The sequence below is a fragment of the Streptomyces gelaticus genome, from assembly GCF_014649535.1.
Lineage (GTDB): Bacteria > Actinomycetota > Actinomycetes > Streptomycetales > Streptomycetaceae > Streptomyces > Streptomyces gelaticus.
The window spans coordinates 231,960-288,615 of sequence record NZ_BMTF01000001.1 but is presented as its reverse complement, the minus strand read 5'-3'; the positions used below and the strand labels follow the sequence as shown (position 1 = coordinate 288,615).

52 protein-coding genes, 1 pseudogene and 1 riboswitch are annotated in these 56,656 nt (G+C 71.1%); of the genes and pseudogenes, 19 read left to right on the top strand and 34 right to left on the bottom strand.

Going from position 1 to position 56,656, the window contains the following annotated elements:
• Positions 1–95: 95 nt before the first annotated feature.
• Positions 96–311 carry a helix-turn-helix domain-containing protein gene (locus IE107_RS36025; RefSeq protein ID WP_189540049.1) on the top strand — a complete coding sequence of 72 codons (216 nt, stop codon included), beginning with the start codon at positions 96–98 and terminating at the stop codon, positions 309–311.
• A 112-nt stretch (positions 312–423) separates the two neighbouring features.
• Here the strand turns inward: IE107_RS36025 and IE107_RS01320 are convergent, their stop codons facing one another.
• Positions 424–1,665: an MBL fold metallo-hydrolase gene (locus IE107_RS01320; RefSeq protein ID WP_189540047.1), complete on the bottom strand. Its 1,242-nt coding sequence runs from the start codon at positions 1,663–1,665 to the stop codon at positions 424–426.
• 100 nt (positions 1,666–1,765) lie between these two features.
• Complete coding sequence (locus tag IE107_RS01315; RefSeq protein ID WP_189540044.1) at positions 1,766–2,206, bottom strand: PPOX class F420-dependent oxidoreductase; 441 nt, start codon at positions 2,204–2,206, stop codon at positions 1,766–1,768.
• A gap of 158 nt (positions 2,207–2,364) precedes the next feature.
• Between IE107_RS01315 and IE107_RS01310 the strand changes: the two genes are divergently transcribed.
• The 3 genes from IE107_RS01310 (at position 2,365) to IE107_RS01300 (ending at position 4,021) form a co-directional block, all read left to right on the top strand.
• Positions 2,365–2,928, top strand: a complete 564-nt coding sequence (locus IE107_RS01310; protein ID WP_189540042.1) for a carboxymuconolactone decarboxylase family protein — start codon at positions 2,365–2,367, stop codon at positions 2,926–2,928.
• A gap of 84 nt (positions 2,929–3,012) precedes the next feature.
• Positions 3,013–3,336, top strand: a complete 324-nt coding sequence (locus tag IE107_RS01305; RefSeq protein WP_189540040.1) for a hypothetical protein — start codon at positions 3,013–3,015, stop codon at positions 3,334–3,336.
• Between the two features lie 94 nt (positions 3,337–3,430).
• Positions 3,431–4,021 (top strand): TetR/AcrR family transcriptional regulator, encoded by a 591-nt coding sequence (locus IE107_RS01300; RefSeq protein ID WP_189540038.1) that lies wholly within the window; start codon positions 3,431–3,433, stop codon positions 4,019–4,021.
• A 65-nt stretch (positions 4,022–4,086) separates the two neighbouring features.
• Here the strand turns inward: IE107_RS01300 and IE107_RS01295 are convergent, their stop codons facing one another.
• Entirely contained in the window at positions 4,087–5,088 is a 1,002-nt protein-coding gene (locus IE107_RS01295; RefSeq protein ID WP_189540036.1) for a DUF6745 domain-containing protein, read from the bottom strand.
• 135 nt (positions 5,089–5,223) lie between these two features.
• Positions 5,224–5,550, bottom strand: a complete 327-nt coding sequence (locus tag IE107_RS01290; RefSeq protein ID WP_189540034.1) for a DUF8820 family protein — start codon at positions 5,548–5,550, stop codon at positions 5,224–5,226.
• 190 nt (positions 5,551–5,740) lie between these two features.
• Here IE107_RS01290 and IE107_RS01285 point away from each other — a divergent pair, with 190 nt between their 5' ends.
• The 6 genes from IE107_RS01285 to IE107_RS01260 are packed head-to-tail and all read left to right on the top strand — an operon-like array spanning position 5,741 to position 11,917.
• Positions 5,741–6,697 (top strand): STM4015 family protein, encoded by a 957-nt coding sequence (locus IE107_RS01285; RefSeq protein ID WP_189540033.1) that lies wholly within the window; start codon positions 5,741–5,743, stop codon positions 6,695–6,697.
• Positions 6,698–6,703: 6 nt separating this feature from the next.
• The gene (locus IE107_RS01280; RefSeq protein ID WP_189540031.1) at positions 6,704–7,675 is read left to right on the top strand and encodes an STM4015 family protein; all 972 of its coding nucleotides are present in this window, start codon (positions 6,704–6,706) and stop codon (positions 7,673–7,675) included.
• On the top strand, positions 7,656–8,810 hold the full coding sequence (locus IE107_RS01275; protein ID WP_189540029.1) for an STM4014 family protein: 1,155 nt from the start codon (positions 7,656–7,658) through the stop codon (positions 8,808–8,810). Before IE107_RS01280 ends, IE107_RS01275 begins: the two co-directional genes overlap by 20 nt.
• A gap of 37 nt (positions 8,811–8,847) precedes the next feature.
• On the top strand, positions 8,848–9,663 hold the full coding sequence (locus IE107_RS01270; RefSeq protein WP_189540027.1) for an STM4013/SEN3800 family hydrolase: 816 nt from the start codon (positions 8,848–8,850) through the stop codon (positions 9,661–9,663).
• Positions 9,660–11,030 carry an STM4012 family radical SAM protein gene (locus IE107_RS01265; RefSeq protein ID WP_189540025.1) on the top strand — a complete coding sequence of 457 codons (1,371 nt, stop codon included), beginning with the start codon at positions 9,660–9,662 and terminating at the stop codon, positions 11,028–11,030. Before IE107_RS01270 ends, IE107_RS01265 begins: the two co-directional genes overlap by 4 nt.
• A gap of 8 nt (positions 11,031–11,038) precedes the next feature.
• The gene (locus IE107_RS01260; RefSeq protein ID WP_189540023.1) at positions 11,039–11,917 is read left to right on the top strand and encodes an STM4011 family radical SAM protein; all 879 of its coding nucleotides are present in this window, start codon (positions 11,039–11,041) and stop codon (positions 11,915–11,917) included.
• A 39-nt stretch (positions 11,918–11,956) separates the two neighbouring features.
• On the opposite strand, the gene IE107_RS01255 is transcribed toward IE107_RS01260, so the two are convergent.
• From IE107_RS01255 to IE107_RS01245, 3 genes are all read right to left on the bottom strand, one after another.
• Complete coding sequence (locus IE107_RS01255; RefSeq protein ID WP_189540021.1) at positions 11,957–12,802, bottom strand: SGNH/GDSL hydrolase family protein; 846 nt, start codon at positions 12,800–12,802, stop codon at positions 11,957–11,959.
• A gap of 189 nt (positions 12,803–12,991) precedes the next feature.
• Positions 12,992–13,918 (bottom strand): M23 family metallopeptidase, encoded by a 927-nt coding sequence (locus IE107_RS01250; protein ID WP_189540019.1) that lies wholly within the window; start codon positions 13,916–13,918, stop codon positions 12,992–12,994.
• A 3-nt stretch (positions 13,919–13,921) separates the two neighbouring features.
• Positions 13,922–14,078, bottom strand: a riboswitch (cyclic di-AMP (ydaO/yuaA leader).
• Positions 14,079–14,375: 297 nt separating this feature from the next.
• Entirely contained in the window at positions 14,376–16,472 is a 2,097-nt protein-coding gene (locus tag IE107_RS01245; RefSeq protein ID WP_189540016.1) for an alpha-galactosidase, read from the bottom strand.
• Positions 16,473–16,697: 225 nt separating this feature from the next.
• Between IE107_RS01245 and IE107_RS01240 the strand changes: the two genes are divergently transcribed.
• A complete protein-coding gene (locus IE107_RS01240) occupies positions 16,698–17,510 on the top strand; it encodes a tyrosine-protein phosphatase (protein ID WP_189540013.1) in 813 nt (270 codons plus the stop codon).
• 20 nt (positions 17,511–17,530) lie between these two features.
• Here the strand turns inward: IE107_RS01240 and IE107_RS01235 are convergent, their stop codons facing one another.
• From IE107_RS01235 to IE107_RS01145, 19 genes and pseudogenes are all read right to left on the bottom strand, one after another.
• Positions 17,531–17,698, bottom strand: a complete 168-nt coding sequence (locus IE107_RS01235) for a DUF6126 family protein (protein WP_189540011.1) — start codon at positions 17,696–17,698, stop codon at positions 17,531–17,533.
• Positions 17,699–17,729: 31 nt separating this feature from the next.
• Complete coding sequence (locus IE107_RS01230; protein WP_189540009.1) at positions 17,730–18,338, bottom strand: helix-turn-helix domain-containing protein; 609 nt, start codon at positions 18,336–18,338, stop codon at positions 17,730–17,732.
• A gap of 61 nt (positions 18,339–18,399) precedes the next feature.
• Positions 18,400–19,797 carry an aspartate aminotransferase family protein gene (locus IE107_RS01225; RefSeq protein ID WP_189540007.1) on the bottom strand — a complete coding sequence of 466 codons (1,398 nt, stop codon included), beginning with the start codon at positions 19,795–19,797 and terminating at the stop codon, positions 18,400–18,402.
• Positions 19,794–21,695 (bottom strand): 1-deoxy-D-xylulose-5-phosphate synthase, encoded by a 1,902-nt coding sequence (dxs, locus tag IE107_RS01220; RefSeq protein ID WP_189540005.1) that lies wholly within the window; start codon positions 21,693–21,695, stop codon positions 19,794–19,796. Before dxs ends, IE107_RS01225 begins: the two co-directional genes overlap by 4 nt.
• Positions 21,696–21,810: 115 nt before the next feature.
• A pseudogene (locus IE107_RS36020) lies at positions 21,811–21,920 on the bottom strand (flavodoxin-dependent (E)-4-hydroxy-3-methylbut-2-enyl-diphosphate synthase); the annotation flags it as partial.
• 93 nt (positions 21,921–22,013) lie between these two features.
• Positions 22,014–23,033, bottom strand: coding sequence for an adenosyl-hopene transferase HpnH (gene hpnH, locus IE107_RS01210; protein WP_189540003.1), 1,020 nt, complete (start codon positions 23,031–23,033; stop codon positions 22,014–22,016).
• A 5-nt stretch (positions 23,034–23,038) separates the two neighbouring features.
• On the bottom strand, positions 23,039–23,695 hold the full coding sequence (locus tag IE107_RS01205; RefSeq protein ID WP_189540000.1) for a phosphorylase family protein: 657 nt from the start codon (positions 23,693–23,695) through the stop codon (positions 23,039–23,041).
• Positions 23,695–25,695: a squalene--hopene cyclase gene (gene shc, locus IE107_RS01200; protein WP_189539998.1), complete on the bottom strand. Its 2,001-nt coding sequence runs from the start codon at positions 25,693–25,695 to the stop codon at positions 23,695–23,697. The genes IE107_RS01205 and shc overlap by 1 nt, the downstream gene beginning before the upstream one ends.
• Before the next feature lie 108 nt (positions 25,696–25,803).
• A complete protein-coding gene (locus IE107_RS01195; protein ID WP_189539996.1) occupies positions 25,804–26,907 on the bottom strand; it encodes a polyprenyl synthetase family protein in 1,104 nt (367 codons plus the stop codon).
• On the bottom strand, positions 26,904–28,292 hold the full coding sequence (gene hpnE / locus IE107_RS01190) for a hydroxysqualene dehydroxylase HpnE (RefSeq protein ID WP_189539994.1): 1,389 nt from the start codon (positions 28,290–28,292) through the stop codon (positions 26,904–26,906). Before hpnE ends, IE107_RS01195 begins: the two co-directional genes overlap by 4 nt.
• A gap of 118 nt (positions 28,293–28,410) precedes the next feature.
• A complete protein-coding gene (gene hpnD, locus IE107_RS01185) occupies positions 28,411–29,331 on the bottom strand; it encodes a presqualene diphosphate synthase HpnD (RefSeq protein WP_189539991.1) in 921 nt (306 codons plus the stop codon).
• 29 nt (positions 29,332–29,360) lie between these two features.
• On the bottom strand, positions 29,361–30,281 hold the full coding sequence (hpnC, locus tag IE107_RS01180) for a squalene synthase HpnC (protein ID WP_189539990.1): 921 nt from the start codon (positions 30,279–30,281) through the stop codon (positions 29,361–29,363).
• Positions 30,282–30,725: 444 nt separating this feature from the next.
• On the bottom strand, positions 30,726–31,511 hold the full coding sequence (locus IE107_RS01175; protein WP_189539987.1) for an ABC transporter ATP-binding protein: 786 nt from the start codon (positions 31,509–31,511) through the stop codon (positions 30,726–30,728).
• On the bottom strand, positions 31,504–32,433 hold the full coding sequence (locus tag IE107_RS01170) for an ABC transporter permease (protein WP_189539985.1): 930 nt from the start codon (positions 32,431–32,433) through the stop codon (positions 31,504–31,506). Before IE107_RS01170 ends, IE107_RS01175 begins: the two co-directional genes overlap by 8 nt.
• A 107-nt stretch (positions 32,434–32,540) precedes the next feature.
• Entirely contained in the window at positions 32,541–33,413 is an 873-nt protein-coding gene (locus IE107_RS01165; protein ID WP_189540568.1) for a glycosyltransferase family 2 protein, read from the bottom strand.
• 8 nt (positions 33,414–33,421) lie between these two features.
• Positions 33,422–34,201 carry a CDP-alcohol phosphatidyltransferase family protein gene (locus IE107_RS01160; protein WP_189539983.1) on the bottom strand — a complete coding sequence of 260 codons (780 nt, stop codon included), beginning with the start codon at positions 34,199–34,201 and terminating at the stop codon, positions 33,422–33,424.
• On the bottom strand, positions 34,179–35,240 hold the full coding sequence (locus IE107_RS01155; protein ID WP_189539981.1) for an iron-containing alcohol dehydrogenase family protein: 1,062 nt from the start codon (positions 35,238–35,240) through the stop codon (positions 34,179–34,181). The genes IE107_RS01160 and IE107_RS01155 overlap by 23 nt, the downstream gene beginning before the upstream one ends.
• Entirely contained in the window at positions 35,228–35,965 is a 738-nt protein-coding gene (locus IE107_RS01150; protein WP_189539978.1) for a phosphocholine cytidylyltransferase family protein, read from the bottom strand. Before IE107_RS01150 ends, IE107_RS01155 begins: the two co-directional genes overlap by 13 nt.
• Positions 35,962–37,731 (bottom strand): DUF5941 domain-containing protein, encoded by a 1,770-nt coding sequence (locus IE107_RS01145; RefSeq protein WP_229866658.1) that lies wholly within the window; start codon positions 37,729–37,731, stop codon positions 35,962–35,964. Before IE107_RS01145 ends, IE107_RS01150 begins: the two co-directional genes overlap by 4 nt.
• A 437-nt stretch (positions 37,732–38,168) precedes the next feature.
• Here IE107_RS01145 and IE107_RS01140 point away from each other — a divergent pair, with 437 nt between their 5' ends.
• The 3 genes from IE107_RS01140 (at position 38,169) to idi (ending at position 41,330) form a co-directional block, all read left to right on the top strand.
• Positions 38,169–39,110 (top strand): cation diffusion facilitator family transporter, encoded by a 942-nt coding sequence (locus IE107_RS01140; RefSeq protein WP_189539976.1) that lies wholly within the window; start codon positions 38,169–38,171, stop codon positions 39,108–39,110.
• 210 nt (positions 39,111–39,320) lie between these two features.
• Positions 39,321–40,589, top strand: a complete 1,269-nt coding sequence (locus tag IE107_RS01135) for a bifunctional class I SAM-dependent methyltransferase/N-acetyltransferase (RefSeq protein ID WP_189539974.1) — start codon at positions 39,321–39,323, stop codon at positions 40,587–40,589.
• A 147-nt stretch (positions 40,590–40,736) separates the two neighbouring features.
• Entirely contained in the window at positions 40,737–41,330 is a 594-nt protein-coding gene (idi, locus tag IE107_RS01130; RefSeq protein ID WP_189539972.1) for an isopentenyl-diphosphate Delta-isomerase, read from the top strand.
• A 39-nt stretch (positions 41,331–41,369) separates the two neighbouring features.
• Here the strand turns inward: idi and IE107_RS01125 are convergent, their stop codons facing one another.
• Both IE107_RS01125 and IE107_RS01120 read right to left on the bottom strand, forming a co-directional pair.
• Entirely contained in the window at positions 41,370–41,825 is a 456-nt protein-coding gene (locus tag IE107_RS01125; protein WP_189539970.1) for an ATP-binding protein, read from the bottom strand.
• A gap of 135 nt (positions 41,826–41,960) precedes the next feature.
• The gene (locus IE107_RS01120; protein WP_189539968.1) at positions 41,961–42,584 is read right to left on the bottom strand and encodes an HdeD family acid-resistance protein; all 624 of its coding nucleotides are present in this window, start codon (positions 42,582–42,584) and stop codon (positions 41,961–41,963) included.
• A gap of 80 nt (positions 42,585–42,664) precedes the next feature.
• On the opposite strand from IE107_RS01120, the gene IE107_RS01115 reads away from it, so the two are divergent.
• Positions 42,665–43,417 (top strand): enoyl-CoA hydratase/isomerase family protein, encoded by a 753-nt coding sequence (locus IE107_RS01115; protein WP_189539966.1) that lies wholly within the window; start codon positions 42,665–42,667, stop codon positions 43,415–43,417.
• A gap of 11 nt (positions 43,418–43,428) precedes the next feature.
• On the opposite strand, the gene IE107_RS01110 is transcribed toward IE107_RS01115, so the two are convergent.
• Together IE107_RS01110 and IE107_RS01105 are read right to left on the bottom strand one after the other, a co-directional pair.
• Positions 43,429–44,064, bottom strand: coding sequence for a DJ-1/PfpI family protein (locus IE107_RS01110; RefSeq protein ID WP_189539964.1), 636 nt, complete (start codon positions 44,062–44,064; stop codon positions 43,429–43,431).
• 88 nt (positions 44,065–44,152) lie between these two features.
• Positions 44,153–45,145 carry a GlxA family transcriptional regulator gene (locus IE107_RS01105; protein WP_189539962.1) on the bottom strand — a complete coding sequence of 331 codons (993 nt, stop codon included), beginning with the start codon at positions 45,143–45,145 and terminating at the stop codon, positions 44,153–44,155.
• Between the two features lie 133 nt (positions 45,146–45,278).
• On the opposite strand from IE107_RS01105, the gene IE107_RS01100 reads away from it, so the two are divergent.
• Complete coding sequence (locus IE107_RS01100) at positions 45,279–46,142, top strand: SCO6745 family protein (RefSeq protein WP_189539960.1); 864 nt, start codon at positions 45,279–45,281, stop codon at positions 46,140–46,142.
• A gap of 147 nt (positions 46,143–46,289) precedes the next feature.
• The gene (locus IE107_RS01095; RefSeq protein WP_189539958.1) at positions 46,290–48,698 is read left to right on the top strand and encodes a Tex family protein; all 2,409 of its coding nucleotides are present in this window, start codon (positions 46,290–46,292) and stop codon (positions 48,696–48,698) included.
• A 95-nt stretch (positions 48,699–48,793) separates the two neighbouring features.
• Here IE107_RS01095 and IE107_RS01090 read toward each other — a convergent pair whose 3' ends face one another.
• From IE107_RS01090 to IE107_RS01080, 3 genes are read right to left on the bottom strand one after another with little or no spacing between them, the layout of a single operon-like run.
• Positions 48,794–50,431, bottom strand: a complete 1,638-nt coding sequence (locus tag IE107_RS01090; RefSeq protein ID WP_189539956.1) for an ABC-F family ATP-binding cassette domain-containing protein — start codon at positions 50,429–50,431, stop codon at positions 48,794–48,796.
• The gene (locus IE107_RS01085) at positions 50,431–50,679 is read right to left on the bottom strand and encodes a hypothetical protein (protein WP_189539954.1); all 249 of its coding nucleotides are present in this window, start codon (positions 50,677–50,679) and stop codon (positions 50,431–50,433) included. The genes IE107_RS01090 and IE107_RS01085 overlap by 1 nt, the downstream gene beginning before the upstream one ends.
• A 21-nt stretch (positions 50,680–50,700) precedes the next feature.
• Complete coding sequence (locus IE107_RS01080) at positions 50,701–52,692, bottom strand: Xaa-Pro dipeptidyl-peptidase (protein ID WP_189539952.1); 1,992 nt, start codon at positions 52,690–52,692, stop codon at positions 50,701–50,703.
• Positions 52,693–52,903: 211 nt separating this feature from the next.
• On the opposite strand from IE107_RS01080, the gene IE107_RS01075 reads away from it, so the two are divergent.
• Positions 52,904–54,397, top strand: coding sequence for a M1 family metallopeptidase (locus IE107_RS01075; RefSeq protein WP_189539950.1), 1,494 nt, complete (start codon positions 52,904–52,906; stop codon positions 54,395–54,397).
• A gap of 149 nt (positions 54,398–54,546) precedes the next feature.
• Positions 54,547–55,596: a LacI family DNA-binding transcriptional regulator gene (locus IE107_RS01070; RefSeq protein ID WP_189539948.1), complete on the top strand. Its 1,050-nt coding sequence runs from the start codon at positions 54,547–54,549 to the stop codon at positions 55,594–55,596.
• On the opposite strand, the gene IE107_RS01065 is transcribed toward IE107_RS01070, so the two are convergent.
• Entirely contained in the window at positions 55,559–56,476 is a 918-nt protein-coding gene (locus IE107_RS01065; RefSeq protein WP_189539946.1) for an oxygenase MpaB family protein, read from the bottom strand. The two genes, IE107_RS01070 and IE107_RS01065, sit on opposite strands and share 38 nt — an antisense overlap.
• Between the last annotated feature and the right edge of the window lie 180 nt (positions 56,477–56,656).

The window sequence follows — 56,656 nt, the reverse complement described above, 5'->3', positions numbered from 1 at the left end:
CTCCCCGCCCGTACGGCCGGCCCCTCGGTCGATGCAACCGTGCCGACCGCACCGGCTGTTCCCGGCGCAGCCAATTGGTGATCTCGGCCGGCAAAATGTCTGGGCTGTGGTCCGACCAACCGGTCTCGCTCAAGCTGGAGGACCTGAACGTCATCTGCGTGGTCCTCGGCTACGAGATCGCCGACCGGCGCGAACAGCCGCACCACTGGATACCCGGCCGGGCCGTGCAAGCCTTCGCGGCGCCCGAAGAAGGCTGCGTCGGCCGCGCCGACGGCAACCCTGAAGCACCCGATCGACCAGCCCGGGCGTGACAATCCGGGTCACTCCGCCCAGATGTCCGGGAACGAATACCACCCCTCACCGGGCATGGCAGACTCCACCGCGACTGCGTCATTGCGTTCAGGCATTCCCCCCTGCCCCGAGTCACCGCTCACCCGCAAGGTCAAGATCGCGGTCGCCCTGCCCCTGAGTAACGTCCGTTGCCTCGCCGCGGCGCCAGGGATGTGCAATCGGGCCAGCCACGGCCCGCCACCAGGGATCGAGCGGAAGCGCTCCCGCAGGCTCGAAGGGCTCGCCAGGACGAGGAAATGCGGCCGACTGCTCGGCTTCCTCCGCGGCATCCTTGGTCCACTCGCCGGGCTCTGCCCACGGGTGCACGGAAAGGGTGAAGGTGCCCCAGTGGATCGGCATCATGACGCCGTACGGCTTACCCCCTTGCAGGTCAAGGTGCGCCTGTACCCCCTGAGCCGGCGTCATGTGAATGTCGGGCCACCCACCGGGCAGCGGCGTACGGTCCGTGTGGTTCTTGGGCCAGTACTCGGAATAAGCACCGATCTGGATCATCGTCGCGTCGAACGGGCCGTGTTCGGCGCCGATGTCCTTGAAGCCGGGGAAATAGCCGGTGTCGCCGCTGTGGTAGATGCGGTGCTCGGGGCCGACGACTGCCCAGGACGCCCAGAGCGTGTGCTGCTGGTTGCGCAGGCCGCGGCCGCAGAAATGGCGCGCCGGCGTGGCCGTCAGGCCGATACCGGCGATCTTCGTGGTCTCGTTCCAGTCCAGTTCGCGCATCCGGTCAGCGGACACGCCCCACCGCTCCAGGTGGGCGCCGACACCGAGCGGGACGGCGAACACCGTGTCCGTGCCGGCGAGGGCCCGGATCGTCGGCAGATCGAGGTGGTCGTAGTGGTCGTGCGAGATCACCACCGCGTCCACCGGCCCGAGCGCGGCGAGCGGCAGCGGGACGGGGTGCAGCCGTTTGGGCCCGGCGAAGGCGAAGGGGGAACAGCGCTCGCCCCACACCGGGTCGAAGAGCACCCGTCGGCCGTCGATCTCGGCGAGAACACTGGAATGGCCCATCCAGGTGAGCCGCAGCCCCGTGGCGGGTGTCTCGGCGAGATCGGCGTAGGTGGTGGCGTGCACGGGCACGGTGCCGGCCGGTGCCCTGCGTGCCCGCTCCTCCTTGCGGAAGTAGACCTTGGCGAACTCCAGCGCCGATCCGGACGGCCTGGTCCGCGCCCCCTCCGGGTTCTGGAAGACGCCGTCGGCGAAGTTGGGCGAGCGGCGGATGCGCTCCATGCGGGCGCCGTCCGGGTCCGCGCCGAATGCGGCGGGTCGCAGCGAACGCAGCCGGGTGCGGAGCGGTGGCAAGGGGTCGGCGCCGGTCACAACATCTCCTGGGGGAGTCGGTGTCGTCTCATTGTGGGCAGGGGGTACGACGGCGCGAGGGCGGAAGGCCCCGCGGGACCGGCGGCCGGACCGGTCCGCGTCAGCCACGCGGCTGCCCGTACACATGGTCGATGTGCAGCCGCAGCACGATGCGCCGGTCCCGGACCATCGCGCTGCGGTAGTCGTCCCAGTCGGGATGTTCGCCCTGGACGTCACGGTAGAGAGCGATGAGCTCCTCCACCGTCGCGTCGTGCGGATCGGTGGCGACCGGGGACAGTTCGGCGGTGGCGTCCACGACCGTCCACGCCCAGCGGTCCGCGCTGGTGACGTGGTAGCTCGCCCGGGGGTCGCGGCGGAGGTTCTTCGTCTTCGCCCGGTCGTCGGTGATCGAGACGCGGACGATGCGCTCCTTGGGGTAGTAGAAGTGGTTGACATTGGACAGCTGGGGCCGGCCGTCCCGCCTGAGTGTCACGAGCACTCCGCCGTTCTCCTCGGCGAGCAGCCCGAGCAGAGCTTCCTGCCGTGCGTCGAATCCCGTCATGCCGAATCCAACGTCCGTGCCCGCCACAGGATTCCGCATCCGGCAGGATCGCGATGTCACATCCGGGGACCCCTCGTCCGTCACACCGGTGCAAGCAGCCCTCCGGTGGCACCCGACGCCGCCGGACGGCACCGGAGCCGTACCGAAGGAGACCGGCCATGACCGCTCGAATCCCGCTCGACCCGCCCCGTTCCCTCCTCTTCCGTGCCGTGTCGTGGTACTCGAACCGTGCGTACGGCAAGGTCATCGATCCGCTGCGGGCCTCCGCCCACCACACCGGGGTGCTGTGGGCCGGGGCCCGGTTCGAGCTGTCGGTGGGCCGCTGGAAGAAGCTGGACGCGCAGCTCAAGGCGCTGGCCGTGATGGCGTCGGCGGCCACGATCGGCTGCAGCTGGTGCATGGACTTCGGCTACTGGGAGAACCAGCGCCACGGCATGGACCCGCGCAAGCTGCGCGATGTGCCGGTGTGGCGGGAGAGCGAGCTGTACACCCCGCTGGAGCGCGACGTCATGGAGTACGCGGAGGCGATGAGCCTCACCCCGCCGGAGGTCGGGGACGAGCTGGCGGAGCGACTGGGGGCCGCGCTCGGCGAGGCGGCGTTCGTCGAACTCACGACGATGGTCGCGGTGGAGAACATGCGTTCGCGGACGAATTCCGCTCTCGGCCTCACCAGTCAGGGCTTCAAGGACCGGTGCGAGGTGGAACCTCCCGCGAACCGCTGACCCGGCGAATCGGCCGGCACGTCCGCCCCGGTTCCCCCGGCAACGCCCGGCCGGAGCAGCACCGTCACCCTGCTGACCGGCGACGTGGTGACGTACTCCGGCCATGGGAACGGCGTACAGATCAGCTCGATCGTGCCGGGTGCCGGCCGTGAGGGCATGGGCTTCACCCGCTTCCGGGCGGACGGCCACGAGCACGCCGTCCCGGTCGACGTTCTCGGCCGGATCTCCGGCGGCCGGGTGGACCAGCGGCCGTTCGACGTGACCGCTCGCCGCCTCGGGCTACACGGACGCCGGGACGGAACTCGCTGCGCATCCTTCGCTGAACGAGACGCTGATCGATGCCTACAACTCGGGCTGAGCCGACATCCGGTGCCGGCGACGCGCGCCGGCGCGGAGGGCGCCGGCTGAGCAAGGGGGCGGGGTCGTGGGCGGCCCCGCCCCCCGCTCTTCCCGTGCGGGGCATATTCGTTAGGGTGACGCCGTGGCAAGAGTGCGGTTGAGCGTGGCGGAACGACGTGAAGAGTTGCTGCGCGCTGCCGTCGAACAGATCGAGGTACGGGGCGTCGCGGCGGTCCGGATCGCCGATGTGGCCGCCGTGCTCGGAGTGAGCAACGCACTCGTGCTCTATCACTTCTCGACCAAGGAGAAGCTGGTCGCGGCAGCGTTCGCGCATGCCGCCGAGGCCGACCTCGCCCATCTGCGCAAGGTGCTCGGACGCCGCACCAGCGCGGTACGGCGGCTGCGCGCCGCCGTGCGCTGGTACGCGCCGACGGGGCAGGCCAAGGGCTGGCGGCTGTGGATCGAGGCCTGGGCCGCCTCGCTGCGTGATCCGGCCCTGCGCAATGTGGCCGGCGATCTCGACCAGCAGTGGAAGGCGGAACTGGCCGAGGTCATCGAGGAGGGCGCAGCCGCCGGTGAGTTCCACTGCGACGACCCGATGTCCGCCGCCTGGCGGCTGACCGCCCTGCTGGACGGCCTGGCCGTGCAGACGACGTCGTACGCGGGTCCGCTCTCCCGGGCCACGATGCTGGCCTGGACCGACGAGGCGCTCGCCCGCGAACTCGGCATCGACCACGAGGCGCTGACGGCCTGATCCCGCCCGCCCCGGCGGCGGTCCGGGCGGTGGTCCGGCAACGCGATCCATGGCCGGCGGTCAGGTCAGGTCTGGCGCACCGGTTCGTACGCGTCGCCCTGAAGTCCGAAGGTCCAGGCCACGCCGTCCTTCGCGGTCCTGGTGCTCGGCGGCACCCGCAGCCAGTAGACGCGGTGTGTGCCGTCCGGCTCCGGGGTGGAGTTGACCACCTCGACCATGACCACGTCCTCGTCGCCGTCCATCGCGATGCGCCAGAGGACGCCCGTCTCGTCGCGGTGGACCGGCTCGGCGCCGGATTCGGCGAGGTAGCGGTCGTAGCCGTAGAACTCCAGCATCACGCGGCGCAGTTCCGCGTTCTCCTCCTCGCGTATCCGCTTCGGGGTGAGGGAGTTCAGCTCTTCCAGGAACTCGGCGGGCACGGGCATGCCGCGCCAGGCGTGGAGCGCGAAGCCGTCGCGGTAGGCGAGCGCCGGGCCGTCCCCGCGGTCGAGCCGGCCCGCCTCGTCCCGGTACAGCGCCTCCGGGCGCTCGCTGATCACCACGACGCGCTCATAGGGCCACCACCAGCCCGCGTGCCTGGCCACCTCGGCCAGACCGCGGAGCCGGTCGCCCCGGCCGTCGAAAGCGGCGAGCCAGGCCGCGTCGTGCTGGCCCAGAACCGCGTCGAGCAGCACCAGCCGGACGGCGGACTCGTCCTCGGGGCGCCCGGCGAGGTCGGCGACGACACCGGCCCTGATCCGATCGGCCAGTGCCGCGGTGGTCTCCCAGAGCTGTGCGCCCGTGGCGGACCACAGCGCGGACCAGCCCGCCGGGCCCAGTTCGTCGTACATCCGGCGACGCTCCTGGGCCCAGGGCCGCGTCCGCACCTCGTCGCGCACCGAGCGTCCGGCGTCGACGAGCTTCTCCACGGCCTCCACCGCGGCCCTCGGCGAGTCGACCCAGACGATCTGCTCCGGCTCGGCGAGTCCTGCGCTGCGGTAGGCGAGCCGCAGCCCGTCCTCGGCCGCGGACCGGTCGGCCGCGCCGGTCGCCGCTGCCACGGCCCGCCATGAGTCCACGTACTGCATCGGTCTTCCCTGTCCCCTGTGTTGTTCTGCGATCGGTGTTCGTGTGCTGTGTTGTTCGCGGCGCGCTGTGCCTCGTGTCGTTGTGCGTCGTACGCCGTGCGCCGCGGGATCGCCGGGCTTCTCCCCGGACCGCCTTCAGTCCGCGACGATGCGGACCGCACCCGGTGTGTACTCCCGCTGGCGCACCACGCGGTACCAGCCCTTCGAGAGCGGTATCGCCGCGTGCTCCTCGTGCACCACCCGGCCGCCGTCCGGAAGATGGAGCAGCATCGGCCCGAACACCCCCGCCTCGCGTATCAGCCGGCCCGGGCCCTGGACCGCGTGGGCATGGCCGGTGACCTCGCCCAGCGCGAGGACCATGCGGCCCTTGCCGTCCCTCGGTTCACCCGGCGCGTCCACGAGATGCGCCGGCACAGCCGACTCGTCCAACGACACGATCAGTACATCGCCCTGCCGGTACACAGACGTCTCCCCTCGATGGCCGCACCCGCTGTGCCGACCACGGAGAAAACGCTACGGGCAGGGTCTGACAATCGACCGGCGTCCGACCGGAACGGCGGGCCGTCGCGGCGGTCCCGGTCGCGCCGTTGTCAGTGCGGCTTGATAGACCTTGTGGGCATCAGCCGTTCCCCAGTACCAGGAGCCCACGGTCATGTCCGGTGTGGACCATCTGCACGAGTTGCTCGGCCTGCCCACTGTCGACTTCCAGCACGCGACGGGTGAGGCGCCCGTGCAGGCCGCCGATGCGGCAGCCTGGCGCATCTCGGTCGATCCGTACGACGACGATTCCGAGATGACCTGGGAGGACGCCTTCCAGGCGTTCCTGAAGGCGGTCGACCCGGCCGGGGTGCGGGCCCTGATAGTCGGCCAGTGGGGCGAGTCGTACGAGGAGCCCTCGTCCTACCCGATCGATCTGATCATCGCCGCCGCCGACCGGCTGACCTCACTGGAGGCCGTCTTCGTCGGCGACATGATCTCGGAGGAGAACGAAATCTCCTGGATCGAGCAGTCGGATGTGACGGCTCTGCTGAAGGCCTTCCCCGGTCTGCTCGAACTGGGCGTGCGCGGCGGCACCGACCTGGTCTTCTCCCCCACGAAGCACGAGCGGCTGCGTTCACTGACCATCGAGACCGGCGGTCTGCCGGTCTCGGTGATCCGGGGTGTTCTGGACAGCGAGCTGCCCGCGCTGGAGCGGCTCGACCTCTGGCTCGGTGTGTCCGCGTACGGGGGCGACGCCGATGTGGCCGACCTGGCCCCGCTGCTCTCCGGCACCCGATTCCCCCGGCTCACCCATCTCGGTCTGCGCAACAGCGAGTTGCAGAACGAGATCGCGACGGCCGTCGCGAGTGCCCCGGTCGTCGCGCAGCTGCGTGTCCTGGACCTGTCGGAGGGCACCATGGGCGACGAGGGCGCGGCGGCGCTGCTGGACGGCCAGCCGCTGACCCATCTCGAAAAGCTCGATCTGCACCACCACTTCATGACCGAGCCGATGGAGCGCCGGGTCCTGGAGGCGCTGAGGCCGCACGGCGTGCGGGTCGATGTGTCGGAGCGCGAGAAGCCCTGGGGCGACCGCGGCGTCGAAGGCCGCTACACCTCGGCCTCGGAGTGACGTGCCATGACCGACATCGAACACCCCGAGTCGTTCCACGGTCTGCCCGTCCACACCCTTCCCGGTCCCGGCCGGACCCCTGCCACCCCGCTGCCGGAGGCCGGTTCGGTCGCATGGCGGCTGGAGAGCGCCTGGCAGGGCGATCTGGCATTCGGCCCGCTGTGGCAGCACTTCGTCGACACGGTCGACACGACGCGGGTGCGGGCGCTGGTGATCGGCGGCTGGTGGCAGCAGGAGTACGAGCCCTTCGCCCCGGTCGCCGATCTGCTGGTCCGTGATGCCGAGCGCTTCCCGTCCCTGCGGGCGCTCTTCCTCGCCGACGTCGTCAGCGAGGAGTGCGAATTGTCGTGGCTGGAGATGTGCGACATCACCCCGGTGGTCGAGGCGTTCGGGCAGCTGGAGGAGTTGGCGGTACGCGGCTCCGGGGATGCGGGCTCCGACGGATCGTCACTGGATCTGCAGCCGGTACGGCACAAGGCGCTCAAATCGCTGCGGTTCGAGTCGGGCGGGCTTCCGTCCGGCATCGTGCGGGCGATCGGAGCCTCCGATCTCCCGGCGCTGGAGCGCCTCGAACTCTGGCTCGGTGTCTCCGAGTACGGCGGTGACACCTCGGTCGAGGACCTCGCCCCGCTGCTCTCGGGTGCGACGTTCCCCGCCCTGCGCCATCTGGGGCTGCAGAACAGCGAAATCCAGGACGAGATCGCCGCCGCCGTGGCGTCCGCCCCGGTCGTCGCCCGGCTGGAGTCGCTCTCCCTCGCGATGGGGACCCTGGGCGACGAAGGCGCCGAAGCGCTGCTCTCGGGCCAGCCGCTCACCCACCTGACCTCGCTGGACCTGCACCACCACTACATGAGCGAGCCGTTGGTGGAACGCCTGGGGAACCTGCTCGGTCCGGACCGGGTGAACACCGACATCGACGAGGCCGAGGACTGGGATCCGGAAGAGGACGGCCACCGCTATGTCGCCGTCGACGAGTAGTACGACCGGCCCGGTGCCGCGCTTCGCCGTCGTGGGTGTGCCCGGCAACCGCCGGGTCACGCTCTTCCAGGACGCCGTGCGCGCCGCCGGGCTGCCGGCGGCGCGTGTCGTGTCCTGGCTCGACGTCCTGCGCGGCGAAGCGGGCTTTCTGCCCGGTGACACCGTACGGATGGACTCGCCGGGTGAGGACGCCGAGGTGGAGCGGCTGCTCCGCGCGGTCGGGGATCCGACAAGGGTCGAAGGCACCGCCCTCTGGTACGCCCGGTTCACCGCGGCCGTGCGGGAGGTGGAGCGCGCGGCGGCCGCTGCGGGTGCCGTGCTGCTCGACGATCCCGGCGATGTCGCGGTGTTGTTCGACAAGCGGCTCTGCCATGGCGTGCTCACCGGCGAAGGGGTACCGGTCCCGGCCTCACCGACCTCGGGAGTCGCCGCGCCCGTGGTGCGGGACTGGGCGGACGTACGGGAGCGGACGGCGGACCGCGGTCTGCCCAGATTCTTCGTGAAGCTCGCGCACGGCTCGTCCGCCTCGGGGGTCCTGGCCGTGGAGACGGCCGGGCCCGGCCGGGTCAGGGCCACCACCTCGGTGGAGCGGGACGCCTCGGGCCGGCTCTTCAACTCCTTGCGGGTGCGCCGCGTCACGACGGAGCGGGAGGTCGCGGCGATCGTCGACGCGCTCGCTCCGGACGGGCTGCACATCGAGCGCTGGCTGCCCAAGGCCACCCGGCGGGGCCGGGCGACGGATCTGCGGGTCGTCGTGGTGGCCGGCCGGGCCACCCACGCCGTGGTGCGCACCAGCCGCTCCCCCATGACCAATCTCCATCTCGGCGGCGAGCGCGGGAATCTCGGCGAGGTCCGCGCCGCCGTCGAGGCTGCGGGCGGCAGCTGGAGCGAGGCCCTGGCCGTGTGCGAACGGGCCGCGGCGTGCTTCCCGGACACCCTGTGTGTGGGTGTCGATCTGCTGCCCTCGACCGGCTGGCGGCGCTTCGCCGTCGGCGAGGTCAACGCCTTCGGTGATCTCCTGCCGCGGCTGACCGGTCTTCCGGGCAGCGGCGCCGAGGGCCTGGACACCTACGCGGCGCAGGTCGCCGCCGTAATGAACACAGCAAGGGACCACCGTGCAACCACCACCGCCTGACACCCCGCGCACTCCCGTGGACGCCCGGAACCCGGACATGAGCGAGATCGTGGGCAGCCACGATCTGCTGCTCGTCACCCTCGACACGCTGCGCCACGACGTGGCGGTGGAGCTCGCCGCCGCGGGCCGCATCCCGCATCTGGCGCGCCATCTGCCGGGCGGTGTCTGGGAGAAGCGGCATGCGCCGGGTAGCTTCACCTACGCCTCGCACCAGGCGATCTTCGCGGGATTCCTGCCCACACCGGCGGGGCAGGGGCCGCACCCCCGGCTGTTCGCGGCGCGTTTCGCGGGCAGTGAGTCCACCGCCTCGGGGACCTTCGTCTTCGACACGCCGGATCTGCTCTCCGGCCTCGCCGACGTGGGCTACCGCACGGTGTGCATCGGCGGTGTCGGCTTCTTCAACAAGCAGGCGCCGCTGGGTTCCGTGCTGCCCGGCATGTTCCAGGAGAGCCACTGGGAGCCGGAGTTCGGCGTGGCGTCGCCCACCTCCTTCGAGGCGCAGGTGGCCCGTGCCGAGGAGGTCGTCGCCGGGCTCCCCGAGGAGCAGCGGCTGTTCCTCTTCGTCAACGTCTCCGCCCTGCACCAGCCCAACTGGTTCCACCGCCCGGGCGCCACCCGCGAGGCGGGCGACTCCCGTGACACGCACGCCGCGGCCCTGGAGTACGTCGACGCCCACATCGGCAGGCTCTTCGCCGCCGCGAGCAGCCGCCGTCGCTGTTTCGCCATCGTCTGCTCGGACCACGGCACGGCGTACGGGGACGACGGCTACACCGGTCACCGGCTCGGGCACGAGTCCGTCTGGACCGTTCCGTACGCGCACTTCTTCCTGGAACCGGGGGCCATCGCACCATGAGCACCATGAGCACCACGAGCGCCGCGCCGGCCGTCCGGCCGTACCGGAGCTATGTCTACGCCTACCCGCACAAGACCGTCTACCGGCCGCTCGCCGACCGGCCGGCACTGCGCGAGCTGTGGGCGGCCGAGCGCAAGGACGCGCTCTCGCTCTACCTGCACATACCGTTCTGCGAGGTCCGCTGCGGATTCTGCAATCTCTTCACCCGCATCGGCGCCCCGGACGAGCTGACGACCCGGTATCTCGACGCGCTGGACCGGCAGGCCACCGCGGTCCGGGACGCGCTGGGCGACGAGGAGCCGGTGCGTTTCGCCGCGGCCGCGTTCGGCGGGGGCACTCCCACGTTCCTGACCGCCGCGGAACTGGAGCGGCTCTGCGACATCGCGGAGAAGCGGATGGGCGCCGATCTGCGGGCCGTTCCGCTGTCGGTCGAGACGTCGCCGTCGACCGCGACGGCCGACCGGCTGGCCGTCCTCGCCGACCGCGGTACGACCAGGATCAGCATCGGGGTGCAGAGCTTCGTCGAGGCGGAGGCGCGGGCCGCGGTGCGCCCGCAGCGGCGGGCCGATGTGGAGGCGGCGCTGGACCGGATACGCGATGCCCGCATCCCGGTTCTCAACATCGACCTGATCTACGGCATCGACGGGCAGACCGAGCAGAGCTGGCGCGCCTCGCTGGACGCGGCGCTCGGCTGGCGGCCGGAGGAGCTGTATCTCTACCCGCTGTACGTGCGCCCGCTGACCGGTCTCGGACGGCTCGACGCGGACGGTGGCGCCGCGGCGGACGCGGCCTGGGACCAGCAGCGGCTGCGGTTGTACCGAGCGGGCCGGGACCATCTCCTGGCCCACGGCTACGAGCAGGTTTCGATGCGGATGTTCCGTCGCGCCGATGCCCCGCGCACGGACGGCCCGGACGACTACGCCTGCCAGACCGACGGCATGATCGGTCTGGGGTGCGGTGCCCGCTCGTACACCACGAAGCTGCACTACTCCTTCGACTACGCGGTGGAGATGCGGGAGGTGCGGGCGATCATCGACGGCTACGCGGCCACCGAGGACTTCTCCCGCGCGCAGGTCGGGCGGTACGTAGACGGCGAGGAGGCGCGCCGTCGCCACCTCCTGCAGTCGGTCCTCCAGGCGGAGGGGCTTCGACTGGCCGACTACCGGGAGCGGTTCGGCACGTCGCCGGCCGACGACTTCCCCCTTGAGCTGGCCGGCTTCGAGGCGCGCGGCTGGCTCGACACGTCGGCCGGGGCCGCCGGACTACTACGACTCTCCCCCGAGGGCCTGGCCCACTCCGACGCCCTGGGCCCGGAGCTGTTCTCCCCCGGTGTACGGGCCGCGATGGCCGCGTACGAGCTGAAGTGAGCGCGCCGATGGACCTGACGATCCTCTACCGTGGCCCGCTCGCCTCGTGCGACTACGACTGCCCGTACTGCCCGTTCGCCAAGCGCCGCGACAGCCGGGAGCAGCTGCTGGCCGACCGGGCCGCGCTGGAGCGGTTCACGGAGTGGGCCGCGGGGCAGACCGGTGACCGGATCTCGGTCCTGTTCACGCCGTGGGGCGAGGGGCTGGTCCGCTCCTGGTACCGCCGGGCGCTGGTCGATCTGGCGCGGCTGCCGCACATCCGTCGGGTCGCGATCCAGACCAACATCAGCAGCCGTACGGGGTGGCTGGCCGAGGCCGGCGAGGCGGGCCGAGAGAAGATCGCGCTGTGGTGCACGTACCACCCGGGGCAGACACCCTACGAGCGGTTCCTCACCAAGTGCCGGGAGCTGACCGCGCTCGGCATCCGGCACAGTGTCGGGGTCGTCGGGCTCGACGACCACCTCGACGAGGCGCGGCGGCTGCGCGCCGCGCTGCCCGAGGAGGTCTATCTCTGGGTGAACGCGGCGGAGGGCCACACGTACACGGACGAGGAGGCGGACCGCTGGACGGCCATCGACCCGCTCTTCCCGTACAGCCGGCATCCGCACCGGTCGGCCGGACTGCCTTGCAGGACCGGTGAGTCGGTCGTCTCGGTGGACGGTGACGGCACGGTGCGGCGCTGCCATTTCGTCCCGGCCGAGCTCGGCAATCTCTACGACGGGAGCTACCGGCGGGCCCTCGGTCCGCGCGCCTGTCCGCTGGCGGTCTGCGACTGCCACATCGGCTATGTGCATCTGGAGACGCTGCCGCTGTACGACGTCTTCGCGGGCGGGGTGCTGGAGCGGATACCGGCGTCGCTGCCGCCGCCGCCCGCCGGACGTGCCTGAGCTCCGGACACATCCGGCGAGGCCTTGCCGGTCGCGGCACTAGAGCGGCAGCAGGTCCGGCCGCTTCGCCTCGACGTGGTCACCGGAGGATTCGCCGCGCAGCCGCCGGCCGATCCACGGAACCAGGTACTCGCGCGCCCAGTGGATGTCGTCGCGCCGCACTTCGAGGGTGCCGCGCTGCTCCTGCGGGGGCCATTCCTGGTCGGGGTCGGCCGGCACGTCGATGCCGAGGACCTGGGCGGCGCGCAGGGCGACCCTGGTGTGTCCCTCGGCCGACAGATGGAGCCGGTCGTCGTCCCAGGCACGCCGGTCCTGGACGGACCGCAGCGACCACAGGTCGAGGACCGGGCAGTCGTAGCGGTCGGCGATGGCCCGCACATGGGCGGTGTACGTGGCGATCTTGCCGCGCAGATGGCGCAGCACGGGAACGCCACGGGTGTCGAAGCCGGTGGTGACCATGACCGTGCCGACCGCCGCGGTCAGTTCGGCGACGGCGCGCTCGAAGCGCTCGGCCACGTCGTCGGGGTCGGTGCCCGGCCGGATGATGTCGTTGCCACCCGCGCAGAAGCTCACCAGGTCGGGGGCGAGCTCCTTGGCGCGCGGCACCTGCTCCTCGACGATCTGGTCGAGGAGGCGTCCTCGTACGGCGAGATTGGCGTACCTGAAATGGCCGTGCGCGGAGCCCTCGGTGCCCGTCGCCGCATCGGGGTCCGGGAGCTGGTCCGCGAGAAGTACCGCGAAACGGTCCGCCCAGCCGACGAAGGTCCCGTCCGGGCCGGGGTCGCCGACTCCCTCGGTGAAGCTGTCGCCGATCGCCGCGTACGACCCGATGACGCCCTGTCGGTTGATGACGCCACGTTGATTTTTTCTCGAATCGTCTGCCACAAACGCCTATCCTGCACCGCGGAATGTGACCTACGCGACCGTAATAAGGGGTTGACGGGTGGTGAGATAGACCACCCGGTCAGGTTTCGGTAAAGGGGGAATAAGCAGAAGGGGCGGTGCGCCGACGCGCACCGCCCCTTCTGTGTTGCTCAGGTCATGCCGTGTTGCTCAGCCGTCCGGCCGTTCGGCTCAGACGTAGATGCCGTGCGAGGCCAGGTAGGCGATCGGGTCGATGTCCGAGCCGTACGCCGGGCCGGTACGGACCTCGAAGTGCAGGTGCGGGCCGGTGGAGTTGCCGGTGGAGCCGGAGAGGCCGACCTGCTGGCCGGCGCCCACGCTCTGGCCCGCCGAGACAGAGAGGGAGGACATGTGGCCGTACTGCGAGTAGCGGCCGTCGGCGTGCTTGATGACGACCTGGTTGCCGTACGCGCCGCCCCAGCCGGCGGTGACGACGGTGCCGGAGGTGATGGCCTTCACGCTGGTGCCGCTGGCGACGGGGAAGTCGATCCCGCTGTGGCTGCCGCTGGACCAGTTGGAACCGGAGGCACGGTAGTTGGTGGTGTGGTTGCCGGGGACCGGGTGGACGTAGCCGGAGCTGCTGCTCTTGGCAGCCGGCGCCTTGCTCTCCGGGGCGGCGGTCACGGACTTGGCCGGGGCGGACTTCTCGGCGGCCGACGCGACGGCCGAGGGCGCCTTCGACGGGAGAGCCGAGCCGGCGCCGGCGCCGGTGGGCGCGGCGCTGCCGGCCGCCTCGGCGCCGAGGGTCAGCTTCATGCCCGGGAAGATCAGACTGGGGTCTTCGCCGACGACCTTGCGGTTGTCCTGGTACAGCTTCTGCCAGCCGCCCTTGATCTTGTGCTCGGCGGCGATCTTCGACAGATAGTCGCCGGAGACGACGGAGTAGGTCGTGGTGGCGGCCTGCTTCTGCGCGACCGGCTGGGCGTGCGTGGCGGCGGCCTGCTGCGGGGCGGCGGCCGGGGCGGCCTGCTCCGCGGCGTGGGCACCGGTGGCGCCGAGCAGCGGCAGTGCGATGACGGCGCCGCCGGCGCTGACCGCGGCGATGCCACGGGCGACGGGACCGATCTTCGGACGGCGGTGCTTACCCGATGTGGGCATGACGTATTTCCTCTCCGGCGCCTGCGAGGTGAGCTGTCGGGTTCGGGCTGGAGATGCCCGGCCGCGCTGAGCGCGACTTCACCCCGAGCCGGCCGGAATTCTCCGGTCGGCGACTTACCTGGTTCCCCCGCTCCTGCCACGCGATGAGTGGATGCGAATTCCGGGCGGCGGCAGGATTAGGCGGTCCGACCGGATTGACGGTGACCGTAAGCGAGCCGGGACGACGAGAACAAGCCGCGGGTTCCGTGCCGGAATCCGCGCCGGGGAAATCGGCGCGGAATTCCGGTCACACTCCGTGGATTAAGGATCTTTCCTTTCCGCGCGGCGCACGGAATACCCGACTCACCTGTCGCCACACACCGTCACGGATATGATCCCGCTCACGAGGCGGCCACCATCTCCCGCACAAACGGGCGATGTTCGGACAAAAGCCCGCATTACGGACATGACCCTTCTGTCACCCCCGCCGCAGCCGCAGCACCCGTGCGTCGAGATCCCCCTGGAGTTCCGTGTGCAGCCCCTGGTGGAGCAGCGCCGAACCGTGGTGCACCGTCCCCGTGTCCAGGCAGGTATAGGTCGCCGCGGGGTCGAGCCCGCGCAGCCGCAGGGCCGGGGGCCGCTCCCCGTACCGCTGCGCCTCCAGCCACATCAGAACCACGGTCTCCTCGCCGTGGACGTACTGGACCGCGCTGAGTCCGCCGCGCGGCTCGCGCAGCCGGTACAGCGCGCCGTACTGCACGACCGGCCGGATCTCCTTGTAGAGGTCCACCCAGGACCGCGCCTCGGCCAGCTCCTCCTCGCTCCATTCGGTGAGGTCCCCACCGACCCCGAGCACCCCGGCCATGGCGCTCACGAAACGGAAGCGCAGCGAACTGACCCTGCCGTTGAGCTGGTGATTCGGGCTGTCGGTGACCCAGGCGGCCATCACCCTGGCCGGGTGGATGTGCCCGAAACCCTCCTGGATGGCGAGACGGTCGAGCGGGTCGGTGTTGTCGGAGGTCCACACCTGGTCCGTACGGGACAGGATTCCCAGGTCGATCCGGCCTCCGCCGCCCGAGCAGGACTCGAACGCGACCGAGGGATGCGCGGCCCTGAGCCGGTCGATCAGTGCGTACAGGGCGTCCACATGCTCGATCCAGAGCTTCTGCGGGTACTCCTCGCCCGGCCATCCCGCATCGGTGAAGCAGCGGTTGAAATCCCACTTCACATAGTCGACGGGCGTGCCGGAGAGCAGCGTGTCCAGCTGCTCCCAGAGATATTCCTGCACATCGGGGCGGGCCAGATTGAGGACCAGTTGGTTGCGGTACTCCGTCCGCGCCCGCCCGGGGAAGTGCTGCACCCAATCGGGGTGCGCGCGGTAGAGGTCACTGTCGGCATTCACCATTTCCGGCTCGACCCAGATTCCGAACTGCATGCCGAGCCCGTGCACTTCGTCGGCGAGCGGCTTCAGCCCGCCGGGAAAGCGGTCCGGATTCGCCGTCCAGTCGCCGAGCCCGGCCCGGTCGCTGGTCCGCTGCCCGAACCACGCGTCGTCCACCACGAACAGCTCGACACCCATCGCGGCGGCGCGCTCGGCGAGGGCGCGCTGCTGGTCCAGCGAGATGTCGAAGCCCGTCGCCTCCCAGGAGTTGTAGAGCACCGGCCGCGGCTTGTGTGCGTCCGGGATCACATGGGCCAGCTGCCAGGCGTGCCAGGCGCGGCTCGCCCCGCCGAACCCCTGGCCGCTCCACAGCCCGGCGAACACGGGCGTGGTGTACGACTCCCCCGGTGCGAGCCGCAGCAGTCCGGAGTCGTCGTAGCCGGCGCCGCCGGTGATCTGGACGAGCCCGTCGGGCAGCCGCTGCACGGAGATCCGCCATGAGCCGGACCAGCCGAGCGCACAGCCGTACACCTCGCCGCTCTCCTCGGTCGCGGCACCGTCGGCGTCCAGGGCGACCCACGGCAGGTACTGGTGGCCGGTGTGGCCGCGCCTGCTGGAGATGACGCTCTCGCCGTGGGTCAGCTCCGCCCGCGCCAGCCGCGACTCCGCCGCCCAGCGCCCGTGCAGCCGGCTCAGCCGCCAGCCGTCGCGGGCGGGCAGCGACCAGGCGGCCGCGTCGGCGCGCAGCAGCTCCAGCGGCGGGCCGTCCGCTCCGGCATGGGCGACGGTGGCCCAGCGCTCCACGACATCGGAGTCGTCCCGCATCCGGTAGTGCAGGGTGAGGGCGAGCCGGTGCACGGAGTCGGTGAAGCCGATCCGCAGTTCGTCCCCGTCCACCGAGGCGGCGGCGAAGGCCCACTCGGTGCCCCGGACTTCAGGGGTACGCACCGAGAGCGCCGGGCGGACGAACCGGGGGCCGCCCTCCACCGGATACTCCTCCCGGCCGTCGAGGTGGGACTCGAAGGCCCTGAAGGGGAGCTCCGGTGCCGCGGCCAGCGCCTCGGCCGCCGCGAGGGAGATCCTCGGCCCCCAGTGCAGATGGACCAGCTCGTCCTGCTCGGTCAGCCGCAGTGCGTAGCTGCTGCTCGCCCCGGTGAGCAGCCAGGTCCGGCCGGTGTTGCCCGTCTCGATCATCGCATCCCCACATTCCAACAGTTCCGCACATCATCGACCATCGCCAGGGTGCGGGCAACGGACTTGCGAGGAATTCGGCGGGCGGATTCGCCGCCGGAGCAACGGAGTTCGCCCGGGTATCGACAGGGAATGGCCGAGATGATTGCCTGAGGAATCAATGTCGTATGGTCGCGGGAGCTGCCTTGCCGGCGACCCGCGTCGGCACCGGACACCCGAGGAGTCACTGTGACCCAGCAGTTGCCGCAGGTACCGTCGACGGAACCCGAGCTGGCGGGTGTCCGCAACTTCCGCGACGTGGGCGGGCTGCCCACCGCGGACGGCCGGCGGGTGCGGCACGGGCGGCTCTTCCGCAGCGGTCACCTGGCACACGCCACCGCAGAGGACGCCTCCTTCCTCGGCGGCCTCGGTCTCCACACGATCTTCGACTTCCGCAATGACGCCGACCGCCGGCTCGACGGCCTGGACGTGGAGCTGCCGGGCGTACGGAACGTGAGCATCCCGCTCTCCGACCCGGTCGACGGCTCGGAGTTCTGGCACATGGTCCGCGACGGCGACATCGCACAGCTGCGCTCGATCCTGGGTGACGGCAAGGGCACGAACCGGATGATCGCCTCGTACCGCTCGATCATCCGGGACCGCACCGCCGAGCACAGCCGGGTCCTGCACGCGCTGGCCGAGGACAGCGTGCCCGCCCTGATGCACTGTGCGGCGGGCAAGGACCGGGCCGGTCTGTCGATAGCGGTGTCCCTGCTCGCCGTCGGCGTCGAGCGCGATGCCATCGAGGCCGACTACCTCAAGTCCAACGACGCCCACCGCCGCTACAAGGTGCGCCGCAGCGACACCTCGGCGCAGGGCATGTCGGCCGAGGTGATGGAACTGCTCAACCCGCTCTTCGGTGCCCACGCCGAGTACCTCGCCGCGGCGTTCGCCACCATCGACGAGACCTGGGGCAGCACGGAACGCTACTTCTCCGAGGGCCTGGGGCTCACCCCCGAGACCCGCGAACGGCTGCGCGACCGGCTCCTCGACGAGGCGTAGGGGCCGCGCGGCAGCGGTGGTCAGCCCTTGCCGGCCACCGCGAAGAGCAGGTAGAGGAAGGCCGCGAAGATGTGTCCGGCGATGAGGTAGGCGAACAGCCGGATCACCACACCGCGCGGAAACTTCCGCTCCTGGGCCTCGTACTTCTTGCTGGACCCGAGCGGGTCGAAGTTCTCTGAATCGGACATGACGATCCTCTCTGGCGACCGGAGACCGGTCTCAGCGGCGATGGATGCCGCTGCCGAGGCACAGCTCGGCAGCGGGGCTCTGCAGCAGGGTGTGGACGAAGAGCAGCTCGGCGCCGTCGCGGTCGACAGCGGTGATCCGGTGCGGGGTGAGCGAGTCGAAGTGCGCGCTGTCACCGGGGGCGAGATCATGCACGGTCTCCCCGAGCCACACCCGCAGGTGCCCGGCGAGCACGTACAGCCATTCCTCGCCGGGGTGGACGCGCACGAGATCGCTCTGCGCGGCCTGCGGAACCCGGACACGGAGCGCCTGCATCGCCCGGCCGGAGCCGCCTGCCTGCTGGTACATCCAGCCGTCCGCCTCGGCCCCCTCGAACTTCCCGCCGCGGATGATCGCGTCGCGTTCCGGGGGCGTCTCGCCGAGCAGTTCGGAGACCGTCGTACCGTAGATCCTGGCAAGACCGAGGAGCATCGGCAGCGAAGGCTGGCGGCGACCCGTTTCGAGCCGGGAGAGATGAGCAGGTGAGAGCCCGGCCCGCTGAGCGGCGGCCTCCAGGGTGAGACCACGACTCCGGCGCAGATCGCGCAGGCGCGGCGCGACTCCGGGCAGCTCGTCGGCCACCCCTCCGTCTGGAGGATTCATGTACCTATTGGGCCAGGATCCTGCCTGAGAGGCAAATTTCTTACCTCTCAGGCAAAAGCACTCAGCGGTTGGCGACTGCCTGCTTCACCAGTGTCCTGCCGAAGTCCCACATCAGCCCACCGCCGCTGTGTGCGTCGTCCATCACAGCGGTGAACGCCGTGACAAACCGGTCGACATCCGACTCGTCGATCACCAGGGGCGGAATCAGCTTGATCACTTCCAGATGGTCGCCCGAGACCTGGGTGAGGATGCGGTGTTTCTGGAGCAGGGGCACCACCACCATCTGCGCGAAGAGCCCCTTGCGGGCCGCCTGCAACATGGTCCAGCGGCTGCGCAGCTTGAGCGAGGTGGGCCGGCCGAACTCGATGCCGATCATCAGCCCGCGCCCGCGCACCTCGTGCAGCAGTTCGTAGCGGTCGACCAGGGCGGTCAGCCGGGCACGCAGCAGCTCGCCGATGCGGCGCGCGTGGGCAACGGTCTCCTCGTCCTCCATCACCGCGAGGACCGCGAGCCCGGCCGCCATCGCCTGGGCATTGGAGCCGAAGCTCGCGGAGTGGACCAGGACCCGGTCCATCGACGAGTAGACGCGCCGGAAGATCCAGTCCTTGCCCAGGGTCGCCCCGACCGGCACATAGCCGCCGGAGAGGGCCTTGGCGACACAGACCAGATCGGGCTCGACACCCTCCTCGTGCTGGTACGCGTAGAAATCGCCGGTCCGGCCGAGCCCGGTCTGCACCTCGTCGGCGATGAGCAGCGCCTTGTGCTTGTGCAGCAGCTCCTGCGCGTCCCGCAGGAAGCCGGGAGGCGCGGCGTGGACGCCCTTGCCCTGGATCGGCTCGACGACCAGTGCCGCCACGTCACCCCGCTTCAGCTCGCGCCGCAGCGCGTCGAGGTCGCCGAGCCCGATGGCGGTGTCCGGCAGCAGGGGGGCGAAGCCGTCCCGGAAGCCGTCCTCCCCGTTGACCGAGAGGGAGCCGGTGGTCAGCCCGTGGAAGGCGTGGGTGCAGTAGAGGATCCTGGGCCTGCCGGTGGCGTAGCGGGCGAACTTCAGGGCCGTCTCGACCGCTTCCGTGCCGCTGTTGCCGAAGAAGACCCGGTCCAGGTGCGGGCTGTGCGCGAGCAGCCGCTCGGCCAGCAGTCCGGGCAGCGGCTGGCAGTCGAAGCGGGTGAGGTCGGCGAGCGAAGCGTCCAGGACGTCGTGCAGGGCCTTGCGTACGACGGGGTGGTGCCGTCCGAGGCCCATCACGCCGAATCCGGCGAGCATGTCGAGGTAGTCGTTGCCGTCCGCGTCGCGGAAGTGGGCGCCCTCGGCCCGTTCGTAGACCTTGTCGAAGCCGATGGTGTGGAGCATCCGGGGCAGCTGGTGGTTGAGGTGTTTCGTGTGCAGCTCGTAGCGTTCGGCGCCGCGCTCCGCGAGGAGCCGTGCCAGGTCGAAGCCCTTGGGCCCGTCGTCCTTCATTCCCCGCTCTCCTCGGTTCTCGTCGCCGCCTCCTTGGCGGCCAGTGCTGCGCTGATCCGTCCGGCGATCTCGACCGGGGTGAGCCCGATGTCGGCCAGCACCTCGGCACGCTTGCCGTGCGCGAGGAACTGCTCGGGGATGCCGAACGTCCGCAGCGGTACGTCGACCCCGGCGTCCCGCAGCGCCTGTCCGACCGCCGAACCGACGCCACCGGCCCGGCTGTTGTCCTCTGCGACGGCGACCAGCCGGTGCCGGGCGGCGAGCGGAGGAAGTTCCTCGTCGACGGGCCTGACCCAGCGGGGGTCGACGACGGTGCAGCGCAGTCCGGCCCCGGCCAGCAGGTCGGCAGCCTTCAGACAGACCGGGGCGAGCACGCCTACGGCCACGAGCAGCACATCGGGGTCCTCCGCCCGGTGCAGCACGTCCATGCCGCCGATCCGGCCGACCGCCGGGACCGGCTCCCCCACCGGCTCCTTGGGGAAACGGATCACGGTGGGTGCGTCGTCGACGTCGACGGCCTCGCGGAGCTGGGCACGGAGCTGGCCCGCGTCGCGCGGGGCGGCGATCCGCAGCCCGGGGACGACCTGGAGCACGGACATGTCCCACACACCGTTGTGCGAGGCCCCGTCGGGTCCGGTGACGCCGGCCCGGTCGAGCACGAAGGTCACCCCGCACCGGTGCAGCGCGACGTCCATCAACAGCTGGTCGAAGGCCCGGTTGAGGAAGGTGGCGTAGACGGCGACGACCGGGTGCAGCCCGCCGGTGGCCAGTCCGGCCGCGGACACGGCGGCGTGCTGCTCGGCGATGCCGACGTCCCAGACCCGGCCGGGGAACGCCTCGGCGAACCTCGTCAGTCCGACGGGGTGGAGCATCGCCGCGGTGATGGCCACGACGTCCGGCCGCTCCGCGCCGATCGCGGCGATCTCGTCCCCGAACACCGACGTCCACGAGGGCCCGCCGGCCGGGGCGAGCGGCGCGCAGGTCAGCGGGTCCATCGCACCGACGGTGTGGAAATGGTCGTTCTCGTCCCGGAGCGCGGGCGGGTAGCCGCGGCCCTTCTCGGTGAGGCAGTGCACAAGCACGGGGCCGTGGAAGCGTTTCGCCCGGTGCAGGGCGGATTCGACAGCCGCGATGTCATGGCCGTCGATCGGCCCGACGTACTTGAGCCCGAGGTCCTCGAACATGCCCTGCGGGGCAAAGGCGTCCTTGAACCCCTTCTTCGCGCCGTGCAGCGACTCGTACAGCGGCTGTCCGATGACGGGCGTCTGCTGGAGCACCTCCTTGCCCCAGGACAGGAAGCGCTCGTATCCGTCGGTGGTACGGAGGGTGGCGAGGTGATCGGCGAGGCCGCCGATCGTCGGGCCGTAGGAGCGCTCGTTGTCGTTCACCACGATGACCAGCGGCCGGTCGCGGGCGGCGGCGATGTTGTTGAGCGCCTCCCAGGCCATCCCGCCGGTGAGGGCCCCGTCCCCGATGACGGCCACGACGTGGTCGCTCCGTCCCCGCACCTGATGGGCCTTGGCGATGCCGTCGGCCCAGCCGAGGACGGTCGAGGCGTGCGAGTTCTCGATGACGTCGTGCGCGGACTCCTCCCGGGAGGGGTATCCGGACAGCCCCCCCTTGCCGCGCAGCTTGGAGAAGTCCTGCCGCCCGGTGAGCAGTTTGTGCACATAGCTCTGGTGCCCGGTGTCCCAGAGGATGCGGTCGGCGGGCGAGTCGAAGGTGCGGTGCAGGGCGATGGAGAGCTCCACCACCCCGAGGTTGGGTCCCAGATGACCGCCGGTCCTGGCCACCGCCTCGATGAGGAACTGCCTGATTTCCCCAGCGAGTTCACCGAGTTGTGCCCCATTCAGCGCCTTGAGATCGTGCGGCCCCCGGATGCTCTCCAGAATTGTCACGTTCGGGCCCTCTCTGGTTCTGTCTCAGCTCACGGTGACGGCGGGAACCCCCGACGGCACCCCGCCTCCGCAATGCCCTCGGCGATCCTCATGGGCTCTTCGATCAACGGCTCGACGACACCCGCACGATCTGACAGCCTTTGACGCCGTCGGCTCCGCGATCCGCTGCCACGTCGCGCCCATGTCCGACGTCCGCGTCGTGGTCATCGACTGCACCGGCACCGGACCCGGATGCGCCGCGAGTGGCGGCGCATCACGAGCGGCCGGGCCGGCAGCCCGGGGAGACCCGGTTCGACCGGCTCGCCGGCCGTCATGACGTCACCGGTTGCCGGAGACGGTCTCGCGCGCCGCGCGCAGGGACTCCTTCAGCGATCCCATGGTGGCGAGCACGGCGGTGGGCTCGTAGCCGCAGTGCGCCATGCAGTTGGCGCAGCGCGGGTCCTTGCCCCGGCCGTACTTGTCCCAGTCGGTCTCCTCGATGAGCTGACGGTACGTCGGTACGTAGCCGTCGCTCATCAGGTAGCAGGGCCGCTGCCAGCCGAACAGTGAGTAGTTCGGAATGGCCCAGGCCGTGCACGGGAAGTCCGCCTTGCCTTCCAGGAAGTCCAGGAAGAGTGGCGAGTGGTTCAGCCGCCAGCGCGACCGGTTGCCGCCGGCGAACGACTTCTTGAACAGTTCGCGGGTCTGATCGACGCCCAGGAAGTGCTCCTGGTCGGGCGCCTTCTCGTAGGCGTACGCGGGCGAGATCATCATCTCGTCGACCTTCAGGTCGTCATTGAGGTAATTGAGGACCTCGATGACGGTCTGCGGGGTGTCGGTGTTGAAGAAGGTGGAGTTCGTGGTGACCCGGAAGCCGCGCCGCTTGGCCTCCTTGATCGCCGCCACCGCCTCGTCGAAAACACCTTCCTTGGCAACCGATTCGTCGTGGCGTTCGCGCAGCCCGTCGATGTGCACGGCGAATGCGAAGTACGGCGAGGGCGTGAATTTCTCGATCTTCTTCCGCAGCAGCATCGCGTTTGTGCACAGGAAGACGTACTTTCTCCGTGCCACCAACTGCCGGACGATTTCGTCGATCTGCGGATGCATCAGCGGTTCGCCGCCCGCGATGGAAACCATCGGGGCACCCGATTCGAGCACGGCACCCATGGCCTGGGCCACCGGCATGCGCTGCTTGAGCACACCGGCCGGATGCTGGATCTTCCCGCACCCCTCGCACGCGAGATTGCAGGCGTACAACGGCTCCAGTTCCACAATGAGCGGGAATTTCTCCCGCCTGCGGAGCTTCTGTTCAATGAGGTACGTCGCAACCTTGATGGACTGACGGAGCGGCATGGCCATCTGGCTCACCTCCTGGGGAGCAGCAAAGATCGGTGCCATTCATGGAAAGCCGGCAGGACGGCACGGAGAACACGGAAAGCTGATATTCCACCGCGTATCGTGCCGATGCGGACGAGCTCATGCTCCGGAGCATCCACGACCACCCGTACGGCGGCAACCGGGCGCGGCCCGGACCGCAGAGCGGTGCGCAGAGTGGCGGCGGACTCCATGTCCACCGCGATCGCTCCGGTGGCCCGCAGCTCGGCCCGCTCATGTCCGCGTACGACATGGGCGGAGCCGGTCAGCGGACCGGTGTGGACGGCGTGGCCGGGCACCGCCCTGGCCAGGGCCTCGGCAAGCAGGCCGGAACCGGTGCAGACCGTGGAGTCCCCGGCTTCCCGGGTCTCGTCGGCGACCACCAGGTCCCCGGGGTGCATTCCGGGCACCAGCCCGGCGCAGAACCCGGAGGCGAGAACCGCCGTGCCGGGCGCCCGCTCCTGACCGAGCGCCCGTGCGACGGCCGTTTCGGCGGCCCGGGGCCCCATGCCCGTACGGAGTACGGACACCGGGCCGGGAGCGGTTTCGACCCTGCCCCGGCCACTGCGCAGGGCGAACTGCTCGATGCCGAGCGCGCAGGCGATCAGCAGCGGCACGGGGCCGACCGTACCCGGCCCGTCGGCCATCAGGCCCCCTTGCGGGTGGCCGTGCGGTCGGCGAACGGTTCGCCGTACACGTACCGCCCGAGTGCGGTGAGCGGGAAGACCTGGCGGTAGAGGTGGTAGTTGATGGAGAAGTCCCACGGGAAGCCGGTGCCCGTGAAGAACGGCTCGTCCCAGGAGCCGTCGGCCTGCTGCGTCTCGATGAGCCAGGACACGCCCCGCTCCACGGCCCGGCTGTCCCGGCGTCCGGCGGCGAGCAGCGCGAGCAGGGCCCAGGCGGTCTGGGAGGCGGTCGAGGCGCCGTGCCCGATCCACTTCTCCTCCTGGTACGAGCGCAGGTCCTCGCCCCAGCCGCCGTCGTCGTTCTGCACCGACTCCAGCCAGCCGACCGCGCGGCGGATCGCCGGGTGCGTCACGGGCAGTCCGGCGGCCACCAGGGCCGGCACCACCGACCCCGTGCCGTACACGTAGTTGACGCCCCAGCGGCCGAACCAGGCACCGCTCGCCTCCTGTTCGGCGAGCAGCCACTCGACGCCCCGCCGGGTGGCACGGTGACCGGAGCGCCCCTCGACGGCGAGCATCTCCACCACGTGCCCCGTGACATCGGCGGACGGCGGGTCGATGACCTCGCCGAAGTCGCAGAACGGCAGCCGGTTGGGGAACGCGCTGGTGTTGTCCGCGTCGAAGGCGCCCCAGGCTCCGTTGCGGGACTGCATCCCGATGTTCCAGCGGACTCCGCGCTTGATGGCCGCCTCGACGCGCGCCCGGTCCGGGTGGCGGACCCGGCGCAGTGCGAGGACCACCTCCGCGGTGTCGTCGATGTCCGGGTAGTTGTCGTTGTGGAACTCGAAGGCCCAGCCGCCCGGGTTGAGCCGGGGTCGGCGCACCGACCAGTCGCCGGGCCGGACGATCTCCTCGCCGAGCATCCAGTCCGCGGCCTTGACGAGCGCCGGGTGGTCGGGCCGGACCCCGGCGTCGGCGAGCGCGATGGTGGCGAGGCAGGTGTCCCACACCGGGGACTGGCAGGCCTCGATCATCCGGGCGCCGTCCTCGCGCCACACCGCGAACCGGTCGAGCGATTCGAGTCCGGCCCTCATGACCGGGTGGTCGAGGTCGTAGCCGAGCAGGTGCAGGGCGATGACGGAGTACACGGCGGGCGGCTGGATGCCGCCCCAGCAGCCGTCGTTCTCCTGGCGCTCGATGATCCAGCGGGCCGCCGAGTTCATCGCGATCCTGCGCAGCCCACGCGGTGCGATCCGGTGGTAGACGTGCAGCGCCTTGTCCAGGCGCTGGAAGACGCCGTCCCAGCTCGCGGCCGGGGCGGGGCGCCTCGGGGGGTTCGGATTGCGCGGATCGGTGTGCAGTTCGTCGAGCGGGAAGGGGGCCGGGCGTACTGGGCGCTTCGCCGAGACGATGGTGAGCGGCACGATGGTCTGGCGGGCCCAGCAGCCGAAGTCATAGATGTTGAGCGGGGCCCACTTGGGAAAGAACATCATCTCGGGCGGGAGTTCCGGCAGGTCGTCCCACTTCCACCAGCCGAAGAGGGCGAGCCAGATGCGGGTGAAGACCCGGCCGGCCGCGATTCCGCCCTGTTCCCTGATCCAGGCCGAGGCGCGGGCCATGTGCGGTTCGTCCGGCCGGTCTCCGGCCAGCCGCAGGGCGACGTACGCCTCGATGGTGGTGGAGAGTTCGCCGGGGCCGTCGTGGAAGGTGGCCCAGGTGCCGTCTCCCAGCTGTTCGCCGCGGATGAAGCGGCCGGCCGCCTGGACGACGGCCGGGTCCTGGATTCCCAGGAACTGACGGAGCAGCAGGTCCTCGGCGTCCATCGTGACGTTGGTGGCGAGGTCGCCCTTCCACCAGCCCTGTTCGTCCTGCCTGCCGAGGAGGTGCTCCACCGAGCGTTCCGCGGCCCGCCTCGCGGCGGTGAATACGTCGTCCGCGGCGATGGTTGTGTCGGTCGGTTCACTGGCCGAGGCTGCCCGGGGATTCACGGCCCCGGTGCTTCCGTCGGTCGTCGCTGTCATGGCTTCCCCTTCGTGCAGTCCGGTCATCTGCTGTGCTGGGGTCTCCGTCGGCCGGTGCCTGATACGGGCACCGGCCGGCGACTGCGAGTCATATGGAGCAGATAATGATCATCTCTTTCGTACGACGACGAAGTCCGCGAGCGCCGTGAGCTGCGCCCGCACGGTCTGCGGCATGTCGACGCGGTGCAGCGCCTCGATGGCGACCGCATGCTGCCGACGGGCCTCCTGGGCGGTCCACTCGCGGCCGCCCGCCTCCTCGATGAGTGCCGCACGGGCGGCGAACTCCTCTTCGGAGAAGCTGTCGAAATCGCTGCTCTTGGCGTCGGCCGCGAGCAGTTCGCCCAGGCGCTCCGATGCCGGTCCGCCCGCTGCGAGCGCGGCGACGACCGGCAGGGACTTCTTGCGCTGGCGCAGGTCGCTCCAGGTCTGCTTGCCGGTGGACTCGGGGTCGCCCCAGATGCCGAGCAGATCGTCGACGGCCTGGAAGGCGAGACCGAGGTGGTATCCGTACGCCTCCAGGGTGTCGGCGGTCCGGTCGTCGGCGCCGCCGAGGACCGCGCCGATGGAGCAGGCGCAGGCGAGCAGGGCGCCCGTCTTGTTGCCCTCCATCTCCAGGCACTCCTCGACGGTGACCCGCTCGCGGTGCTCGTAGGAGATGTCCTGGGCCTGCCCGTCGATGAGCTTGCGGCTGGCCGCGGTCAGCCGGCGGGTCGCGCGGCCCGCCACGACCGTGCCGAGCTCCAGCAGGACCTCGTTGGCCAGGGCGAAGAGCGCGTCGCCGACCAGGATCGCCTGGGCGGGGCCGTGCACCTTCCAGACGGTGTCGCGGTGGCGGCGCTGTTCGTCGCCGTCCATCAGGTCGTCGTGCAGCAGCGAGAAGTTGTGCACGAGTTCGACGGCCACGGCGCCGGGTACGCCGGCCTCGGCCGCGGCGCCCGCGGCCTCCGCGGACAGCAGGGCGAGGGCCGGGCGGACGGCCTTGCCGCCGTCGCCGTCGGCGGGCTGTCCCTGGGCGTCGATCCAGCCGAAGTGGTAGGCGGCGACGGTGTCCATGGGCGGTGCGAGCCGGTCAACGGCGGCCCGGAGCACCGGCGTGGAAAGGGCCCGTCCGCGCTCCAGAAGCGCGGTGACGTCCGTGGTATCGGCCACGGTGTCGAAAGCCGGATTCGCCGGGGTCACTGACTCTCCTCTTGTTCCGGTGGTACTGCTCATGCCGCCTCCTGCAGCGGATGTTCATGGGAGCGGCCGAGCGCCCGGAGCGCGGCGTCCGCCGCGCTGAACCCGCTGCGGACGGCACCCTCCATCGTCGCGGGCCAGCCGGTGGCCGTCCACGCCCCGGCCAGGCAGAGGCCGGGGAGGCGGGTGCGGGCCCCCGGCCGCAGCCGGCCGACGCCGGGGGCGGGGGCGAAGGTCGCCGCACGCTCCCGGGTGACGAAGAAATCCCTGATGCCGGCCCCGCGGGCGGCCGGCAGCAGCCGCTCCAGCTCGGGCAGGTAGCGGGCACGCAGCTCGGCGACGGGGAGGTCGATCTCCTCGTCGGCGGCGGACTGGGACACGGCGAGGTACTGGCCGGGTCCGGTGAGGCCCGAGGCGTCCGTACGGTCGAAGACCCACTGGACCGGGGAGCCGAGCGCGGCGAAGAACGGGCGGCGCAGCACCTTGCGGTCGTAGACGACGTGCACGTTGAGGATCGGTGACGTGCCGATGCCGAGCAGCCGCTCGGGCTCGTCGAGCGCGCCCTCGGGCAGCAGGTCGTGGGTCTCGCGCTGCGGGACGGCGAGGACGACGGTGTCCGCCTCGATCCGTTCGGCGCCGGTCTCCACGATCCAGCGGCCGTGCTCCGTACGGGTGAGGGAGGACGCCTTCGTGCGCAGCTGGGTACGGACTCCGGCGGCGTCGAGGGCCTTGCGGGCCAGCGTGTCGTGGACCTCTCCGAGGGGCACGCTCGCCCAGCCGATGTCGGCGGCGCCGGGCTCGGAGAGGAGTCCGGTCCTGAAGACCTTCGCGGCCAGGGCCAGCGAGGAGTTCGGCGCGGTGGCGTTGAGCGTGGCGACGCCGACCAGGTCCCAGAGGGCTTCGACGGTGCGCGGCGACTGGCCGTGCCGGGCGAGCCAGCTGCCGAAGTCGACGGTGTCGAGCGCGGGGTCGTCGGGGTCGAGGCGGCCGAGCGCCAGTGCGGCACGGCCGACACCGGCCCGCTCGGCGAGCGAGAGGTGCGGGTAGCCGGCCAGTCCGGCGGCGAGGTGGAAGGGTACCGGGAGCCCGTTGCGGCGCAGCCGTCCCAGCCGGGGGCCCGAGGGGCGTCCGACATCGAGAACGGGCACGTCCAAACGGTCTTGCAGGGGCGCCAGACGGGCCCCGTCGACGCGGTCGAGGAACCAGCGGTAGGCGGTGCAGCAGCGCAGATAGACATGCTGTCCGTTGTCGACCGTCAGTTCGCCGCGCCGGAAGGAGAAGACGAGGCCGCCGAGGCGGGGCCGGCCTTCGAGCAGGGTCACGTCAAGCCCGGCGTCGGCGAGGCGCAGCGCCGAGGTGATTCCGGCGAGACCGCCGCCGATGACGACCGCACGGGAGGAGCGGGGGGCACCGTCCGTCATGCGTCCTCCTTTCGCCGGGCCACTTCAGTCTGGGACGCGTCGGTACGGCGCAGGGTTGATCGCCGGGCGGATCGGGTCTCCGTGTTCCACATGGTGCGCGAGATGTCCTCACGGCGCATCAGACACGCCCCCTGGTGGTGCGCCTGGAGATGTACCGGGCGTCGAGGCCGGACAGCCCGCGCACCGCGACGTACGCCTTCTCGTGGCCCGGCAGCGAGACCCGGCCGCGCAGCACCGCCTCGGGGTCGCGTTCGATCCGGTCGAGCAGCCGGCGGTAGATGCCTGCCATGGCCGCGACGCAGGCTCCGCTGCGCCGGTCCAGCATGGGCAGCAACCGGTATCCCTCGGCGAACAGGGCGCGGGCGCGCCGTACCTCGAAGTGGACGAGGCCGGCGAAGTCGGCGCCGGGCGGCGGTGTGGCCCGGTGGAAGCCGGCCGAGCAGCCGAACTTGGCGAGGTCGTCGGCGGGCAGATACGTACGTCCGTTGCCCGCGTCCTCGCGGACATCGCGCAGGATGTTGGTCAGCTGGAGCGCGAGGCCCAGCGTGTCGGCATACTCGGCGGCCCGGTCGGCCCCCGGGGCGCCGGGCTCGGTGCCGAAGACGCCCAGGCTGAGGCGGCCGATGGCGCCCGCGACACAGCGGCAGTAGACCTTGAGGTCGTCCCAGGTCTCGTACGTCGCGCCGCGCACGTCCATCAGTACGCCGTCGATGAGTTCGTCGAGCCCGCCGAGCGGGAGCGGGAACCTGCGCGCGGCGTCGGCGAGCGCGACGGCCACCGGGTCGGTGTCGTCCTCGTCGACCGCTCCGCCCCGGATCCGGTCCAGGACGGAGCGGGTGCCCTCCAGGCGGGCCCGCTTGGTGTCCGCGTCCAGCTCGCCGTCGCCGATGTCGTCGACGCGCCGCGAGAAGGCGTACAGCGCCGACATGGCCTGCCGCTTCCCGGTCGGCAGCAGTCTGATGCCGTACGCGAAGTTACGCGCCTGCTGTCCGGTGACCGCCTCGCAGTAACTGTATGCGGCCTGTACCGGTGCCGACATGTACGTCGTCTGTCCCTCCACGGTCCGGCTCACCCCTCTCTACGCGCTTCTCGCAAGACAACTCCCACCTCGCGCAGCAGGCCGGGCCTGGTGGGCTTGGGCGGTCCGGGCAGTACGTCGAACCCGGCAGCCGCGATCGCGGTGAGGGCGGCGCGCCCCCCTCCCACGAATCCGGCGAGAAGCAGCTTGAGCCTGCCGTGGACGCTGCCCACCAGAGGGGTGCCTTCCTTCAGCAGTTCCCGAGCGCGTTCCGCTTCGTACGCGACCAGTGAACGCACCGATGCGCTCCCCGAGGGGGCGGCGAGACCGGTTTCGTCGACGTGGAACCGCGCCATGTCTTCGGCGGGGAGGTAGATCCGGTCACGGCCGAGGTCCTCGGTGACGTCCTGGAGGTGCTCGACGATCTGGAGGGCGGTGCAGACCGCGTCGGAACGCCGGATGCGCTCGGGGCTGGCGGTCCCGGTGATCTGCAGGACCAGCCGGCCCACGGGGTTGGCGGAGAGCTCGCAGTAGGCCAGGAGCTCCTCGTACGTCCCGTAGCGGCGGACCTTCTGGTCCTGCCGGTTCGCCTCGATGAGCCCGAGGAAGGGTTCGGGAGTGAGCCCGCAGCGCCGCACGGTGGGACGCAGGCCTCGCAGCAGAGGGTGGCGGGGGCCGTCGCCCGCGGTGTCGAAGACCCGGTGCAGATCGGCCTCGAAGGCGTCGAGCACGGCGAGCCGGTCGTCGGTCCGTGCGGGATCGACACCGAGGTGACGGGCGTCCCCGCCGCCGGGGGCGAGGTCGCCGTCGCCGATGTCGTCGACCAGACGGGCGAAGCCGTAGACGGCCATGAGGTCGTCGCGCCAGGCGCGGGGCAGGAAGAAGGGGGCTACGGGGAAATTCTCGTCCGCGGCCTTGTCGAGGGTGCTGGGCGCGACGTCGTCGGGGTGCGCCTGCCGGGTACGGGTCACCAGGGACCGCCCGGTGCTGGGACGGCGTGAACACCTCGGAGCTGGAGATTTTCCGTCATGGCCGTCACATCTCCCGTTCTACACTGCTGACCCAAAACATCCCATTCCGGACACGCCGCCCGCTCTGCCGAGTACGGAGCGCTGCCTACGGGCCGTGCACCAGGCGCTATCGCCCCACTTGCCTCGAATCAGCACCGGTACAGCTTACGTTGTACAAGGCTCATCCATACGGCGGGGTGTTGGGCGCGTCGCCGGTACGCTTCCCGCCCCGCCAACCTTCCCCGCACACAAGGCCATTGGCGTCATCCGTCGGGACGAGATCCGGTGCGGGACATACCGCCGGGCGTGGAGAGTGCCGGCGGCGGTCCACGATCCGGACACCGCAGCGGCCCTTGCCGGAGTACCGGCAAAGGCCGCCTGGGCGTCGCGGGACCGGGAGAACCGCTACTTGCCGGTCTCGCGCTCGTACGCCTTGAGCACCTCGTCCGTGGGGCCGTCCATCAGCAGCTCGCCCTTCTCCAGCCACAGCACCCGGTCACAGGTGTCCCTGATGGACTTGTTGCTGTGGCTGACCAGGAAGACGGTGCCGGCCTCCTTGCGGAGCTCCCTGATGCGCTTCTCGGAGCGGATCTGGAACTTGCGGTCACCGGTCGCCAGCGCCTCGTCGATCATGAGGACGTCGTGGTTCTTGGCGGCGGCGATGGAGAAGCGCAGGCGTGCGGCCATGCCGGAGGAGTACGTACGCATCGGCAGGGTGATGAAGTCGCCCTTCTCGTTGATGCCGGAGAAGTCGACGATGCCCTGGTAACGCTCGTGGATCTCCTCGCGGGACATGCCCATCGCGAGACCGCCGAGCACCACATTGCGCTCACCGGTCAGATCGCTCATCAACGCGGCGTTCACCCCGAGCAGCGACGGCTGCCCGTCGGTGTAGACCTTGCCGTGCTCGGTCGGCAGCAGGCCGGCGATGGCCCGCAGCAGCGTCGACTTCCCGGAGCCGTTGGTCCCGATGAGGCCGATCGCCTCGCCCCGGTAGGCGGTGAAGGAGACACCGCGGACGGCGTGCACCTTGCGCACACCGCGCGACTCGCCCTTGCCGCGGCGCAGGATCCGGCTCAGCGCCGCGGTGGCGCTGCCCTTGCCGCCGCCGGCGCCGTTGACGCGGTACACGATGTGCACATCGTCGGCGATGACGGTGGGGACGCGCCCCGGATTCTTGTCGTCAGCCACGGCCGTACCGTTCCTCTGCCTTCCAGAAGTACACGAAGCCCACGAGGCCGATGAGGACCGCCCAGGCGAGCGCCACGATCCAGACGTGCGCCGGCAGGTTCCCCGCGCCGTACCCGTCGATCAGAGCGAAGCGGACCAGGTCCATGTAGATGGCCGCCGGGTTGTACTGGAGCACGTTGGCGATCCAGTCCGGCTTGTCCTTGAGCATCACCGGGATGGAGAACATGACGCCCGAGGCGTACATCCAGGTCCGCATGACGAACGGCATCAGCTGGGCGAGGTCGGGGGTTTTGCTGCCGAGCCTGGCCATGATCAGCGCCAGACCGGTGTTGAAGACGAACTGCATGACCAGCGCGGGAATGATCAGCAGCCACGAGAGGCTCGGGTAGCTGCCGAAGGCGACGGCCACCGCCGCGAGCACGATCAACGAGAACAGCAGCTGCTGGAGCTGCTGGAGCGAGAACGAGATCGGCAGCGAGGCACGCGGGAAGTGCAGTGCCCGGACCAGGCCCAGATTGCCGGAGATGGCCCGCACGCCCGCCATCACCGAACTCTGGGTGAAGGTGAAGACGAAGACTCCGGTCACCAGGAACGGGATGAAGACCTCCTGGGTCATTCCCTTCCGGGTACCCAGGATCAGCCCGAAGATCAAGTAGTAGACCAGGGCGTTGAGCAGCGGTGTGGCCACCTGCCACAGCTGGCCGAGCTTCGCCTGGCTGTACTGGGCGGTCAGCTTCGCCCTGGAGAACGCCATGATGAAGTGGCGCCGGCCCCAGAGCTGCCGGATGTACTCGAAGAGCCCCGGCCGGGCGCCGCTCACCGTCAGGCCGTGCTTGGCGGCCAGTTCGGCCGAGCTCAGGCCGTCGTCGGCGTATGGTGGGGTGCTCAATGCGACCGCACCATCGTGGGTTGTGTCACTCACCAGATGAAACTCTCGTATTCAAGATGCGCAGCCGGTCGTGGGCGCGGCTCGGAGCGGACAGGTCGCGTGGAGAAGACGTACGTCCCATGCTCTCAGAGGTGAGCCTCTCAGATCACGGGAGGTCGGCCGAGTCTGGTCAGCCGCCATACCGTGCGCCACTTCATCGGACGGCGGGTTCCGCACGGGGTGGACCAGCCTTCCCGGAAGCCGCCGAACCAGGCCTTCAGCGCGGGGCCCGAGGGCTTGCGGAGCAGGGTCAGCAGCAGCCACACCCCGAGGTAGAGCGGTACCAGGGGGGCAGGCAGGTTCCGTCGGGCCAGCCAGACCCGGTTGCGGGCCACCATGCGGTGGTACACGGCGTGCCGCGAGGGGGCGGTCGTCGGGTGGTTGAGGACCATGTCCGCGCGGTAGTCGATCATCCAGCCGGCGTCCAGTGCCCGCCAGGCGAGATCGGTCTCCTCGTGGGCGTAGAAGAACCGGCCGGGCAGCGGCCCGACCTCGGCGAAGACCTTGGTGCGTACGGCGTTGGCGCCGCCGAGGAAGGTCGTCACGCGTGAGGAGCGCATCGGATCGGAGGCACGCAGCCGCGGTACGTGGCGGCGCTGCGTGACACCGGTGTCCGGGTCGGCGATACGGAAGCTGATGATGCCCAGCCCGGGATCGGCCTCGAAGGCCTGCCGGCACAGCTCGGCGGTGTCGGTCAGCGGCAGCAGCCCGTCGTCGTCGAGGAAGAGCAGGGCGTCCACGTCGGCGCCGGACGGACCGAAGGCCTCGATCCCGACATTGCGGCCGCCGGGGATGCCCAGGTTCTCGGGCAGTTCGACGGCCCGCACACCTGCGGGGACGTCCGGCACGGGGGCGCCGTTGCCGACGACCACCACCTCGATCCGGTCGCCGTCCTGCCCGGCGACCGAATCGAGGAGCGCGCGCAGCTCGGCCGGCCGGTTGCCCATCGTGATGACGACCGCGCCGAGTTTCATGGGCTTGCTCACTTCAGCCTGCTCGACGCCAGGATCGACACCAGATGCAGGAGCGTCTGCAGCAGCGCGATGCCGGCCAGCACCGCGACCATGAGACGGCTGAAGAACAGATCGTCGCGGACCGTGTCGAGGACGGCGGCCACCAGGATGACCAGTGATGCCTCGACCCCGAGGATCAGCCGGTGGAACTTGAGCGCGCCGGCGGCCCGGCGGGCGAGCGCCATCCCGGACGAGCGCGGCTCCGAGGCGGCCTCCTTGACCGGCGGCAGCCCGCCCTGGTGGCGGGCGACGCCGACCAGGTCGGTCTCGGCCTTGATCAGGATGGCGCCGAGGGCCGCGAGCGTGCCCAGGAAGGCCCAGAGCCAGTCGATCCGCCCGGTGCCCCACAGGTCGGCGGCTCGCAGGCCGAAGCCGACCAGCACGGCCGCGTCGCAGAGGTACGCGCCGACCCGGTCCAGGTAGACCCCGCCCAGCGAGAACTGCTTCTTCCAGCGGGCCACCTCGCCGTCGACACAGTCGAGCAGGAGGTAGAGCTGGACCATGAGCACCCCGAGCAGCGCACCGGGAATGCCCGGGACGAGCAGGGCAGGCGCGGAGAGCACTCCGGCGACCGTCATCAGATAGGTCAGCTGGTTGGGAGTGACCCTGGTGTTCACCAGGTGCCGGTCGATGCGCAGCGAGATCTCGCGCATGTAGAGCCGACCAGCCCAGTGCTCACCGCTGCGCCGGTCCTTCACACCCGGGGGGTGCACGACCGGACGGAGTTCAGCTATGGATGGCTTTTGCATAGTCGGCGTACGCGTCCCTGATCTGATCGGTGGACAGTTTGAGGTGTTCCAGGACGGTGAACCGCCCCGGGCGGGTCTGCGGTGCGTATGCGACGGCCCGGACGAACTCGTCGGTGGTGAACCCGATCTCGTCGGGCATGACCGGCAGACCGTGACGGCGCAGGGTGGCTGCCATGAGCAGCGACTCCTCGCGCGCGCCGCGCAGGTGCATGGCGAAGCAGGCGCCGAGGCCGACCTGCTCACCGTGGCTGGCGGCGCGCTTGGGGTACAGCAGGTCGAAGGCGTGGTTGATCTCGTGGCAGGCGCCCGAGGCCGGCCGGGAGTCCCCGGCGACGGACATCGAGATGCCGGTCAGCACGAGGCCCTCGGCCAGCACCTTGAGAAAGGCGTCGTCGCCGATCCCGCCGGGGTGGCGCAGCACGGCCTCACCGGCCTGGCGGGCCATGGCGGCGGCGAGGCCGTCGATCTCCTCGCCGTTGACCTCGTGGGCGAGTTCCCAGTCGGCCACGCAGGAGACGTTGGAGACCGCGTCGCCGATGCCGGAGCGCACGAAGCGGGCCGGCGCCTGGCGGACGATGTCGAGGTCGATGACCACGGCGATCGGGGTGGGGACTCCGTAGGAGCCGCGGCCGTTGTCGTTGTCGAGCGTCGCGACGGGCGAGCACAGGCCGTCGTGGGCGAGGTTGGTCGCCACCGCGACCATGGGCAGCCCGACCCGCGCCGCCGCGTACTTCGCCACGTCGACGATCTTGCCGCCGCCGAGGCCGACCACGGCGTCGTAGCGGTTGCCCTTGATGTCGTCGGCCAGCTTGACCGCCGAGTCGAGGGTGCCGTCGGCCACGGGATACCAGTGGGCACCGGGCAGCGCGGGAGTCAGCCGCTCCCGCAGGGCGCGCCCCGAGCCGTCGCTGATCGCGACGGCCAGCTTGCCGGAGGCGGAGATCCGCTGGTCCGCGAGGAGGCCGGCCAGGTCGTCCAGAGCGCCGCGACGGATGTCGACGACGACCGGGGACGGGATGAGCCGGGTCAGTACTGGCACGCGATCTCACGGCCCTTCGCGAGGTCGTCGTGGTTGTCGATCTCCACCCACGTCACTTCGCCGATGGGTGCCACGTCGACGGTGAAGCCGCGGTTCACGAGCTCCTGGTAGCCGTCCTCGTAGTAGAGGTCGGGGTCGCGCTCGAAGGTCGTCCTCAGAGCGTCCGCGAGCTCCGCGGCGGCCTCGGGCTCGATGAGGGTGACGCCGATGTACTCACCGGTCGCGGTGGCCGGGTCCATCAGCTTGGTGATGCGCCGCACACCTTTGCCGTCCTCGGTGACGACCTTCATCTCCTCGTCGGCGAGGTGCTTCACCGTGTCGAGAGCGAGGATGATCTTCTGGCCGTTGCCCCGGGCGGCGAGCAGGGTCTTCTCGACGGAGACGGGGTGGACGGTGTCGCCGTTGGCCAGGATGACACCGCGCCCCAGGACCTCGCGGGCGCACCACAGGGAGTAGGCGTTGTTCCACTCCTCGGCCTTGTCGTTGTCGATCAGGGTGAGGGTCACGCCGTACTTGGCCTCCAGCTCGGCCTTGCGGTCGTACACGGCTTCCTTGCGGTAGCCGACGACGACCGCGACCTCGGTGAGGCCGATCTCCGCGAAGTTGGCCAGCGTGAGGTCCAGTACCGTCTTCTCGCCGTCGACAGGCACGAGCGCCTTCGGGAGCGTGTCGGTGTAGGGACGCAGACGCCGTCCTGCACCGGCTGCCAGTACGAGGCCGATCATGCGGGTTCTCCTTCGTCGTGAACGGCGGGTGCTCCGGAGGACACCCAGAAGCGGATGGACTCCACGAGCACCACCAGGGCCACCGCCACGGCGAGCGTGGTGAGTGCCACGGTGAAAGCCGGATGCTGAGTGAATACGGCGGCGAGTACGGCCACCACCAGGGTGCGGCCCTCGTGCCCACCGATCGTGCGTACCAGCCACTGGGGCGGCGCACCGGTGCCGCCGCGGATGCGGTACACCGTGTCGTAGTGATGGTAGGCGACGGCCGAGACCAGCCCGAAAGCCGCGGGAAGGGCTCCCTGGACATCGCTGCGGGCCGCGAGGATCAGGACGGTGCAGTACTCGGCCGCCCTGAATATCGGGGGCACGAGCCAGTCCAACGCACCCTTGAGGGGGCGGGAGACGGCCATGCCGGAGAACATCGCGCAGACCACGGCCGCCAGGATGGTGTGCCAGCTGCCGAAGGGCTGCGAGAGCGCGGAGGCGATCATGAGCGCCCCGGCGAGCAGGGCCGTGACCGGGGGGCTCCAGCGGCCACCGAGCCGGGGCCCGACCGCGGCGACGGTCTCGGCCAGCGGGCCGGAGTCGGCGAGGTCCGCGAGGGCCCGCGCGGCGCGGTCGGTGCGCTCGGCCTTGCGGGTCAGGGAGCGCAGCAGCCGTCCCGCGGTGGTGTAGCAGGCGGCGAAGGAGCAGCCGACGAGCAGGGCGTAGAAGACGATCCGGGGGGTGGTCACCGCGGTCAGCACCGCGATCATCGCCCAGCGCTCACCGATCGGCAGCACTATCATCCGGCGCAGCCAGACGGTCCAGCCGACGCTGTCGAGCCGGTCGGAGAGTGCTGCCGTGGGGCTCGAATTGGCCACCGCGTCGTGGTTGGCCTCGTTGAACGAGAAGTCGATGACGTGCCGGCAGGCCTGGAGCACCATCGCGCCGAGGGCGAGCGCCCATACGTCGTCCCCGCCGCGGGCGGCGCCGAGCGCGAGGCCCGCGTAGTAGGCGTACTCCTTGGCCCGGTCGAAGGTCGCGTCCAGCCAGGCGCCCATCGTCGAGTACTGGAGCGAGTAGCGGGCGAGCTGCCCGTCGGTGCAGTCCAGGACGAAGGAGAGGAGCAGCAGCAGCCCGGCGGCGATGTAGCCGCCGCGGGTGCCGGTCGCCGCGCTGCCGGCCGCTATCAGCGCGGTCAGCAGGGACGCGGTGGTGACCTGGTTCGGTGTGAGGCCGCGGCGGGCGCACCAGCGGGCGATGTAGCGGGAGTACGGGCTGATGAAGAACGTGGTGAAGAAGCCGTCGTGGGCCTTCACTGCGCTGCGCAGCCGCACCGCCTCGTCGTCGACCGCGGCGCGGTCGCTCAGGGCGGCCTCGCGTGCCGCGTCGTCGACCGGCACGGCCGCGACCAGCGAGCCCAGCTCGGGACGCTGCACGGCGGTGCCCTCGGCGTCCATGGTGACGGCGATGCGGCCGGGCACGGTGCGGTCGATGACCGGTGCGTCCGGCCTGCCCGTGGGTACGCCGGCGCCGACGGCCTCGGCCGTGGTGTCCAGGGCCCGGACGAGCGCGGGGCGTGCCTCCGGCTGCGCGGTGAGCGCGCCGGGCACGGTGGCGGCGGGGAAGCGCGGGTCGGTCAGTCCGAGCCGCAGGGCGTGGACATGCCCGACGAATCGGGGGTCGACCAGTGCGACGCGGCGGTCTGCGGGGACGGCCGAGAGCAGCCGTGCGGCCTCGGACACATCGGCGGCGGCCTGTACGTCGAAGCCCAGTGACCGCAGATCGTCCGCGAGCGACGATCCGGGTACCGGTGCACCGGTGAGGATGGCGGTCGACAGACGAACTCACTCCTTGGTGCTGACGGGGTCGGCGCGCGACAGTGCGGCCCGGAGGCGGGCCGGCGGCACGTCGGCAGAGGCTATCGGATGAACGGAAGCGCGAGTTCACTGCCTGTTTGCGCTCTGTTCGAGGTGGACCGGCATCATGCGACGCCGCCCGCGATCATCATCGTCGATCGCCGCCTCGCCTGACAAAACGCGTCGGCGCGACCCGCTCCCGACCATCGCGCCGCCGCCCTGACCTGCAAGCGTTTCCGCAGGTCAGAGCATATGACAACGGTGTTCAGTACCGTGTTGCCGGATACCCCCCACCCGTAGTTGACTGGCAGTGCCCGGGCCGACCGCGTCCGGGACCGCGAGACGACCGGGAGGCTTTCCCCATGGGGGCAGGGCACGACCACGGGCACACACACGGCGGGCCGCCGCCGACCGGCACGGCAGCCGCCGCGCACAAGGGGCGGCTGCGGATCGCACTCGGCATCACACTCACCGTGATGACGGTGGAGATCGTCGGCGGTCTGCTCGCCGACTCGCTGGCGCTGATCGCCGACGCGGCCCACATGGCGACCGACGCCCTCGGCCTGGGCATGGCGCTGCTGGCGATCCACTTCGCCAACCGGCCGGCCGGGCTGAACCGCACCTTCGGCTACGCCCGTGCCGAGATCCTCGCCGCGCTCGCCAACTGTCTGCTGCTGCTCGGTGTGGGCGGCTTCCTCCTCTTCGAGGCCGTCGAGCGCTTCATCACCCCGGCGGAGACCAGGGGCGGGCTGACCATCGCCTTCGCCCTGGTGGGCATGGTCGCCAACATGATCTCGCTGTCGCTGCTGATGCGCGGGCAGAAGGAAAGCCTCAATGTGCGCGGCGCCTACCTGGAGGTGCTCGCGGACACGCTCGGCTCGTTCGCGGTGCTGATCTCGGCGGGGATCATCCTGGCCACCGGCTGGCAGGCCGCCGACCCGATCGCCTCGCTGGTCATCGGCCTGATGATCGTCCCCCGGACCGTGAAGCTGCTCAGGGAGACGCTCAATGTGCTCCTGGAGTCGGCTCCCAAGGGGGTCGACATGGGTGAGGTGCGGGCCCACATCACCGCCCTGCCCGGCGTGCTGGACGTCCATGACCTGCACGCCTGGACGATCACCTCGGGTATGCCGGTGCTCTCCGCCCATGTGGTGGTGCGCCAGGACATGCTCGACTCGATCGGGCACGAGAAGCTCCTCCACGAACTCCAGGGCTGCCTGGGCGTCCACTTCGACGTGGAGCACTGCACCTTCCAGCTGGAGCCGAGCGGCCATGCCGAGCACGAGGCCAGGCTCTGCCACTGAGATCCCGTCCGGCGGGGCCGTGTAGGGTACCCGCGGAGGCGTTCGGCCTCCCCATGTGCGAAAGAGGAGCTGAGGTTGATGACCGTCGCGAAGGCGCCTGCCCGGCGCAGCATCCGGACCTCCCTCATCTCCCGGGCTCTCGGCTAGCGCCCCGACTCGCAACGGGTCGGCACGCCGGCCGGAGCCCCTCGTACACCAAGGGTTCCCACGTTGACCGACAACGACCACGCCTTCCGTACCGAGGCGTTCTTCTCCCTGCACCACGGCCTGCCCCGGCAGAGCCCCGGCTCCGATGCCACCGCCCGACGGCTGCTGGCGCTCGTCGGCCCGTTGCCGCACCGTCCGCGCGTCCTGGATCTGGGCTGCGGTCCCGGCCGGGCCGCGCTGCTCCTCGCCGCCGAGTCCGGCGCCGAGGTGACCGCCGTCGACCTCCACCAGCCGTTCCTCGACGAACTGCGGGAGGCGGCCGACGCCCGCGGGCTCGGCGACCGCGTCCGTACGGTCCGGGCCGACATGGCGGAGCTGTCCGGCCCCGACTTCCCCGACGGGTCGTTCGACCTCGTCTGGGCCGAGGGGTCGGCGTACATCATCGGTTTCGACACCGCACTGCGCGACTGGAAGCGACTGCTCGCCCCGGGTGGCTCCCTGGTCGTCAGCGAGTGCGTCTGGACGACGGACACACCGACGGCCGAGGCGCGCGCCTTCTGGGAGCAGCAGACGTCGATGCGCCCCGTGGCGGGCAACACCGCGGCCGCCGTCGCGGCCGGATACCACGTCCTCGGGGCGCTGGTGCAGCCCGACAGCGACTGGGACGAGTACTACACCCCGCTCGCCGAGCGGGTCGAGGCCGCCGACGCGTCGGCTCCCGGCATGGCGTGGGCGCTCGCGGCGACCCGCGAGGAGCTGGCCATGCGGCGCGACCACGGCACGGAGTACGGCTACGCCTGCTACGTGCTGCGCCCCGCCGGCCCCCGCTGGAGGACCCGGCCGGAGACGGCGGCGGACACGGCGGCCGTCCACGCGGTCAACGCCGCCGCGTTCCCGACGCCGGACGAGGCCGCTCTCGTCGATGCGCTGCGCGCCGACCCGGCGGCCTGGCTGCCCGGCCTCTCCCGGGTCGCGACGGACGGCCCGGACGGGGACGTCGCGGCGTACGCCCTGCTGACCCGGTGCCGGGTCGGGGACGTTCCGGCACTCGCGCTGGCCCCGGTGGCGACGGCCCCGGAACACCAGCGCCGGGGTGCGGGGCAGGCCGTGGTGCGGGCGGTGCTCGACGCGGCAAGGCTGCGCGGCGAGTCACTCGTCCTGGTGCTCGGCCATCCCGATTACTACCCGAGGTTCGGTTTCGTACCGGCGTCGCGGTACGGGATCCGGCCGGGCTTCGACGTCCCGGACGAGGCCATGATGGCGCTGGTGCTGGACGAATCCGTGCCGGTTCCGCGGGGCACGATCCGCTACCCGGCCGCCTTCGGCGTCTGACGCGCCGTCCGGTCCCGACGCACGCCGCCGTGCGTCGGGACCGGACATGCCAGACCCCGAGGTGCGGACAAGCGGCTTTTGTACGGCAGACTTGACCGGAATCGACGGGACCGGCGCACCGGGCCGGGACCATAGCGAAGGATGGGTATGCCGACCACACCAGCCACCGCGGCGCACAGCTCGTCGAACGGCACAGCAGAAGTGATCATGCTCGAACTGGTCGATGAGGACGGCACCACCATCGGTACGGCGGAGAAGCTCGCCGCCCATCAGCCGCCCGGCCGACTGCACCGGGCCTTCTCGGTCTTCCTCTTCGACGAGCAGGGCAGGCTGCTGCTCCAGCGCCGTGCGCTCGGCAAGTACCACTCCCCCGGTGTCTGGTCGAACACCTGCTGCGGCCACCCGTACCCCGGCGAGGCGCCCTTCGCCGCCGCCGCGAGGCGCACCCACGAGGAGCTGGGGATCTCGCCCTCCCTGCTGGCCGAGGCGGGCACGGTCCGTTACAACCACCCCGACCCGGCCTCCGGTCTGGTGGAGCAGGAGTTCAACCATCTCTTCGTGGGGATGGCACAGGAGCGGCCGGCCCCGGATCCGGAGGAGGTCGGCGAGACCGCGTTCGTGACGGCCGAGGAACTGGCCGAGCGGCATGCGCGGTCGCCGTTCTCGGCCTGGTTCATGACGGTGCTGGACGCGGCGCGCCCGGCTATCAGGGAGCTGACGGGGCCGTCCGCCGGCTGGTGACGGGCGGACGGCACCGTGTGCGCCGACGAGCGCCGGTGCTCAGGGCCGCGGGCTCAGTGGCAGCGCCACCCAGATGATCTTTCCGCCGCCTGCGGTGTGCTCCACATCGCAGGCTCCGCCCGCTTCCCGGGTGATCTCCCGGACCAGCAGCAGACCGCGCCCGCCGGTCTGCGCGTAGTCCGTCTCCAGGGCGCTCGGACGGTAGGGATGGTTGTCCTCGACGGACACCCTGACCCACTCCTCGCCGACGGCCACCTCGACGGCGAGCTCCGGCGAGAGCAGCGCGGCATGCTTCACCGCGTTGGTGACCAGCTCGGAGACGATGAGCAGCAGCCCGTCGGCGAGGTCGTCGTCCAGCGGCACGCCCTGGCGCTGGAGCAGGTCGCGCACCGCGTGCCGGGCCTGCGGTACGGAGACGTCCACGGCCGGGGCGGTGAACCGCCAGACTCCCTCGTACGACACGGGCCGGGCGGGGACACTGCCGCGGCTCTCCATAGTCCGGTACCCGCTCTCCACTCGATGGTGACTGCACGTCGAGTACAGAGTGCGGGGCGTAGTCGGTCCGGGCCGGGTCACTGAAAAGAAATCGACCTCTATCGACATGTTCTGATCGGTCAGGACGCGAATGACTCAGTCATTGGACCGCTTCTGCTCGTTTCGCCGGGGTGAGTCGGGAATCTCTCCGGTCACACTCTGTTCCGAGACCATCGAGACGATACGGCGTCCGCCCACGCCCATCGCGATCAGGCCGAGCCCGTCGAAGAGCAGCGCCAGCGAGAAGAAGAGACCCAGTACGTAGAGGCTGCTGTGCGGCCAGTCGAAGAGCACCAGCAGTCCCAGCAGCAGACCGAATGCGCCCTGCAGCAGCGTCCAGCCGAACTGTGGGCCGCGCACCACGACGCTGCCCACCAGGCGGAACACCCCGCCGGTCAAGAAGAGCAGGGCGGCGAACATGGTCAGCGCCTCCGCCGTGCCGTGCGGGTGGCGGATGACGACGATTCCGGCGGCGATGTTCAGCGCGGCCACCACGACACCCAGCCAGAAGTACTCGCTGCCACGGGAATCGATGGCGTGCAGCAGTCCGACGATCCCGCCGATCAGCAGCAGCCAGCCGAACAGGATCATCGAGGTCAGCGTCGCGACGCCGGTGTAGACGAGACCGACGAGGCCGGCCACGACGAGAAGGGCGCCCAGCACGGTGAGCCAGCCGAAACTGCGGCTCAGCCGCCTGCCCTCGGTTGCGGGATCTGCCACGGGAAGCTCCTCGGGGTACGTACCGGATCGGCGACCCCTTCTTGATCATAGGTTCGAACCGTACGGATAGCATCCGGCGCATGGACCGTACGGAACCCGGACTGGAGCACACCGTCGCGGACGGCGTCGCCACCGTCGTCATCAGCAACCCCGCCAAACGCAATGCGATGACGACCGCGATGTGGAGCGCACTGCCCGGTCTGCTGGAGCGGCTGGCGGCCGATCCCGCGGTCCGGGTGCTGGTGCTGACGGGTGCCGGGGACACCTTCTGCGCCGGAGCGGACATCTCCTCGCTGCGGGAGGCGGCGGACGATCCGCAGTCGCTCGCCGTGGCGGCCGAGGAGGCGCTGGCCGCGTTCCCCAGGCCGACGCTCGCGGCGGTCCGGGGCTACTGCGTGGGCGGCGGCAGCCAGCTGGCGGTCGCCTGTGATCTGCGGTTCGCGGAGGAGGGCGCCTCCTTCGGCGTCACGCCGGCCAAGCTCGGCGTCGTGTACGCGGCGTCGTCGACCCGGCGGCTGGTGGCGCTGACCGGCCCGGCCACCGCGAAGCACCTGCTGTTCTCCGGCGAGCTGATCGACACCGCGCGGGCGCTGCGCACCGGTCTGGTGGACGAGGTGCTGCCGGCCGGTGAGCTGGACAAGCGGGTCGAGGCGTACGCGATGACCCTGACGGCCCGTTCGCAGCTGACGCAGGCGGCGGCGAAGGAGTTCGCCGCCGGGCGCGAGGACCGGGACGCGTACTGGGCGGAGCAGGCGCGCCGCAGCGGCGACACCGCCGAGGGGGTCGCCGCCTTCCTGGAGCGGCGCGCGCCGCACTTCACCTGGACCGCCTGACGGAGCGCGCCCTACCGGAGGAGGTAGTGGCGCTGGGCGCGGAAGCTCTCGACCATGGCCGCCGGTGCCTTCTCCGGCGAACCCGCGTCGTAGGGCGGCTGCGGGTCGTACTCGGTCAGCAGCTGTACGGCCAGGGCGTGTTCGTCGCCCGCGATCCGGCCCGCCAGGGTGAGCCCCATGTCGATGCCGGACGAGACGCCCGCCGCGGTGACGTACTTGCCGTCGACGACGACGCGCTCGCCGGTCGGCTCGGCGCCGAGTTCCTTCAGCGTGTCCAGCAGGAGCCAGTGCGAGGTGGCGCGTCGGCCCGACAGCAGTCCGGCCGCGGCGAGCAGCAGCGAGCCGGTGCAGACGGAGGTGGTCCAGGTGCTGGTGGAATCGGCGGTGCGCAGCCAGCCGAGCAGCGCCTCGTTCTCCATCTGTTCGCGCTGGCCGGGCCCACCGGGCACGACCACCACGTCCGGTGCCGGTACCTCGGCGAAGGTCTGGTCCGCGACGAGCGCGAGGGTGCCGGTGTCACTGCGCACCGGGCCGGTCCGTTCGGCGACGAACACGGTGTCGGCGCCGGGAGTGCGGGCGAGCATTTCGTGGGGGCCCACCGCGTCGAGTGCGGTGAAGCGGTCGAAGAGGACGATGGCGATCTGCATGTGTTCCCTTTCTCGGTCGGGCGGTCGAGCGGTGCGGCGGTCAGGTGGTCGGTCGGCCCGGCGGTCAGGTGGTCAGTCGGCCGGTCGGTCAGGTGGTCGGTCGACCCGGTGGCGGGCCGGGTTCGGCGGCGGGCCGGGTACGAAAGCGCCGGCGGTATTCGGCGGGGGTGGTGCCCAGTGCCTTGACGAACGCGCGGCGCATGGCCTCCGGGGTGCCGTAACCGCAGGCGCGGGAGACGCCGGAGACACCGTCGGTGGTGTCCTCCAGCAGTCTGCGGGCCTGTTCGAGGCGTACGCGGTCGACGTAGCGGCCCGGCGTGAGGCCCGTCTCGGCCCGGAAGACGCGCGCGAAATGGCGGGGCGAAAGCCGGGCCCGCGCGGCGAGTGCCTCCACGCAGAGGTCCTCGCCGGGGTTCTCGGTGATCCAGTGCTGGACAGCGCGCAGCGGTTCGCGCCGGGCGGTCTGGGCGGTGAGCTGGGCGCTGAACTGGGCCTGGTTGCCGGGTCTGCGCAGAAAGACCACGAGATGCCGGGCGATGCTGAGCGCGATGTCCCTGCCGTGGTCCTCCTCGACGAGTGCGAGGGCCAGATCGATTCCGGCGGTGACCCCGGCGGAGGTGACCAGCCGGCCGTCGCGCACGAAGATCGGGTCCGGGTCGACCTCGACGGCCGGATGGTTGCGGGCGAGGTGGTCGCAGACCGTCCAGTGCGTGGTCACCCGGTGCCCGTCCAGCAGTCCGGCCCCGGCGAGCAGCAGCGCGCCCGTGCAGACGGAGACGAGCCGCTCGGCCTGCGGGGCATGGTCCCGCAGCCAGTCGACGAGAGCCGGGTCCGGGGCGCGGGTGCCCTCACCGCCCGGGACGAGCAGGGTGTGGGGCGGCTCGGCGTCGGCCAGGGCACCGTCCGGGACGAGGACGAGACCGCTGCAGGTGCGGACGGGGGCGCCGTCGAGCGAGGCGGTGCGCAGTCCGTATCCGGCCCCGGGGAGGCGGGAGGCCCCGGCGAAGACCTCCACCGGCCCGGTGACATCGAGGCTCTGGACGCCGTCGTAGAGGACGACGAGTACGGATCGCTGCGTCATGGCTGTCATCCTGGCGGCCCCCGCATATGGCCGCAATGACGAAGAACCCACCTTTTCTGCCATGGCAGGGTTGTCGTGGTTCCGGCCCCGTCCGGGGTTACCGCGCGTACCAACCGGTCGGTAATGTGCCGTCATGAGTACTCTGCCGCCTCGCGCCGGACGCCACTGTCACCACGCCATCAACCCGCTGCACTCGACGGTCTACTTCTCCCCCGACCTCGGCAAGGAGCTCGGAGAGCTCGGCATCGACGACTCGAACGCCGCCTATTTCGTCGCGCGTTCGGCCGCGCTGGGGGCCGTCGGACCGGGCGCGGTCACCGCGACGTTCTACAACTTCAACCACGACCTGGTGGCCCGGCATCTGCCCGCAGTCTGGTCCGTCGCCTCTCCGCAGGCGGTCCTGGACGCCCGGCTGCGTGCCGCCGACGCCACCCTGCGGCGGCTGCTGGGCGAGGAGATCATCGTCTCCCCGGAACTGGCCGAGGCGGCGGAACTGGCGCTGCGCGCGGCCGAGGGGTGCACCCGACACGCCCGGCCGCTCTACGCCGCCCATGCCGATCTCCCGATGCCCGAGGAGCCGCATCTGGCGTACTGGCACGCCGCCACGCTGCTGCGCGAACACCGCGGCGACGGCCATCTCGCCGCACTCCTGACCGCCGGGCTCGACCCGTTGGAGGCCCTGGTCAGCCACACGGCGACCGGCAAGGGGATGTCCCCGCGCTGGGTGCTCGCCACCCGCGGCTGGCGCCGCGAGGACTGGGACGCCGCCTGCGAACGGCTGCGCGGGCGCGGACTCCTGGACGCCGAGGGCGAGTTGACGCAGGCGGGCACCGCGCTCCGGGCGGAGCTGGAGGAGGCCACGGACCGGATGGACGCGGCCCCGTACGAGCACCTGGGCGCGAAGGGTGTGGAGCGGCTGACCGAGCTCGCACGCGGCTTCCTGCTCACGGCGGCCTCGGCGGGCGCGTTCCCGGACGGTCTGATCGGCAAGGACTGAGCCGCCGTCCGGCCCGATCCCGACGGCGGGCCGCTGGGGTGGTCGGGCGACACGGTGCCCGGCCACCCGGCAGAATGCAGGCGAAGGGGCCCGGCCCCGGCATGCACAGCCAGTAGAGCCAGTACGAGAAGGCGAGTCGGTAGAACCGTGACGACGTCCATCGAAGGCAGGATCGCCGAGGAGCTCGGCGTACGCGAACGGCAGGTGAAGGCGGCCGTCGAGCTGCTCGACGGCGGGTCGACCGTGCCGTTCATCGCGCGCTACCGCAAGGAAGCGACCGAGATGCTCGACGACGCGCAGCTGCGCACGTTGGAGGAGCGGCTTCGGTATCTGCGGGAGCTGGAGGACCGCCGGACGGCGATTCTCGACTCGGTACGCGAGCAGGGCAAGCTGGACGACGCTCTGGAGGCGCAGATCCGGGCCGCCGACACCAAGGCGCGCCTCGAGGACATCTATCTGCCGTTCAAGCCCAAGCGGCGCACCAAGGCGCAGATCGCCCGGGAGGCCGGACTCGAACCGCTCGCCGACGGCCTGCTCGGCGACCCGTCCGTCGAGCCGCTCGCCGCTGCCGCCGCCTTCGTCGACGCCGACAAGGGCGTCGCGGACGGCGCGGCGGCGCTGGAGGGGGCCCGCGCCATCCTCACCGAGCGGTTCTCCGAGGACGCCGATCTGATCGGTGAGCTGCGTGAGCGCATGTGGTCGCGCGGGCGGCTGGCCGCCAAGGTGCGGGACGGCAAGGAGGAGGCGGGCGCCAAGTTCGCCGACTACTTCGACTTCACCGAGCCGTTCACCGCGCTGCCCTCGCACCGGGTGCTCGCGATGCTCCGGGGTGAGAAGGAGGACGTGCTCGATCTGGTTCTGGAGCCGGAGGAGCCCTCCGAAACTCCCGGCCCCTCGGCGTACGAGAACATGGTCGCCCGGCGCTTCGGGGTGGCCGACCGCGGCCGCCCCGGCGACAAGTGGCTCGGCGACACCGTTCGCTGGGCCTGGCGGACCCGGATCCTGGTGCACCTCGGGATCGATCTGCGGCTGCGGCTGCGCACGGCGGCGGAGGACGAGGCGGTACGCGTCTTCGCTTCGAACCTGCGCGATCTGCTGCTCGCCGCCCCGGCCGGGACCCGGGCCACGCTCGGGCTCGACCCCGGTTTCCGTACGGGTGTGAAGGTCGCCGTCGTCGACGCGACCGGCAAGGTCGTCGCGACGGATGTCATCCACCCGCACGTCCCGGCGAACAAGTGGGACCAGTCGCTGGCCACGCTGGAGCGGCTGGCGAAGGCACACGACGTCGACCTGATCGCGATCGGCAATGGCACGGCGTCCCGCGAGACCGACAAGCTCGCCGGTGAACTCATCGACAGGCACCCGGAGTTGAAGCTCACCAAGGTGATGGTGTCCGAGGCGGGGGCGTCCGTCTACTCGGCTTCGGCCTTCGCCTCGCAGGAACTCCCCGACATGGACGTGTCGTTGCGCGGCGCCGTCTCCATCGCACGGCGTCTGCAGGACCCGCTCGCCGAGCTGGTGAAGATCGACCCGAAGTCGATCGGTGTCGGCCAGTACCAGCACGACCTGTCCGAGGTGAAGCTGTCGCGCTCGCTGGACGCGGTCGTCGAGGACTGCGTGAACGGTGTTGGTGTCGACGTCAACACCGCCTCCGCACCGCTGCTTTCGCGGGTGTCCGGGATCAGTTCGGGGCTCGCCGAGAACATCGTCGCGCACCGCGACACCAACGGCCCTTTCCGGTCCCGCAAGGCGCTCAAGGACGTGGCACGGCTGGGCCCGAAGGCGTACGAGCAGTGCGCGGGCTTCCTGCGCATCCGGGGCGACGACCCGCTGGACGCGTCGAGCGTGCACCCGGAGGCGTATCCGGTGGTGCGGGCGATGGTGAAGCAGACCGGCGGCGAAGTCGCCTCACTGATCGGCAACACGGGGGTGCTGCGGTCGCTGCGGGCCGACGATTTCGTGGACGAGAAGTTCGGGCTGCCGACGGTCACCGACATCCTGAAGGAGCTGGAGAAGCCGGGGCGCGACCCGCGGCCCGCGTTCAGGACGGCCACCTTCAAGGAGGGCGTCGAGAAGATCGGTGATCTGGCCTCCGGAATGGTGCTGGAGGGTGTGGTCACCAATGTCGCGGCCTTCGGCGCGTTCGTGGACATCGGTGTGCACCAGGACGGTCTGGTGCATGTGTCGGCGATGTCGCGGACGTTCGTGAAGGACCCGAGGGACGTCGTGAAGCCGGGCGACATCGTGAAGGTCAAGGTCATGGACGTCGATGTGCCGCGCAAGCGGATCTCGCTGACGCTGCGGCTGGACGACGAGGCGGCGGCCGGTGCGGGCTCCCAGGGCGGCGGCCCGAGGCGTGAGCGGGGCGAGCGTGGCGGCCAGGGCGGCCGGCCGCCTCGGCAGCGTCAGGGGCAGGGCGGCCAGGACCGCGACCGGCGCGGTGGCGGCGGCTCCGCCCGTCCGGCACCGGCGCCGGTGAACAGCGCGATGGCCGACGCCCTGCGGCGGGCCGGGCTGGCGGACCCGGACCAGGGCGGCCGCAACAGGAAGCGGTAGCAGGGTCACCGAGCGGGGAGGGGCCCGCCGCAGCGTGGCCCCTCCCCGCTCGCCTTGCCCTCTGGGACCGACCCCCAGGCCGGAACAGCCCGGGATCAGATCTCTGTCACCCTTCCCTCCGCCACCTCGACCCGGCGGGTCGTCCGTACCGCTTCCAGCATGCGCCGGTCGTGCGTGACCAGCAGCAGCGTGGCCGGGTACGACTCCAGTGCCGATTCCAGCTGCTCGATCGCGGGCAGATCGAGGTGGTTCGTGGGCTCGTCGAGCACGAGGAGGTTGACGCCCCTGCCCTGGAGCAGGGCGAGTGCCGCCCGGGTGCGCTCGCCCGGGGAGAGCGTCGTGGCAGGGCGCATCACATGGTCGGCGCGCAGGCCGAACTTGGCGAGCAGCGTGCGCACTTCGGCCGGTTCGGTGTCGGGTACGGCCGCGCAGAACGCTTCCAGGAGCGACTCCGAGCCGTGGAAGAGCTTGCGGGCCTGGTCGACCTCGCCGACCACCACGCCCGAACCGAGCGCCGCATGGCCGGAGTCCAGTGGGAGGCGGCCGAGGAGTGCGGCGAGAAGGGTGGACTTGCCCGCCCCGTTGGCACCGGTGATGGCGACCCGGTCCGCCCAGTCGATCTGCAGCGATGCCGGGCCGAACGCGAAGTCCCCTCGCACGGCCCGCGCTTCGCGCAGGGTGGCCACGACCGAGCCGGAGCGGGGCGCGGCGGCGATCTCCATCCGCAGTTCCCATTCCTTGCGCGGTTCGTCGACGACATCGAGCCGTTCGATCATGCGCTGGGTCTGCCGGGCCTTGGCGGCCTGCTTCTCGCTCGACTCGCTGCGGAACTTGCGGCCGAGCTTGTCGGAGTCCGTTGCCTTGCGGCGGGCGTTCTTGACGCCCTTGTCCATCCAGGAGCGCTGCATCTGGGCACGCCCTTCGAGGGCGGCGCGCTTGTCGGCGTACTCCTCGTACTCCTCGCGGGCGTGCCTGCGGGCTCGCTCGCGCTCCTCCAGATAGGCCGCGTATCCGCCGCCGTACAGGTTGATCTGCTGCTGGGCCAGGTCCAATTCGAGGACCTTGGTGACCGTACGCATCAGGAATTCCCGGTCGTGGCTGATGACCACGGTTCCCGCGCGGAGCCCCGAGACATAGCGCTCCAGCCGCTCCAGGCCGTCCAGGTCGAGGTCGTTGGTGGGCTCGTCCAGCAGGAAGACGTCGTAGCGGGACAGGAGGAGGGAGGCCAGGCCGGCACGGGCGGCCTGCCCTCCGGAGAGCGCGGTCATCGGAAGGTCGAGGCCGACGGTCAGCCCGAGCTCGGCCGCGACCTCCTCGGCACGCTCGTCCAGGTCCGCGCCGCCGAGGGCCAGCCAGCGTTCCAGTGTTTCGGCGTACGCGTCGTCCGCACCGGGTGTCCCGTCGACGAGGCCCTGCGTCGCGGCGTCCATCGCGGCCTGGGCTTCGGCGACGCCGGTGCGGCGGGCCAGGAACTCCCGCACGGTCTCGCCCGCGCGTCGCTCCGGCTCCTGGGGGAGGTGGCCGACGGTGGCGGTGGGAGGGGAGAGCCGCAGCTCGCCCTCCTCCGGGCGGTCGAGTCCGGCGAGGAGCCGGAGCAGGGACGATTTTCCGGCCCCGTTGACTCCGACGAGACCGATCACGTCACCGGGCGCGACGACGAGGTCGAGTCCGGCAAAGAGTGTGCGGTCGCCGTGTCCGGCGGCGAGGTCCTTGGCGACGAGAGTGGCAGTCATCAGGTGTCGATCCTAGGGCCTGTCCCGCCGGGTCCGCCGGACAGGCCCGGGTCCGCCGGTGGCCCGGTCCCGGCGCCGGGACCGGGCCTGCGAGTCCTCAGCCGCCGCCCGGCGGACCCGCCGGGGCACAGTTCGGTGGTGATCCGGCTGCCGCCCGGACCGATCCGGATCTCGAAGTCGCCGGCGCACTGATCGATCGCCGTGCCGCCGAAGATCGCGAACCGGCCCGGGCTGACCGTGCTGGGCACCAGGAGGACTCCGCCGTGCCGTCAGGCGTGGCCGCCTCCCGGGATGCGGCGGGCGGGCCGCGGCGGTGCCACGCCCTGGACGTCGTCCGCCCGGGGCGCGGCCGTCGCGGACGCGGAGCCCGTGGTGGCCCGTACGAAGGCGCCGGTGCCGCCGACGAACGGCAGCTTCGCGGAGGTGCGGGCCAGGTCGAGGGTGAGCGTGGGGGTGGAGTCGGGCGGGTCGATGAGGTCGCGGTCGGTGCCTGCGACGATCAGGGCCAGGCGGTGTCCTGCCGGGACGACATGGTCGGTGGCCGCCAGGCCGATGGTGAGGGTGACGGCCCGGCCCGGGATGAGCGGGCGGCCTTTCCCGGGGGAGGCATACGTACCGAGGTCGGCCCAGCCGCGGCTGACCACGGTCCGGTCGACCGTGGTGGCCCTGGCCGCGGTGTCCTTGAAGCAGGAGCTGTCCCCGGTGGTGCTCGCGCCCCAGCAGCTGCGGGTGGTGAGGGTGGTGATGCCCTCGCCGGACGAGCCGTAGTCGCGGATGGTGTCGGGGCCGATGTCCACGAGGACCGCGGAGAGGTGCGCGGTCGGGGTGGTCGGGGTCACGGTGACGGTCACCGCGGAGGATCCCGAGAGCCTGAGGTCGGCGGTGAGCGGCGCGGTACGGAATCCGGCCTTGGCACTCGTGGTCCGGTCCAGGTCGGCGGCCCACTGGGTCTCGCTCTGCGCCGGGTCGTCGGTGAACGTCTCGGTGGCGCCGGGGCGGGCCGGCCGCAGGGCCAGAATGCCGACACCCGGCGCGCTTCCGGCGCCGGGGCGCACGGTGGTGGCGTGCGTAGTGCGGGGCGGCCAGACCCGGTCGGTGGACCACTGGTCGGGGTGGCGTTCGATGTCCGCCATCGGCTCGCGGTCGATACCGTTGTCGTAGCCCAGGAGATAGTGGTCGAACCAGCGGTGCAGCGTGTCGACCCATACCTCGCGCCGGTAGTCGAACGGGTCGACATGTCCGGTCTGGGAGAGCCAGATCTTGCGCTCCACGCCCCGGTCGGCGAGCGCGTCCCACCACTGGCCGAGGTGCTTGGTGCGGACGTTGAGGTCCTGCATGCCGTGGACGGCGAAGACGCTGGCGCGAACCTTGCGGGCGTCCTTCACATAGTCGCGCCCGCTCCACAGCTCGGACCAGTCACCGGTGCGCGGCGCCCCGTCGACGAGGCGCTGCTGGACAGCGGCGCAGCGTCCGCGCGCCTCGGGGCTCTCCACATAGCCGGAGAGCCAGTCGGGGCCGCTGTCGTAGAGGGGCGCGCCCTGGGCGAAGTAGTAGTCGTACCAGGAGGAGATGGCACCGATCGGCACGATGGTCCGCAGCCCCTCCACGCCGGTCGCCGCGACGCCGTTGGCGACGGTGCCGTCGTAGCTCTTGCCGATCATTCCGGTGCGGCCGTCGGACCAGCCGGCCGTGGCGCGGGCGTTGCCGGTGCGGGTGGTGTAGCCGTGGGCGCGGCCGTTCAGCCAGTCGATCACGGCCTTGGCGGACTGCACGTCGGAGCGGCCTCCGACGTCGACGCAGCCGTCGGAGCGATTGGTACCGGCCAGATCGACGGCGGCGAAGGCGTAGCCGCGCGGCACGAAGTAGTTGTCGTAGTGGAGCGGGAACCGGACGGGCCGGCCCTCGGCGTCGTACGTCTTGAGCTGGCTCTCGTTACCGCGCCCGCAGCAGGAGTAGTACGGGCTGGCGTCCATGATCACGGGGATCTTCCGGCCCTGCCGGGCGGGTTCGCGCGGCCTCACGATGTCGACGGCGACGCGGTCGCTGCGCCCGTCCTCGTCGCCGTCCAGTCCGGTGTCGACCCAGACCGATTCGCGGACGGCGTTCTCGTAGGAGTAGACGGGCCTGCTCTCCGTCGGCCGCTCCTGACCGGGGCTCGCGCCCTGTGCACCTGCCGGTGCGAGCAGGACGGCCGTCAGGGCGGCGACGGCCACCACCAGCGATCTGTACCTCGAACGGGGACTTCGCACACGATTCGACATGGCCGGAAGGTACCCCGGTCAACTCCCGGACGACAGAGGGCGATCAGCGGCACATATGACGTGATCACGGCGCAAAGGCGTACCGCCGCCGTGGCGGCCGGATGGCGATCGTGTGACAGCCGCGGGCATGGACACGACTGATGCCGTAGTCGCTGAATAGGGTCGACGTGACGGTTCGAAAGATCATTCGCCCCGACCACTTGGAGCATCCGTGCACCGCAGACTCATCGTCCCGAGCGCACTCGCGGCCTCCCTGCTGCTGGCGGTCCCAGCCTCGGCCGCCGAAGGCACCGTGGGCGCCCCGGGCATCGGCGATCCGTACTACCCGGCCAGCGGCAACGGCGGCTACGACGTGTCCCACTACGACCTGCGGCTGAAATACCAGCCCTCGACCGATCTACTGGAGGGCACGGCGACGATCCTCGCCACGGCCACCCAGGAACTCTCCCGCTTCGACCTGGACTTCGGGCTGGATGTCTCCGAGGTCCGCGTGAACGGAAGGAAGGCCGGCCATGTGAAGAACGGCGAGCAGGAGCTGGAGATCACCCCGGCAGCCCCGCTGGCGAAGGGACGGGCCGTCTCGGTGGTGGTGCGGTACGCCGGGAAGCCCTCCGAGGTGAAGATCAACGGCTGGACGTCCTGGGTCCGCACCCCGGACGGCGCGGTCGCCGCCCAGGAGCCGGAGTCGGCCGCGTGGTGGTTCCCCAGCAACGACCACCCGCTGGACAAGGCGACGTACGACATCTCCGTGTCCGTCCCGGACGGCACCCAGGCCATCAGCAACGGCACGCTGCAGTCGCAGAGTTCGAAGCTCGGCTGGACCCGTTTCAACTGGCGTTCCGGCAAGCCGCAGGCGACGTATCTGACCACGCTGGCGGTCGGGAAGTTCGACATCACCACGGACACCACGTCGGACGGGCTGCCGGTCGTCAACGCGTACAGCAAGGACCTCGGTGCCAACGCCGGGGCGGCGCGCGCCAGCATCGAGCGGAGCGCCGAGGTCGCCGAGTGGCTGACGGGGGTCTTCGGTCCGTACCCCTTCGAGGCGCTGGGCGGTTACTCGCCCAACGTGAAGAGCGGCTTCGCCCTGGAGACCCAGACCCGGCCGTTCTACAGCCCGAAGCAGTTCGCGAACGGTGCGAACGTCTCGGTCGTCGTCCATGAACTGGCGCACCAGTGGTACGGCGACAGCGTGTCCCTCAAGGGCTGGAAGGACATATGGATCAACGAGGGGTTCGCCCGCTACAGCCAGTGGCTGTGGTCGGAGAAGGAGGGCGAGGGCACCGCGCAGGAACTGGCGGACTACACCTACGCGCTGCACCCCGCCGACGACGCCTTCTGGAAGGTGAAGCCCGGTGACCCGGGCCCCGACAACCAGTTCGACGCGGCTGTCTACGACCGGGGCGCGCTGGCGCTCCAGGCGCTGCGCAACGAGCTGGGCGACGAGACGTTCTTCGCGCTGCTGAAGGGCTGGCCCGCGGAGCACGCCTACGGGAACGCGAGCGTGAGCGACTTCGTCGCGTATGCGGAGCGAGTCTCGGGCAAGCCGCTCGCCGCCTTCTTCGACGCCTGGCTGTTCCGACCGACGCGGCCCGAGGCCCCGGCGGCGGCCGGGACGCACGCCCTGAATGCCGCCGGGCAGCCCTCCCGGCCCGCTTCCTGGAAGAAGATCGCGGCAACGGACTCCGTGCACGACCACCGCTGAGCGGTCCGGGCACCACTGCCCGTTTTCCCCTGGTGGGGGCGGTGGTGCCCGGCGGTGGGCCGGCGGCGCCGGTTAGGCTGAGGGCGTCGGTGCTGCCCGGACGGCCCCGGCCGTTTCCGGCCCGGTCCCGCGTGTACGAGGAGCGTCTTTTGCCCGGTCCGTCCCACGATCCCGCTCGCGATGCCCGCCCCACGCTGGAGGCCGTGGCGGCCCGCGCCGGGGTCTCCCGGGCGACGGTCTCCCGGGTGGTGAACGGCGGGGCAGGGGTGCGCAAGCCGCTCGTGGACCAGGTACGCAAGGCGGTCGAGGAACTCGGCTACGTACCGAACCACGCCGCCCGGACCCTGGTCACCCGGCGCAACGGCGCGGTTGCCGTGATCATCGACGAGCCGGAGTCCCGGATCTTCTCCGACCCGTTCTTCTCCCGGCAGATCCGCGGCATCAGCCGTGAACTGATCCTGCACGACTCCCAGTTGGTCCTTCTTCTGGTCGAGGGCAGCGGGGACTTCGGCCGGGTCGCCCGCTATCTGGCCGGGGGGCATGTGGACGGAGTGCTGGCCTTCTCGCTGCACACCGACGACGAACTCCCCGCGATCATCCGCAGGTTCCCCGTGCCCACGGTCTACGGCGGCCGTCCGGGCCCGCCCGGCGCCGCGTCCGGACCGGCCGTCCCGTACGTCGACTGCGACAACCGCGGCGGCGCGGCCGAGGCCGTACGCCATCTCGTCGCCCTGGGCCGGCGGCAGATCGCGCACATCGCCGGGCCGCGCGACCAGACCTCGGCCCTCGACCGCATCGACGGCTACCGCGATGTGCTGCCCGACGGCGATCCGGCCCTGGTGGCGGAAGGTGACTTCACCGTCGAGGGCGGCGCGCGGGCGATGGCGGAACTGCTCGACCACCACCCCGGCCTGGACGCGGTCTTCGCCGCCAACGACCTGATGGCCTCGGGGGCCCTGCGGGTGCTGCGCGAGCGCGGTCGCGGGGTGCCGGACGAGGTGGCCCTGGTCGGCTTCGACGACATGGTCTCGATAGCCGAGGCCACCGATCCTCCCCTCACGACGGTCCGTCAGGACATCGAAGGGATGGGCCGGTTGATGGTGCGGATGCTGATGAGCCGCCTCAACGGCGAGGCCGGGGGCGACGAGCCGGCATCGGTGATCACGCCGACCGGGCTGGTGCGCCGGGCTTCCGCCTGAGCCCTCCCCCGCCCCGGACGGCCGCGCGGTGGGCCGCCCGCGCCCTGCGCGCGTACGGGAGATAGCGCAGCCGCTCGGGGAGCACGGGCACCACGCGCCGCACCACCCCGCAGAAGCGCAGCAGTGCGCGCTCCTGCTCGTCCGTCCATTCCAGCCCGATCGCCTCGCGTGCCTGCGGCGGCATCAGCCCGATGGTGACGAAGCGCCGGAACCGGGCCAGCGGCGGGAACAGCACCGGCCACAGTGCCTTCAGCAGCAGCCTGAGCGGCAGCGGCCCGCGGTCCGGAGGCGGAACGGGACGATCGGTGGCGACCAGTTCCTCGACGACCGCGGTCGCCTCGATCTCCTCGGCGAGCACCCTGCGGAAGTACGGCCAGAACTCCTCGATCGTCTGCGGCATGTCCCGGTCCTGGATGCCGAGGATCCTGCCGACCTGGAGCCACTCCCGGTACAGCGCCCGCTCCTGTGCCTCGGTGAGCGGCCTCAGGAGATAGCGTGCGCCGTGCTGGTAGACCGGGAAGCCGGTGGCGTGCACCCACGCGTAGTTCGCGGGCGACAACGCGTGGTAGCGGCGTCCCCGGGTGTCGGTGCCCTGGATGGTGCGGTGCAGCCGGCGCAGCCTGCGCCCCTCCTCGGCCGCCTCCTCGCCCCCGTACACCCAGAGCTGGAGCGAGCGCAGGGACCTCTCGCCGCGCCCCCAGGGGTCCGTGCGGAAGACGGAGTGTTCGTCGACACCTGCGCCGACCGCCGGGTGGGCGACCTGGAGGGTGAGCGCGGCGGGCAGCATCAGCAGGGCCCGGATGTCTCCGGACAGGCTCCACAGCACACCCCCGGGCGGGGGCGGTACGGGGTCGACGCCCCTGTCCGGTTCGCTGCTCATACGGTGCTCCCGACGGTCGGCGGGCGCCCGGCTCGGCGCCCGGCCCCCTGTGTGATCCAGTATGCGAGCGCTTCGGGAGGCACGCGCACCCGCCCCTGCCGGACCCCGTCGCACGCCGTGCAGTCGGCGGTGTTGACGGGACTCGTGAAACAAGTCGATAGTATTTGTAACTTTGACTCC

Coding starts and splice junctions, on each gene's coding strand:
- IE107_RS01310 (WP_189540042.1), top strand. CDS start 2,365: ATGACCGCTCGAATCCCGCTCGACCCGCCCCGTTCCCTCCTCTTCCGT.
- IE107_RS01225 (WP_189540007.1), bottom strand. CDS start 19,797: ATGAAGGACGACGGGCCCAAGGGCTTCGACCTGGCACGGCTCCTCGCG.
- IE107_RS01165 (WP_189540568.1), bottom strand. CDS start 33,413: ATGAAACTCGGCGCGGTCGTCATCACGATGGGCAACCGGCCGGCCGAG.
- IE107_RS01235 (WP_189540011.1), bottom strand. CDS start 17,698: ATGTCCGATTCAGAGAACTTCGACCCGCTCGGGTCCAGCAAGAAGTAC.
- IE107_RS01090 (WP_189539956.1), bottom strand. CDS start 50,431: ATGACTGCCACTCTCGTCGCCAAGGACCTCGCCGCCGGACACGGCGAC.
- IE107_RS01250 (WP_189540019.1), bottom strand. CDS start 13,918: ATGCCCACATCGGGTAAGCACCGCCGTCCGAAGATCGGTCCCGTCGCC.
- IE107_RS01245 (WP_189540016.1), bottom strand. CDS start 16,472: ATGATCGAGACGGGCAACACCGGCCGGACCTGGCTGCTCACCGGGGCG.
- idi (WP_189539972.1), top strand. CDS start 40,737: ATGCCGACCACACCAGCCACCGCGGCGCACAGCTCGTCGAACGGCACA.
- IE107_RS01270 (WP_189540027.1), top strand. CDS start 8,848: ATGAGCGAGATCGTGGGCAGCCACGATCTGCTGCTCGTCACCCTCGAC.
- hpnH (WP_189540003.1), bottom strand. CDS start 23,033: ATGGCCATGCCGCTCCGTCAGTCCATCAAGGTTGCGACGTACCTCATT.
- IE107_RS01315 (WP_189540044.1), bottom strand. CDS start 2,206: ATGACGGGATTCGACGCACGGCAGGAAGCTCTGCTCGGGCTGCTCGCC.
- IE107_RS01140 (WP_189539976.1), top strand. CDS start 38,169: ATGGGGGCAGGGCACGACCACGGGCACACACACGGCGGGCCGCCGCCG.
- IE107_RS01115 (WP_189539966.1), top strand. CDS start 42,665: ATGGACCGTACGGAACCCGGACTGGAGCACACCGTCGCGGACGGCGTC.
- IE107_RS01160 (WP_189539983.1), bottom strand. CDS start 34,201: ATGCAAAAGCCATCCATAGCTGAACTCCGTCCGGTCGTGCACCCCCCG.
- IE107_RS01195 (WP_189539996.1), bottom strand. CDS start 26,907: ATGAGCAGTACCACCGGAACAAGAGGAGAGTCAGTGACCCCGGCGAAT.
- IE107_RS01230 (WP_189540009.1), bottom strand. CDS start 18,338: ATGAATCCTCCAGACGGAGGGGTGGCCGACGAGCTGCCCGGAGTCGCG.
- IE107_RS01080 (WP_189539952.1), bottom strand. CDS start 52,692: ATGTCGAATCGTGTGCGAAGTCCCCGTTCGAGGTACAGATCGCTGGTG.
- IE107_RS01205 (WP_189540000.1), bottom strand. CDS start 23,695: ATGGCCGACGGGCCGGGTACGGTCGGCCCCGTGCCGCTGCTGATCGCC.
- IE107_RS01150 (WP_189539978.1), bottom strand. CDS start 35,965: ATGATCGGCCTCGTACTGGCAGCCGGTGCAGGACGGCGTCTGCGTCCC.
- IE107_RS01265 (WP_189540025.1), top strand. CDS start 9,660: ATGAGCACCATGAGCACCACGAGCGCCGCGCCGGCCGTCCGGCCGTAC.
- hpnD (WP_189539991.1), bottom strand. CDS start 29,331: ATGTCGGCACCGGTACAGGCCGCATACAGTTACTGCGAGGCGGTCACC.
- IE107_RS01285 (WP_189540033.1), top strand. CDS start 5,741: ATGTCCGGTGTGGACCATCTGCACGAGTTGCTCGGCCTGCCCACTGTC.
- IE107_RS01275 (WP_189540029.1), top strand. CDS start 7,656: ATGTCGCCGTCGACGAGTAGTACGACCGGCCCGGTGCCGCGCTTCGCC.
- IE107_RS01125 (WP_189539970.1), bottom strand. CDS start 41,825: ATGGAGAGCCGCGGCAGTGTCCCCGCCCGGCCCGTGTCGTACGAGGGA.
- IE107_RS01065 (WP_189539946.1), bottom strand. CDS start 56,476: ATGAGCAGCGAACCGGACAGGGGCGTCGACCCCGTACCGCCCCCGCCC.
- IE107_RS01280 (WP_189540031.1), top strand. CDS start 6,704: ATGACCGACATCGAACACCCCGAGTCGTTCCACGGTCTGCCCGTCCAC.
- shc (WP_189539998.1), bottom strand. CDS start 25,695: ATGACAGCGACGACCGACGGAAGCACCGGGGCCGTGAATCCCCGGGCA.
- IE107_RS01100 (WP_189539960.1), top strand. CDS start 45,279: ATGAGTACTCTGCCGCCTCGCGCCGGACGCCACTGTCACCACGCCATC.
- IE107_RS01295 (WP_189540036.1), bottom strand. CDS start 5,088: ATGCAGTACGTGGACTCATGGCGGGCCGTGGCAGCGGCGACCGGCGCG.
- hpnE (WP_189539994.1), bottom strand. CDS start 28,292: ATGACGGACGGTGCCCCCCGCTCCTCCCGTGCGGTCGTCATCGGCGGC.
- IE107_RS01260 (WP_189540023.1), top strand. CDS start 11,039: ATGGACCTGACGATCCTCTACCGTGGCCCGCTCGCCTCGTGCGACTAC.
- IE107_RS36025 (WP_189540049.1), top strand. CDS start 96: ATGTCTGGGCTGTGGTCCGACCAACCGGTCTCGCTCAAGCTGGAGGAC.
- IE107_RS01105 (WP_189539962.1), bottom strand. CDS start 45,145: ATGACGCAGCGATCCGTACTCGTCGTCCTCTACGACGGCGTCCAGAGC.
- IE107_RS01110 (WP_189539964.1), bottom strand. CDS start 44,064: ATGCAGATCGCCATCGTCCTCTTCGACCGCTTCACCGCACTCGACGCG.